The sequence below is a fragment of the Phenylobacterium sp. 58.2.17 genome, assembly GCF_026411515.1.
Lineage (GTDB): Bacteria > Pseudomonadota > Alphaproteobacteria > Caulobacterales > Caulobacteraceae > Phenylobacterium.
Genome location: NZ_JAPMTQ010000017.1, coordinates 1 through 55,526, shown reverse-complemented (window position 1 = coordinate 55,526; position 55,526 = coordinate 1). Strand labels below are relative to the sequence as shown.

The window sequence follows — 55,526 nt, the reverse complement described above, 5'->3', positions numbered from 1 at the left end:
AAAACGGCGGCGATGGGATCGCCTTGGGGCAGCGGCGGCATAGCGGGCGCCGGCCCCTCTTGGCTTTCGTAGGCGGTGACATGCACGGCGCTTTGAGGCCGGATGTGCATGACAGACTCTGCAGCCACTAGGCCCTCGTGTCCTCGGGCAAGGACTCGACCGAGTTCCGCCTGGGGAATGTCGGCGAGCAGGGCGTGGTACTTTGCGCCTTCGATCCGGGTTCTGGAAATGAGCTCGCCGCCACTCTCCAGCAGAGCGCCGAGCGCATCACGTTCAACGCCCGCGCCGGCGGCGCGGAATACGAGCTCTATCTCAAGGCGGATCATGCCTCTGCTGTCAGCTCGCTCCTGGGCGAGAATCTCGAAGTCTTCCGGTGTGACGCGATCCTGCGGCCCCCAGGGGCGGAGGTCCCTCAGCTGAGCAAACAGATTGCGCCAGGGTGTGAGTCCCTCCGGCAGGGCCTGCCCCGCCTGGAAGCGGGTCCACAGACCCACCATCTGGCGCAACGCCGCCACGTCCGGGATCATCAGGTAGAGTGACGGACTTTGGTCGGCGTCGTCGCCTTCAAGATCTTCCGCGCCGATGAACTCCAGCCCTGGCACGAGTTGCGCGGCGCGGGCGAAGTTTTGTACGTCGGTCGTCAGTTCGAAAACAAGCAGGCGTTCGGGAGCGAGACCGGCGGCGTCCGAGCGAAGTTCAAGCGGATCACGGCCAGCCGCAAAGGTCTGCGCAAGGCGTTGGAGTTCTTGTCCTGGACGGCGACCAAGTTGTTCCGCCGCACCGAATTGACGCGGAGGCGGGAATGCAGGTTTACGCTTCTGACGACCGCCGGCCTTTGGCGGATCTAGGCGCAGAAGTGGAAATTGCGGGGGTTTCGCCATTTGCCCACGGCGTCACGCGAGACGCCCAAAGATTGAGTTCTTCAGCGACGACGCGTTTCAGCGACTCACCACCTTGGGAGAGAATATGGCGCCGGCGCACGTTTTGGCAGAATTCGGACACTTCGGCGAAACTGACAGGTCCAAGTTTGTCCGCCAGACGCTCGGGGGCGATGCCGGGATCGTCGCGCCAAGTCTCGAAATAGCGTGACACCAAGACGGCGCGCCTAGCCGCGTCCGGCGCGGGCATGTCGATCCGCAACTGGAAGCGACGCCAGACGGCCCGATCAAGAAGCTCAGCATGGTTCGTCGCTGCGACGGCGATCACATAGCTTGGCAACTGATCGAGTTGCATCAGCAGGAATGAGACAACGCGTTTGATCTCGCCGGTTTCGTGGACATCGCCACGCTCCTTCCCGACTGCGTCGAACTCATCGAAGAATAGGACGCACGGCGTGGCGCGGGCGTACTCAAAAAGCTTCGCCAACCGCGCATTGGTCTCGCCCAGATAGGCTCCGACGAGCGCGTCATAGCGGACGGTCAACAGCGGAAGAGCGACGGCTTCGGCGATAGCTTCAGCGATTGAGGTCTTGCCGTTCCCCGGTGGCCCGCACAGCAGGACGCGGTGCCGGGGTTGCATGCCCTGGGCGCGCAGCAGATCAGACCGGGATTGTTCCTCGATGAGCTGACGCGCTACGCGATCCGCCGGCAAAGGAAGAATGAGGTCGTCGAGACGAACCTGCGGCTCCGACTCGATGACGAAATCGCGCCCTCCAGTCTGGGGGCGTCGCATTTCATTAGAGGTAGTGACCGGGACCGTTTGAAGAGCGCGTTCAAGGCGGTCAGCAAGGACGTGGTGGCTCTTGGATTTCTCCTCGGCCACGATGGCTTCCACGGTCGATGCGAGCATCGATCGATCCCCGGCTGCACCGGCGCGGACTAAGGAAACAAGTAGGTCGCTTCTGGCCATATCCACATCCTACCCTTGCATCGAAGCAGGACCTTCAAATCAGGTTAACATGGCGGCTTTGGTGCCGCGAGCAGCATCGACCTGTTGCAGGCGGGACTCACTCGCGCAATTCCGACGATCAACAAATAGAACAAAACTAGAACATAGACAAATGCGAAACCTCGGGCGGCCGGACGTCGTTCCGACGGCGAGAGGGGCATCGCACCCATTCAGAGTGCAAACCGAAGAGTAAGAGCTCGGCCGGGTCGGCCGTGACGGGTTGAGGTCGCGAGAGAGGCTCGCGGCGCCCGTCGCGGAGATCCGCGATGTCACGCCACGCTGCTCGCGCCCGTTCCGGCCAGGGCCGGACGAGCCTCTATCAGGACGTCACCGACAAGATCATCGCCGAACTGGAGGCCGGGCGTCTGCCCTGGGTCCAGCCGTGGGGGGCGGCCAAGGCGCCGCTGGCCATGCCGAGAAACGCCGCCACGCGCCGCGGCTATTCCGGGATCAATGTGCTGATCCTCTGGGGCGCGGTCATCGACCATGGTTTCAGCAGCCAGGGCTGGCTCACCTTCCGCCAGGCGCTCAGCCTGGGCGGCAATGTCCGCAAGGGCGCGCACGGCGTGAGCGTCGTCTTCGCCGACCGCTTCACACCGGATTCCGAACGCCGCCGCGCCCAGGCGCAGGGCGATGAGCCGGGCATGATCCTCTTCCTGAAGCGCTTCACGGTGTTCAACACCGACCAGTGCGAAGGTCTGCCGGAGGATATCGCCCCGGCGCCGCCCCCCATCCCCGAAGGTCTGATCGCACCCCAGGCCGAGACGCTGATCGCCGCGACCAGAGCCGACTTTCGGATCGGCGGCGATCAGGCGTTCTACAGCCCCACCCACGACTTCGTGCAGGTTCCTCGGCCTGACGTCTACTTCGAGCCGATCAACTGGCATAGGACCGCCCTGCATGAACTCGGTCACTGGACGGGTCATTCATCGCGGCTGGCCCGGGATCAGTCAGGGGCCATGGGCTCGGCGCTCTACGCCAAGGAGGAGCTGGTCGCCGAGATGACCAGCGCCTTCGTCTGCGCCTCGCTCGGTATTATCCCCACGGTGCGGCACGCCGACTACGTCGGCGCCTGGCTGGAGGTGTTGCGGGCCGACAATCGCGCCGTGGTCCGCGCCGCCAGCGCCGCGTCGAAGGCGGCGGACTATCTCCTGGCCTTCCGGCCGGGCGCACCGGCCGGAGTGGAGGGCGCGTGACCCCCGCCGCTCCGTGTCCCGCGCTCGGAGCGGCGGATCAGCCGGAGAGCAAGAGGCGGGCGGGGGCTTCGTGACGGGCTTGTAGGTCGAGAGAGGTTTCCCGGCCGGCCCGCCATGGAGATCCGCCATGACCAAGGCCCAGAAGATCGTCCTCAGCGCCTCACGGGACATCCCCTTCAACCAGCTGGTGCTCAGCCAGTCGAACGTCCGGCGCATCAAGGCCGGCGTCTCGATCGAGGAACTGGCCGAAGACATCGCCCGCCGCACCCTGCTGCAGAGCATCACCGTGCGGCCCGTGCTGGACGCCGATGGCGCCGAGACCGGCATGTTCGAGATCCCGGCAGGCGGTCGCCGCTACCGGGCGCTGGAACTCCTGGTGAAACAGAAGCGCCTGGCCCGCACGGCGCCGGTCCCCTGCGTCGTGCGCACGGAAGGTATCGCCGAGGAGGACAGCCTCGCCGAGAACGTCCAGCGCGCGCCGCTGCACCCGCTCGACCAGTTCCGCGCCTTCCTCGCCCTGCGCGAGAAGGGCCAGGGCGAGGAAGAGATCGCCGCGGCCTTCTTCGTCGGCGTCCAGGTGGTCCGCCAGCGCCTGCGGCTGGCCTCGGTCTCGCCAGTGCTGCTTGAGGTCTATGCCGACGACGGCATGACCCTCGACCAACTCATGGCCTTCACGGTCAGCTCCGACCACGAACGCCAGGAGCAGGTCTGGGAAGCGGTCCAGCGCTCCTACAACAAGGAGGCCTACCAGATCCGCCGCTTCCTCACCGAGGGCGCGGTCCGGGCGTCGGACAAGCGCGCCCAGTTCGCCGGGCCGGAGTACGAGGCCGCCGGCGGCGCCGTCATGCGCGACCTCTTTCAACACGACGACGGCGGCTGGTTGCAGGACCCGGGCCTGCTCGATCGCCTGGTCGTGGAAAAGCTGGAGCGGGAGGCCAGCGCCATCCGCACCGAGGGCTGGAAGTGGGTCGAGGTCGCGACCGACTTTCCCTATGGCCACACCTTCGGCCAACGGCGGTTGTCGGGAGATGGAGCCGAACTGACCGACGCGGAGGTCACGACGCATGCGGCCTTGAAGGCCGAGTACGAGCAGCTGGAGGAGACCTATGCGCAGGTCGAGGACCTGCCCGATGAGGTCGATCAGCGGCTAAGCGAGATCGAGACCGCGCTGGAGGCGTTCCAGGACCGTCCGATCGTCTACGCGCCGGACGAGGTCGCCCGCGCCGGCGCCTTCGTCAGTCTCGATCCGACCGGGTCGCTGCGCGTCGAGCGCGGCTATGTCCGCCCTGAGGACGAACCGGCGCTCAAGGGAGCGGACGCCGACGAACCCGACGCCGTGTCGGGTACGCCGGAGAGCGAGCCCGACGGCGAGGCGGGAGCCGAGGATGGCGAACCGCAGGAAGCCGACGAAGGTCTTCGTCCGCTCCCCGACCGGTTGATGACAGAGCTCACCGCCCACCGGACCCTGGCGCTGCGTGACGCGCTGGGGAGCGATCCCGACACCGCCTTCCTGGCGATGCTGCACGTCCTCTGTCTGAAGCTCTTTTACCGCCATGGCTTGGACTCCTGCCTCGAGATCGAGGCCAAGTGCGTGGTCTTCGGTCAGCAGGCGCCGGGCCTGGCCGACACCCCCTCCGCCACGGCGGTCGAGGCGCGTCACCAGGCCTGGGCCGATCAGCTGCCTGGCGAGCCGGCCGGGCTCTGGGAGGCGTTGACGGCCTTCGACCACGACAGCCGCCAGGCTCTGTTCGCCCACTGCATCGGCCAGACCCTCAACGCCGTCCACGAGGCGTGGAACCGACGGCCCAAGGCGCTCGCCCAGGCCGACCGGCTGGCCACGGTGGTCGGCCTGGACATGGCGGCCGTGGGCTGGATCCCCACCGTCGACAACTTCCTGGGCCGGGTGACCAAGGCCCAGATCGTGCTCGCCGTCCAAGAAGCCCGGGGCGAAGCCGCCGCCCGGCGGATCGACCATCTGAAGAAAGGCGATATGGCGCGCGAGGCCGAGCAGATGCTCGCCGGCTCGGGCTGGATTCCGGAGCCGCTGCGGACCGTGGGGCTCGGCAATGCGGCTATCGCGCCCCCGGCGGAAATCGACGGCGAACAGGCCATCGACGCCCCGTCGCCTGAGCGGGATGCTGGCGATCGGCAGGCGGACCCCCGCGCCTTCGCCGCCGAGTAGGTCGAGCCCCCTGATCGACCTGGGAGGGACCCGTCGCCATCGGCGGGTCCCTTTCCCATGGGAGCCCACGCCATGCGGACCACCGCATCCGATCTGGCGCAGCGCCTCGCAGTCCAAGCCGAGGCGGTCTGCCGTCACTACCTTTCCAAGGGCCGCCGCGAAGGTCGCTACTGGCTGGCCGGCGATGTCCGTAATACGCCGGGCCGCAGTCTCTATGTCCGCCTTGCAGACGCCGGCGCGGGACGCGGCGCCGTGGGGAAATGGACCGACGCCGCCACCGGCGACCACGGCGATCTGCTCGATCTCATCGCCCAGAACCGGGGCTTCCACCGCCTCAGCGACACGCTCGACGAGGCTCGCCGTTTCCTGGCCCTACCGCCATCCATCTCAACCACCGAGCCGGCCCGATGCCGTTCGCCTGGGTGGTCCACTCGATCGTCGCTGGCCGCTGAGCGGCTCTTCGCCATCTCGACGCCGATCCGGGGCACGCTCGCGGAGACCTATCTGCGCAAACGCGGCATCGACGCGCTGACGGCCTGCGAAGCGCTGCGTTTCCATCCCCGTTGCTTCTATCGGCCGAGCCACGACGATGCCGCCGGTGTCAGAGGCGCATGGCCGGCCATGATCGCCGCGGTGACCGACCTGACGGGGCGGCAGGTCGGCGCGCATCGCACCTGGCTCGACCCGGCGACCGCAGACAAGGCGCCGGTCGCCTCACCGCGCCGGGCCATGGGGCGTCTGCTTGGCCACGGCGTCCGCCTGGGCCGGGTCCAGGCGGTGATGGCGGCCGGCGAAGGGCTCGAGACCATGTTGTCGCTCCGCTGCGCCCTGCCGGCCCTGCCCGCTGTGGCGGCCCTCTCTTCAGCCCATCTCGCCGCGCTGCACCTGCCCGAGACGCTGCGGCGTCTCTACATCGCCCGCGACGACGACCGGGCGGGCCACACGGCTGCGGCGACCCTGGCCGACCGAGCGGCCCGCGCTGGGATCGAGACGGCGATCCTCTCGCCCCGCCAAGCCGACTTCAACGACGACCTGCGTCATCTCGGCCCCAACCTCCTGGCCGCCGTGCTCCGGGTCCAACTCGTTCGCGAGGACATCGGCCGCCTCTGGAGCCAGTCGCAATAGCGGCGCGTCGGAGGGCGCTGCCGCGCTCGGCCCGTCGATCACAGCAGCGTCGACCGCCATGGGCGGCCCCTCGGAAGCATCCCGCGCCCACGGCCTTCTGGAGGGCGATCGGTCGGCGGTCGGCCCGGCCCCGCAACGGCGGGCGGCGCCTATTTTCCGCCGCCGAGCAGGCTCGGCTTTGCATCGCCAGACAAAATAGCCGCCGCCCGCCGTCCTCCGCTGACGCTGCGGCCTGCCGGTGCGGAGCCCGTCCGCCCGCCTCCAGGGGATCGCCACGAAGGCCGCGATGGGCGCGGCCGATCCGACGGAGGCCAGCACCATGGCGACCAACCCCATCTTCGACGACGTCGAACCCGAGCATGCCGCCTCTTCGACGGCGAACCTGATCGACGACCTGCGGCTCTACGGCCATCGCACCTTCGAAGACGAGGCCGATCCAAGGCCCTCGCCCGAGGAGGGCGCCATGGCGGGCGCCGTCGCCGATATCTTCGACGCCCTGGTCGCGACCCTGACCGACACCTGCCTCGAGCCCGACCTGCAGGACCTGCTCTGGGCGGGCGTCAATCTCTTCCACCGCGCCGCTGAGCGCGCGCAGCGCCGTCTCGACGACAACGAGGACGCCCAGAAACGCAGCCAGCGACGACAGGACGGCTCCGAGATCCGCTCGGTCGAGTTGGAACACCTGCTCGCCCAGGGCCTGTCCCTGACCGGGCGCCGCAACGGCCTGGAGACGTTTCGCGATCGGGCCGCCGAGCACTACCAGCTCCACCTCGGCCTGGCCTGGACGCCTCGCGCCGGATCGAAGGCGACCCGCGCAACCCTGACCGCGGCGATGATCGACAGCCGCGACTATCTCGCCGCCAAGCATCGGGCCGAAACTCTGACGCTCCTGCCGCCTGGACCGAAGATCGCCTTCACCGGCGGCGCGGCCTGCAACGACCACAGCCGCATCTGGGACGCGCTCGACAAGGTCTTGGCCAGGCATCCCGACATGGTGCTGCTGCATGGCGGCACGCCCACTGGGGCCGAACGCATCGCCGCCTGCTGGGCCGAGGCCCGCAAGATCACGCACATCGCCTTCAAACCCGACTGGACCCGGCACGCCAAGGCCGCGCCCTTCAAGCGCAACGACAAGATGCTCGACGTCCTGCCGATCGGGGTCCTGGCCTTCCCGGGCACCGGCATCAACGCCAACCTGGCCGACAAGGCCAAGATGATGGGCATCCCGGTCTGGCGGTTCGGCGGTGCGTGAGCGCCGCAGGACAGCCGCGCTCCGATCACCGCGCCAGCGTCGAGCCGGCCCGATCGTTCACGCCGGCCGGGGCCGATCGCCGAGGCTGATGTCGGACTCCATCACCGCCGCTGATGACGCCAGGTCGTTGGCCGGGCACAGGTAGCGCCCCGCCAGCTCTCCACTCTTCAGATGGATCCGCATTTCCACGGGTTCGCCGCGAGCGGCCAACGCCTGCGCCAGCCGCCGGCCCGCGACCTCTGCGCGACCGCCAGCCTTGAACGCCATCTCGTTCTCGATCTCATCGGATCGAACGACCCAACCGGTTTCGGTCGGCAAGACGAATACTGTCTTCACGCAGCTCCTCCTCCTCCAACAACCTTCGCCGCTATCTGGGCGCCGGCGCGGCCGATGCAAGGCTGGCGATACGTTCAAGACCCGAAGGTTTCCCCTCGCCATCCTGCTCTCCCAGACGCGAGGGGTGAGACATGGGACTGACATCGGAACATGTGCATTGGATCTTCGGCGCCGCGTTGATCGCGGTGGCCAGCCTGCAGATTTGGCGCGCGCACGGGAAGCTGACCAGTCGATGGCTCGACTTCGTCGTTCCGCTGGCGCTCGTCCTCTTCGGCCTGGAGATGGCTCTCGACCCTCTCGTCCACGGCGCGGCCAAGCCCGGCGGCTACGGCGCCGAAAGCGCCCAGCACCTGGTGCTTGGGCTCATTCTGATCCTGGGCGCGGCGGTCGAGGTCGTTCGCGTCCGAAAGGGGCTGATGACCCTCGCCTGGCGCATGCCGCTCATCCTGGCCGTACTCATCGCCGCGGGCCTCTTTGCCTTCCATGCGCAGCATGACGCCGACGCCCCGATGTTGCTGCTGATGACCCAGCATCGGGTGATCGCCGCCACCCTGCTGGCGGCCGCGCTGGCGCTGTTGATCTCGCCCCTCGATGGTCCAGACGCCGGGCCCCGCCCGGTAGCGTTCCCCCTGATCATCCTGATCCTGGGCGCGCAGTTCCTGCTCTACACCGAGGGGCGCACGATCTTCAGCCCGGCCGATCAGATGCCCGCCCGTCATTCAGCGGGCGCGCGGCATTGAGCGCAGCGGCCCGAGTTCCGAGAGGGTGACGCCGAACATCCGCCGTAGGGTCCTGGCCATGTGGGCCTGGTCGGCGAAACCGCCCAGGCCCGCCGCCGCGGCCGGGCTCTCGCCCGACGCCGCCGCGCGCAAGGCGAGCTCAAGTTTGCGCCAGAGCGCATACCGCGCGGGTGGAACGCCGAGGCCGCGGCGGGCGAGGTCCCGGAACCCCGAGTTTGAGAGGCCCGCGCGGCTGGCCAGACCGCCGATCCCCGCCTCGACACCAGCCTCGATATCGTCGCGCGGTTGGACGAGCGCGCCCAGCCGCGCGTCTAGACCCAGGTCGCCTGGCCCAATCGCAGACACCAGTTCGGCGACCAACTGCTCGCCCGCGGCGCCCGCGGCGATGCGGCGCCGGACCAGACCCGCCATCCCGGGAACGAAGGCGGCCGTATCCCCGGCCAGCGACCACAGCACTCGTCCCAGCGCCCCGCGTGGGTCCGCATAGAGCAAGAGCATCGGCCCGCCACCCGGCGGCACGCGGTGCTGGACCATCGGGCCGATCGCTACGGCCTCGGCGCAGATGACGCGGTCTCCGGCCAAGGCCACCGTCACAGGACCGTCCAGACCCACGGCCAGCTGCAGCGCGACGTGGGCGTGCGGCGTCTGGTCGGCGACCGGCCCGACATAGAGCGCCCAGCTGTCGCCGAGACGCAGCTCGCCGATCCAGGCAGATCGGATCTTGGTCATCGTCCGCTCCAAGCGACGGAGCAATTGGCGCCCCCCGCCCTCGAGATCGGCAAGAGCCATCGCGGATCCAGCGGCGAATCGTTGCGCGGCATGGGCGCCTTTCCGAGTCATCCTGAAGGGAATACGCATACGCGGGCGACCGCCCCCGACATCCTCCACACCAACGGGATCGAGCCGTCGCCCCAGACTTCGGCGGACTTCCTGGTTGAGCCAGCGCGTCTCGCGCGCTTCTGGTTTGCGCCGTCAGCCGCGACACAGGCGCCCTCTCCTGGCCTGATCTGGCCGAAGGACGACTTCGCCTCGATCGTCTCTCCGCAACCCGCCCGGGCGGTTTCTTCCCCTGGGCTACGCCCATTCCTCGCGGACCAAGAAACACGCCCGGTCGTGGTCCTACGCTGCGCTGCGGCCGTGCTTCGCCCGGTGCGGGGCCGATCGCCTGCGGCCTTGGGATCGCCATCGAGGTCGCGATGGACGCGACCCGAGACCCAAACAAGGAGCACGGCAATGGCCACCATCGGCACCTTCAAGAAATCCGGCGAGGAGTATCAGGGCGAGATCGTCACCCTGAGCGTCCAGGCCAAAGGCGTCCGCTTCGTCCCCGAAGCCAACCGGTCCGGCGACAACGCCCCCAGCCACCGCATCTATGTCCACCGGGCTGAGATCGGCGCGGCCTGGACCAAGACCTCCAGCGAGGGGCGCGACTACCTCTCGGTCAAGCTGGACGACCCGAGCTTCACCGCGCCCATCTTCGCCAACCTCTTCGATGACGAGGGCGGCGAGACCCACACCCTGATCTGGTCGCGCCCGCGCAAACCCAGCGCCGATTAGAACCCGCGACCGGCCCCGCTCCTTCCCGAGCGGGGCCAACCGGGCCGGACGGAACGATCATCGTGGCGATGCCGCCAGCGCATCCCCCCGATGCCGGCCCACGTCGATCCTAACGTCTTCAAAGGGCGTTATGGTGAACCACGCCGCGCGGGAGGCCAGCATGACCGGTCGCGATTTCCTCGACACGCCGCCGACAGGGGCGACGCTCACAGACTACGACCGCGCCCATCTGAAGACCTATCTTAGGCTGCTGGACGCGGCCGCCGACGGCGCTGACTGGCGCGAGGCGGCCGAGGCGATCTTCGGCCTCGATGTCGCCGCCGATCCAGAACGGGCGCGGCAGGTTCACGATCGCCATCTTGAGCGCGCCCGTTGGATCACCGAGCACGGCTACCGCGACCTGCTGCGTCAGGGCTGAGCCGCCGGGCCGGGCGATGCCACAGCGGCATCGCCCGGCGTCCCCTCACCGACTTCCCACCGGCCGCCATGGTCCGGAGCATAAGCGCGCTCACTCCCCCAGAGCAAAGCGGACCCGGAGCTCTCCATGACGCCCGACGCCTCGCGGTGGCGGTCCTCGGCCGACTACGCCTATCTCGACACTCTCATCGCCTCCGATCTCGCCTGGGAATGCCTGCGCCGCAACCCGGCCTACCAGCAGGACTATGCGCAGATCACCCAGCAGGCGACCGGCGACGAGCGGGCGATCCAGCGGCTGCGGTCGCGTTGGGGGTTGCGATTTCCCGGTGTCCCCCGCCGAGAACGCCAGGACCGCCCCGGTGTTCTGGGCGCCCGAAGCCGATCTGGCGACCGTCATCCTGGCGCCCTCCCCGCTGTCGACCGGCGTTTCCTTCAGCACACTGGCCACCGCTGATCAGGGTCGCACCGACACCGACGCGGCGGGCCGATACCTCATCCTGGGCGACGGCGTCGACGCGATCCACCTGGCGCTCCTTGGCCGCGCCAGACCCGGCCGGCCGCTCGCCGTGATCGTCCCGCTGGACGCCGACCTGCCCGCGCGGATCGTCGCCGCCGTGGGCCTTTGGCGCCGTCTCGGCGCCGGGGGCGGTCCGCGGGGATTGACCGCCCAGAAGCGGAGACGGTTGATCCAGATGCTGCGCGCCGTCGACGGCCGCCGCTGTGGCGCCGCCCATCGCGAGATCGCCATCGCGCTGTTCGGCGCAGCGCGCGTGACGAGCGAACCCTGGAAGACCTCTTCATTGCGCGACGCGACCCTGCGGCTCGTGCGGGACGGCCTTCGCATGGTCGACGGCGGCTATCGCGGCCTGTTGCGCCCCCGCCGCGTCTCGCACTGATCCCGTCATCAGCGAGCTTGGTCAGGGCCACGGGTGCGGTTTCGCCGCGAGGTCTTCGCACTCCCTGGCGCCGGAGCCTCTCCGCCACCGTGCCCGAGGTCCCGCGCCGCCATCCGGCGAGGCGCGGGGATGACCCGGAGACCGACCATGTCCGCCACCTCGCCCGGCGCTCCGCCGCGGTTCCTGCGCACCCCCGAGGCTGCGCGTTTCCTCAGCCTGTCACATCGGACTCTGGAAAAGCATCGCACCTACGGCACCGGTCCCGCCTACCGCAAACTCGGTGGTCGAGTGGTCTACGCCCTGGAGGACCTGCAAGCCTGGGCCGATCGCGGCGCCAAGACCTCGACCAGCGATCCAGGCGTGGGGACCGTCCTGCCGGCCAAGCGCGTCCCGCGTCCAGGCGATGATCATGACCCCGGCGCACGATGACACGGCGCGGTCCATGACGACCGTCGAACTCCTGTGGATCGAGAAGCGCGTCGAGCGCTGGATCCGCTTCGGCCGCATGGCGCACGAGGAGATTCTAGACCGTCGCCGCCGTGTCGTCGGCTTCGCTTCCGGCGAGGTCTTCGCCTTGGTGCGGTGGGCCGCCAACGACTACGGGACGGCGGTATCGCGGCTGGACGTGCTGCGCGCCGTCGCACCCGACGAACCGCGCTGCACCGTACCCTGCGTGACGCCTGGGGCGGACATCCTGCTGCGGGTCATAGGCTGGACGCAGGTCCAGAGGGCGCTTGAAGTCATCGACGCCATCGAGCGCGGCGGGATCGATCCGTGCGAGGTCGCGCCGGACCATTGGTGCCATGTCCACGGCCGGATCGCCGCGCACGAGGCGCCGCGCGCCTACACCCGTGAACGGCATCTGGCCTGGCTCCGCCGCCGGCGGCTGTCATGACGCCGACGGCCCGGACATCGCTTGTCATCGGCGCGTTGGCGGCGAGCGCCACGACGCTCACGCTGTGGCGCGATCCGCCGCTCAAGCTACTGTGGAACGCTTCGGCGAGCGCGCCGATCGGGCTCTATTGGGTGGATCGGCCGGACGCGCTTCGCCGTGGCGATCTGGTGGTCGCCCGCCCCGGCGCGCCGCTCGCAGCCGTCCTCGCCGAGCGCGGCTATCTCGCGTCCGGCGTGCCGCTGATCAAGCCGCTGGCGGCGCTGCCGGGCCAGCGCATCTGCCGCTCTGGACTTGCCGTTCTCATCGACGGCGTCGTGGTCGCCCAGGCGCGGACGCATGACCGCCGGGGCCGCAGCCTGCCGGTCTGGCGAGGCTGTCAGTCGATCGCGCCGGGCGCCGTCTTCCTGATGAATCCCGCCCATGAGGACAGTCTCGACGGGCGCTATTTCGGCCCGCTTCCCGCCACCGCCCTCGTCGGCCGCGCGCGACCTTTTTGGGTCGCTCAGCAACCGAATGACCGCAGCGCCTCCGGCCGTCGCCGACGCTGATCGCATCTCTCCCAAACCCTCGAATGGAGATCGCCATGGCTCGCATTGGAACCTTCACCCGCACCGCGGACGGCTTCGCCGGACGCCTCCAACTGCTCCGCGAAACCATCGACCTCGTCCTCGTCCCAGCCGCCGACGGCGGCGGCGACAAGGCGCCCGACTACCGCATCCTGCGCGCGGGCGACGACGGCGGCGATGTCGGCGCCGGCTGGAAGCACACCGGCGAGAAGGCCGGTCCTTATGTGTCGCTGGTGCTCGACGATCCCACGCTCAGCCGGCCGATCCGCGCTCACCTGTTCCGGGTCGATGGCGAGGCCGAGGTTCACCATCTGCACTGGACTCGCCCGCCGCGGCGCGCCCATCAAGGCTCGGACTGATGGCGGCGGCACGCGACGTGATCGCGCCTCGCCGACCGATTTGGATCGGGCTGATCGCGCTTCTGGCGTCGCCCTGCGTCGGCCTGGCGGCGGAACCGGCGCCGGGTGGGCCGCAGGACGACGTCGCGGTCCACATCGCCCAGGCGTCACGCCGGTTCGGTCTTCCCGAGGCCTGGATCTCCGCCGTGGTCCGCGCCGAAAGCGCCGGCGACCCACGCGCCGTCTCGCGGGCCGGCGCCATGGGGCTGATGCAGATCATGCCGGCGACCTGGACGGAACTCCGCGTTCGATATGGCTTGGGAACCGATCCGTTCGATCCCCGCGACAACATCCTGGCCGGTTCGGCCTACCTGCGCGAGCTTCACGACCGCTATGGCGTCGCCGGCTTTCTGGCCGCCTACAATGCAGGTCCCGGACGCTATGAGGACAGCTTGACGACCGGCCGGCCGCTACCGGCCGAAACCCGCGCCTACCTCGCCAAGCTCTCTCCGGTTGTCGGGGCGAGCCGGGGCGGCGACAGCGCTTCTGCGGACCCCGATGCTGTCACATGGCGTCGCTCGGCGCTGTTTCCGGGTCGTTCGGACATCGCCCTGGGCGCCGACCAAGGGGCCGGTGATCCGCGAGCCGACCACCAGATCCCCGCGGGCTCCGACACGCCCCTTCCCGTCCCGGTCCCTGGCCTCGCCGAACTCTTCGTCCCCGTTTCCAGCCGATCGCCCGCCCGATGACCGCCATCGGGTCTCCGCTCGCCCTATCGGACTTCAGCGTAGATGAGCGCGGATATGGTTCATGTCCGCCAGCAACCAGCCGCCGATCGCAAGATAAAAGCAGCGCCGTCGGGCGGGCGGCTGGGGGTGGCTGGGCTTGGGTTTGCTGCGCCGTCGCCCAGGCTCCACGGCTGGCGCAGGACGTAGATTTCTCAGACTTTTCAAAGCCCCAAGCGCCATCTCCCGCTTGCAGCGTGCGCCATGCCCGGGTCTGACGACGACTTTCAGCTCCGGCCGGGACGCATGCGGGGCGGCGGCGCCAAGGCCGGGGCCGTCGGCAGCTTCGTGGGACAGGTCCACCAGGCGACGATGAAGGCCGGCGGTCGAGGCGGCGGGCCGTCGAAACGCGCGGCCGGCTCACGGTTCGGTCGCGGTCGGAGCGCGGCCCTCGCGCGAGGCCTTCGCTCGCCCGGCCGGCGTGTTGTGATCACCGCCCGGATCGTCCGCCACGCCGGGGCCAGGTTTCGCGCCGCGTCGCTGGCCCGGCACGTCGCCTATCTCGAACGCGAGGGCGTCACCCGCGACGGCCAGCGGGCGCGGATGTTCGACGCCAGATCGGAACAGGCTGATGTCGACGGGTTCGCAAGCCGATGCGACGGCGACCGGCACCATTTCCGCTTCATCGTTTCGCCCGAGGACGCCGGCCAGCTCGCCGATCTGCGCACCTTCACCCGCGAACTCATGGACGACGCCGCCCGCGATCTGGGCACGGATCTGGAGTGGGTGGCGGTGGATCACTGGAACACCGACAATCCGCACGTCCACGTGCTGGTCCGCGGCCGCTCCGATGACGTGCGGGATCTGGTGATCGGCCGCGACTACATCAGCCGGGGCCTGCGCGCCCGCGCCGAAGCGCGCGTCACTCTCGAGCTCGGCCCCCGGAGTGAACGCGACGTCGCCGCCGCCCTGGCGCGCGATGTGGCCGCGGAGCGATGGACCAAGCTCGATCGCAGCTTGCGGACCCTGGCCGACCACGGCGGCGGTCTCATCGACCTTCGCCCGGACGGCGCGGACGCCGACCCCGAACTGCGGCGCCTGATGGTCGGGCGCGCCCGGACGCTCGAACGCTTGGGTCTGGCCGACCCCGCCGGCGTCGCCCGCTGGACGTTGAGGCCGGGTCACGAGGAAACGCTGCGGGCGCTGTCGATCCGAGGCGATATCATCAAGACCCTCCATCGGGCCATGAGCCAGGCCGGCCGGGCGCCCGAGCCCGCCGGGTTCGCGGTCCATGACGAAGACCCGCGCGACCCTGTGCTCGGGCGGCTGATCGAGCGGGGCCTGCACGACGAGCTGCGGGGCAGCGCCTATGTCGTGATCGACGGCGTCGATGGCCGCAGCCATCATCTGCGGTTCGACGATCTTGAGGCGACCGGCGACGCCAAGCCCGGTGCGATCGTGGAGCTTCGCACCTGGACTGATGCGCGAGGCGACCCTCGCCTGGCCCTGGCCACGCGTTCGGATCTGCCCTTGGAGGCCCAGGTCGGCGCGCCAGGCGCCACCTGGCTCGATCGTCAGCTCGTCGCCCGCGACCCGGTCGAGACCGGTGGCGGGTTCGGCGCGGAGGTCCGCGCCGCACTGGACGAGCGCATGGCCCATCTGGTCGAGCTGGGTCTGGCCCGGCGACGGGATCAGCGCGTCGCCTTCGCTGCGGGGCTGCTGGACACCTTGCGCAGCCGCGAGTTGGGCGCCGCCGTCACCCAACTGGCCGCCGAAACGGGGCTAGCCCATCGTCCCTCGGCCGCAGGGGAGTTCGTCGCCGGCGCCTATCGCCAGCGGCTGGACCTGGCCTCGGGTCGGTTCGCGATGATCGACGACGGACTGGGCTTCCAGCTCGTGCCGTGGCGGCCGGCGCTCGATCCGCATCTGGGGCGACAGGTCTCGGGGATGATGGCGGTAGGCGGGAGCGTGGACTGGAGCTTCGGCCGCCGTAGGAATCTAGGACTATGAGCGCTGGTCAGGTGTCGTCCTTGGGCTCCTCCGCCCGGCGCGGACCAACCCCGACATTGGGTGCTTTCTCGTTCAGCCATTTCTGCGCCCAGTCTTCCTGCGGGCGCGCCTTGCTGGCCAGGCCGGCGAACAGCTCTGAGAAGGCCGTCACCAGGGTCGTGGTCTCCAGCCGTTCGATGTCCGGTCCCAGCTCGGTGCAGAACTCCTGCAGGGCGATCGCCAGCGCGATCATCATCTTGTTCCTGGCGCAGTGCCCAGCCAGATCAGGCGCGCCGATCAGCGCGCCGCCCAGGATCGCATAGGGATCGCTGTCCGTGGCCTGGGCGAACCTCAGGACCAGATCGACGTTCAGTCGGCCGCCGCCGGCCTCGAAATGCAGGTACGAGCGCAGAGGGATGCCCATTCCCGTCGCGATCTCGCGCGAGGTCATCTGCCGGGTGCGCCGGACCGCGCGGAGGGCGAGCGACAGTTGCTGGCTGCGTCTACGGCTTTCCGGATCGATGGAGGACATGCAACCGACGCGTCCGTTTCATCTACTTTTGCGTGTCGCCAACCTGTCGCGGTTCAACACGCGGATCAATGCTGGGCGAGTTCGCCGCGCCCTGTCGCACGCGGGGATGCGATGCCCATTCAATTGAACTACGGAATATAGGCCGCATCACCCTCAAGAAAAATCCCGCAAAAATCCTGCGCAATGCCGCACGATCTTTGCACAACCGCGCAAGTATACTGAATATAAACGCAAATTGCTACTTTGGGGCGCATTGTGTATCTATAGAGCGCGGAGGGATCTGTGGACTAAGCGTCACGCGCATCAGTGATGGAGTGTCGAGTTGAGGGGTTTTCCTTCGTCCAACAGCCGAGATCCATTCGGCATGGCCCTGGAGACGCTGCGAGCCCGGTTGCGGCAGGGCGCCTACGTTCTGGGAGAGCCGCTCACCATCGTCGATTTGGCGCACGACATGAGCCTAAGCCCCACCCCCGTCCGCGAGGCCCTGTCTCGTTTGGCCGGAGAGGGCCTGGTCGAGGACCGCCGTGGGCGAGGCTACTTCGCCCCGCGCGTTGATGTCGCCGACCTCACCGAACTCTACGCGCTCAATCTGCTGCACCTGACCGGCGCGCTCGAGTTCGCACAGGCGCGCAAGGCCGTGGGCGCGGCGTCGCCGGAGACGGCGCGGGACATGCTGGACACCCTGCTCGCGGGCCTCGGCCCCCTCCTTGGCCTGGCCGCCTTCTCCGAGCACCTCTTCGACCGCGTGATCGCGGTCGGCGGCAACCGCGCCCTGGCGGGATCCTATCGAGTCATCGCCGACCGCCTGGGGCCGGCCCGGCGGGTTGAGCCCGAGGTGCTGGAGGGCATGGCCGAAGAGGTCGCCCAGCTCGCGGCCTTGTTCGACGCCGGAAACCTGTCCGATTTTCGCGAGTGCATGGGCCTGTTCCATGATCGTCGTCGAGAGCAGGCGAGGCACATTGTCGAGGCCCTCAGGGCGCGCCGAATGTTCCAGTGAGAAATTTGGCCAATATAGTTTCAATACACGCGACCCCATGTGCTGCTGACCTTGCCGCTCATCCCGCGGCGTTTCTCAACTTTTGGAGATCGTCATGCCCAAGATGCGCAAGGTCCGCCTCCTCCGCCTCGGCAGCGCTCGTCGCCTGACCAAGGGCGGCCCAATCGGCCTGCAGACGGAAGATTTCGTGCGGCCCTATTTCGGCTGAGCCGTCGCCTCGTCGGCGTCGGCCCCGGCCGGCGCCGACGTTCTTGCTCTCCATCCGGCCCATCTCGCACGGAGGCGCCGTGAGCTATCATCTGGCATCCGGCACACACGCCGTTCTTGTAGGCCAGGATCTGGTCGTTCTGGATATCGCCGGCGACGCCTATTTTTGCCACGTTGGTTGCGCAGCCCAGATCGACCTCGCCCAGCGCCCCAGCGTGCAGATCGCCTCGGCCGATCTGGCCAAGGCGCTAATCGATGCGGGCCTGGTGACGTCGGCTCCGGTATGCGGCCGACGTCCGTTTCGGCGTCCCCCAAACCGCCCCAGCACGGATCTCTGGGAGATCCCACCGCCATCGCCCATGCCTGGCGATCGGCGTCGGATGTGCCGAGCCTATGCCGATTTGCTGCACCGCTATGCTGGCCGCTCCTTGCGCCAACTGGTGACCACCGCGCAGCGTCGGGATGACGATGGGACGGCGCTCCGAAGCCAGGAGCCGTCTCCCGAGCTTGTCCGGCTCTCGGCGCGATTTCGGCAGCTTCTGCCTTGGGCGCCGATCCAGGGCGAATGCCTGTTCCGATCCTTCATGCTCCTGCTGTTCCTACGCCGGTCCGGTCTCGACGCTCTTTGGGTGTTCGGGGTCCGCACCTGGCCCTTCGAAGCCCACTGCTGGCTCCAGGTCGGCGATGTCGTGCTGAACGACAGCGCCGAACATGTCCTGGGCTACGAGCCGATATTCGCCGCATGAGCGGCTATGTGGTCCTGACTTGGCCGTCGGACGACGCGGAGGCCCGCAACCGCCTAGCAGCGCTCCTGCCCCCGGTGGTGCTGGCCGAAGGCTGGCGCTGGGCGATCAAGGACGACAATTGGTGGGTGCTGACGACGGCCCATCAGCCGCCGGCGATTCTTCAGATTCCCGACGTCAGCGGCCTGATCATCGGGGACCTCTTCACCCGCCAGTTCGCCGCTGCGACTCCGGCCATGTTGCGGGGCCGCCTCAGCGTGGAACGCGCCTGCCCTGAACGCCAATGCCGCAACCTGCTCGCAGACTTCTGGGGTCGTTATGTCGCCGTCCTGCCACAAGATGCCGGACCACGGCCGGCGATCTTCAGGGATCCCTCCGGCGCGCTAGAGTGCCTCACCTGGGAGACCGGCGGCGTTACGGTCGTGGCCTCTCACCTGCCAGATTGGCTGCTCGACCACCTGACTCCAAGGCTGGCCGTGGATTGGTCTCGGGTCGGAGCCTTCCTGACCAATTCCGCCAACATCGGCGGCCCATTGGCGCTCAGTGGGATCGAGGCGGTTCCGGCCGGGGCCCTATACGCAGACGGACAAGTCAAACCGCTCTGGCGCCCTGGCGACATCGCCCGCCGGCCTGCACCCTCGTTGGAACAGGCCCAAGATGGCCTGCGTGAGGTGGTCGACGGCTGCGTCGCGGCGCTGGCCTCTCCCCCAGGGTCGATCATCGCCGAGGTTTCCGGCGGCTTCGACTCAGCGGTGGTGGCCGCTACCCTGGCGCGGCTGCCCAACGCGGGCGTCGTCCAGTGGGTGAACTATCATGCTCCCGATCGCCGCGGCGACGAGCGGCGCTATGCGCGCGCCCTCGCCGATCACTGCAGGTTCACATTGTCCGAGGCCATCAAACCCGAAGCTGGCCTCATCGCCGCGGGGCTTCAAGCTATTTCGGGCGGTCCGCGACCGGCCTTGGACGGCCTGGATGTTCCGCGCGACCGCGACATCGCCGCGCGTTGCGAGACTCTCGGCGCGCGAGCGATCTTCACCGGCCAGGGCGGCGACATGGTGTTCTTCCAGCGCGCCACGCCGCTGGTGCTGGCCGACGATTTGCGAAGACGGGGTTTGAGGGCGCTCAGCCCGACCGCTTTGCGCAACATGTCCATCTGGACCGGCCGATCAGCCTGGTCGGCCCTGCATAGCGCCGTTCACGGATCTCGGCGCGGGACAACCGCAGTAGACCATCCCTGGCTGGCCGACCTCGAGGGCCTGCCACCCGCTAAACGGCTGCAGATCGAGACCCTCGCAGAATGCCAGATGATGTCGGGCGACAGCCTTCGGGCGCGGCAGGCCACCATGATCCATCCGCTGCTCGCCCAACCCGTCATGGAACATTGTTTGACCATACCGGTCATGGATCTGACAGGCGGCCGCCGTGATCGCGCCCTGGCCCGTAGGGCCTTCGCCGATCGCCTGCCCCGTCTGATCACCGAACGCAGGGCAAAGGGCGAACTCAGCGCCTATTATGGGCGCATGGTCACGGCCAGCCTCGACTTCCTGCGCCCACAGCTGTTGGAGGGCCGACTGGCGGCGCATGGCCTGATAGACCGCAACCGCCTGGACGACGTCCTGACGCCGGAGAGCCTGATCTGGCGCGGCGACTATGCGGGGATCCTGGTCACCGCCCTGGTGGAGAGCTGGGCGGCTTCGTGGGAGCGGCGCATCGCGGCGGGCTTCAAGGCCCCTTGACCTGCTCGGTCTCGACAGATCGCCATCGCTCGGCCTGGACCTGCCATCGCTCATACTGGGCCGCCTTCGCCGGATCGGGGTCGGCCCGATTCCGAAGCCAGAAATCGAACCAGTCCAGCGTACGCGCTGCGGCCGAGGCGATGGACCGGGGCCGGTGCAGAATGTGCGTTTCGTCCGGATAGGCGATCAGGTCCGTGGGCACCCGCGCCTCACGCAGGGCCTGATCGAGTTCGAGCGCCGTCGGGGCAGTGACGCCGGTGAATATCTGCAAGAGCGGACCGGCGAACCGTTCGCCGCGCGCCGAAGGGGAGAAGGCCCGATAGGCCGGGAGGTGCCGGGGATCGAGGGGAGAACCGCCAAAGAGCGTCCGATAGGTTTCCCGCACCCGACCGCCGCGCCAGAATCCACCGGCGCTGAAGAAGGCGGTGTCGGCGTTGATCCCAGCCCGGAAGACATCCGACTGGCTGAGCGCCAAGGTGGTGACGATGCCGCCACGGCTGTAGCCTGCGATACCGACCCGATCACGATCAACCAACCCGCGATCGATCTGCGACTGGACCGCGGCCTCCATGGTCGCCACCGCCTCCAGACCCATCGCCTTCTGCATCCTGCCGACCTCCAAGTCCGTCGTGGCGAAAGCATAGGCGGAACTCGCAGCTGGATCAGACGAGCTCTCATTGACTGAGAGTACGACATAGCCGCGCTCGGCCAGGCTCTGCAGTGGAAAGGCCCACTGAAATCCCGCATCGACGAACCGGTTCTGAGCGTCGCTTGCGTGGGTGATGACGACGGCTGGATAGCGGCGGCCCGGTTGGTAGTGGCGCGGATAGGTGACGTAGCCGCGGCTGGTGACGCCAAAGCGGTTTGTCCAGATCGCCGGTTCGTTGCGAAGCGGCGGGATCGTATCGTAGCGGGCGTTGGGGCGCGCCAGGATCTCGATGCGGCTCCGCTTGGGAGCGACCATCACCAGCTCGGGCGGACGGGTCAGGGTTTCGCGACTGCAGACGCCGACGGTTAGGTCGGTGCTGAACGCGCAGTTGTCGAGATGCTCCGCGACGGCCTCGATCGTGGCGTTCGGCGCCCGCGGGAGGAAGACCAGGCCCGATCGGTCAGGGTGGCGCACGCCGTAGATCGCCCGCCCATCGGCGGCGCGCCAAGCGCCCCAGTAGCCACCTAGGGCGCTGAAGGCGACGGCGCCGTGATCGGCCGTCTCCTCGCCATCCGGCCCGATCTCGACGAGACGACGCCCGCCGGCATTATCCCGACGCACGACCAGATGGCCCCGCGGCGTGGGAGCGCCGTAAAGGATCAACTCACCTGCCGCGGCGGGCGCCTGGGTCGTCTCGCCGCTGACGAGAGCGAAACGCCCACCGCCGACCGAGATCCTGCCGCCCCGCGCCTGGGTCACCAGCGAGTAGGACAGATGGCGGACGTCGGCCCAGGCCACGCTGCCGTTCTGGAAGGCGCCTGTCGCGTTGGAACGGTCGCCCGGCGCCAACGCAGCCAAGCGATCGCGCCCTTCGGCCGGCTCGAGGACGCGCAGTTCGACCCGCCGGGCCGTGGGTCGGGTGAAGAAGTCGATGGCCGGGGTCAGGCCGTCCTCGAAGACCAGCCCCTCGTCGCGCAGCGCCGCCAGTTCGACGGGCGAGCGGGGCACAAGGCGAACATACCAAAGCGCCGAACCATCGGCGTTCCAGCCATAGGCCAGCACGCCCGTCCGGCGGACCGGATCGCTGGCGCTGGTGGCTTGGCCGTCGGCGCCGCCAACGTCGGCCAGGTCAGGATTGACCACGACCGGCGCGCGACGGCCGTCGTCGTCCACGTCGTAGACCTGCACCCCGTCGCCGAAATCGCCGCGAAGGGTCCAGCCGCGGGCGCCAGGTCGCCACTGGAGATCGGCGAGGTAACCTGCTTCGATCAGCTTGCGCGCCGAACCTGGACGCGCCATGTCGATGACGTAGAGGGCATAGTGATCGCCGCCCGAGGCGATCGACGGCTGCTTCAGCAGGAAGGCCGCGCGCTCCCCCGCCCCGTCGATCGCCGTGCCGGTGATCCGGGTGACCTCGACCATGTCAGGGATGGTCCACCCCCTCACCGCCGTGACGGGCGAGGCATGGGCCGGGATGGTCTGCGGCAAGGTCGCGGCCGGAGAGCAGGTCGGCGCCGCGAACACGATCAGGGTCAAGGCCGCGCCACAGGCGCGACCGATCAAAGGCTCTAGGGCCATGGGACAATCTCTTGAGAGGAACCAACGCCGGCCATCGACGGCCGACAGGCGATCAGGTGTTCGTCACCAGCGCTTGCTCAGTTGGAGCGACACCACGCGGCCGAGCGGATCGGCGTTGGCGGCGTCGTATCCGACGTTCTGGGGCGCCGGCGCGTCGTAGAAGGGCGGCGCGACATCGAAGAGGTTCTGGACACTGGCGATGAGCGTGAGGCCGCGCAGGGGTCCCTGGAGCGCGGGCGCCTGCCAGCGGACCTGTAGATCCGTGGTGGTCCATGACTCCACAGTCTTGCCGACCGCGTCACGATAGGCGTCGACATAGTTGACGCCGAGCGTTGCGCCAAAATCGCCCCTGGCCCAGGACGCGGTCGCGCGCGCCCGCAGATCGACTGGGTTCCCCGCCGTGTCGAGAATGTCGTCGACCTTGGACGCCGGGGTCAGCTGGCGATCATAGCGAAAGAGCCGCGAGAGGTTGGCGTTCAGATCGAAACGATCCTCGCCGCGCCAGAAGCCATAGGCTGCGGTGATGTCCAGGCCGGTGACCTGCGCCTTGGCCGTGTTGACGCTGCGTGCATCCACGATCGCGCCATAGGCGTTGGCCGGATAGAGGCCCGGCGAGGTGAAGGTGGGGTCCGTAATCAGCGCGGTCACCCGCGCCAGGTCCGCGGGCTTGGAAGGGTCGATCAAGGCGACGAACGGGGCCAGGGCGGGATCGGTCAGGGCGCCAACGAGGTTGCGAAAGACCGGCTGTCCGATCTGGTTGTCGAACACGATGTCGAACCAGGTGGCGCTGAGCGAAAAGCCGGGGAGTTGCGGCGGCGAGATGTCGATGCCGGCGGTCCACGAGTCCGCCGTCTCCGGCTCAAGATCGGGATTGCCGCCGTAGCGCAACAGGGTCAGGACGCTGGTCGATCCCGACGGCAGGAATGCGGCCCCCATGGAGCCGGCGTCGTAAACCTCCGAAAGCGCCGGGGCCCTGAAGGAACGGCCGTAGGTCGAGCGCAGCCGCAAGCCCGTCGCCGGCGACCAGATCACGCCGACCTTGGGATTTGCGGTCGTCCCGACGTCGTCATAACGCTCCACTCGGCCTGCCAGCGAAAACTCCAACCGGTTCGGACCGGCCCCATCACCACCTGGTCCGATGAGCGGCGCGCGCAGTTCAAGGAAGGCCGCCGCCACCTCGCGTTGATAGGTCGGCTGGCGGCGAGCCACGGGCGTGGCCGTGGACCGGTAGCTGACGATTTCCTGGTTGAAGGTTTCGCGTCGGACCTGGGCGCCGATCGCGAGCTTCAGGTCGCCGGCCGGCAGCCTGAGCACACGGCCATCCATGGCGGCGTTGACCGAGGCGACGCGATTTCGAATCTCCCCGGCGGAGAAGCCGCTGCCGATGGCGTCGAGAACCGCCCGGGGATTCGCTCCGCCATAGGGATTGAAATAGCCATTCTGGGCAGCGTTGAACGCGGTCTGCGGATTGTCTGGAATGGACCCCAGCGCTTCGCGCAGGATCAGGCTGTTGACCGACCTGTCGAAGCGCAACGGATTGGTCTCTTGGCCGAAGGCGCCATAGACCTCCGCCCGCCAGGTCTTGCCCATGTCGATCGTGAGGCCCACGGACGCCCCGACACTCTCTGACGACCCGCTCGCCCGCGACGAGCCGAGCTCGTCATAGAGGGCGTAGGCGATCAAGTTCGAGGCCGCGCCGTTCGGCGACACGAAGTATGGATTGGCGCTGGTGACGGTCAGTGTCGCGACAGGCGGCGCGGTGTTGTAGGCGAAGGTGCGGCGGCTGTAGCGCAGATCGGCGGACAGCTCGACGCGGGAGCCCAGCGACTGGACCAGATTGGCGTAGGCGCTGTTGCGCTCCTGGCGCGGCAGCAGGTCCATGCCCTGGTTGGGATTGTCCAGATTGATCTGACCGGCGAGGAAATCGCCGGGCGTCAGGCCCAGGCCGTCCTGGTCCGCCGGAATGGCCCAGGCCGGTCGATAAGACGCCGTTGCCGGGTCGAATGCCAGGACGTTGCCGGGGCGGCTATAGTAGCTCCGGTGGTCGGTCCCGCCGAAGCGGCGCAGGTCCGCCGTCGCCGTGTAGTCCCGCTTGGCATAGGGAAGCGCGTCGCGACGGTAGTACTCATAGGACAGCAGAGCATGACCGCCGCCCCAGGTGCGACCGAAGGTCTGGGCGAGCTGAAGCTCCTGGGCGCCGCCGGCCGCACCGCCCACACGGGCCCGGAACTCAGCGCCCTCGAACCGCTTACGCAGGATGATGTTGACGACGCCTCCGACCGCGTCAGAGCCATAGAGGGCCGAGGCCCCATCGAGCAGAACCTCGACCCGTTCCACGGCCGCGGTGGGGATGGCCGACACGTCGGCGAAATCGCCGCGAAGCCCCGTTCCCGCCATGCGCCGACCGTTGACCAGGACCAGGGTGGCGTCGCTGCCGAGCCCCCGCAGATTGAGACCCGTCGCCACGGCGCTGTTGGTTCCCAGGGCGTCGGCCCCGACCAACGTGCTGTTGGGTGTCCCCGCTCCGCCGAAATTCTGCGGCAGGGCGTTCAGCGCGTCAGCGACCGTCGCGTAACCGGAGCGGTCGATGTCATCGCGGTCGATGATCGAGATCGGCGACGCTCCGGCCTTAGCGCCACGGATATGGCTTCCCGTGATCACGACTTCATCGACGAGGGTGGCGGCGACCGCAGGTGACGCCTGCTGAGCGGAGAGCGATGGGAGAGCGGACATCTCAGGTCCGCCGCTCGTCCCCGTCTGGTCGCCCTGACTGGAGGGTTCCACAGCGCCGCGCCGCCGCAGCACGAGAACATCCGGCTGGCTGCGTCGCACCACGATATCGGTGCCGACCAAGAGGCGGTCCAGGGCCTCGTCGGCCGACAGGCGCTCAGTCAGACCGGCGCTGCGCCGCCCGGCGACAAGATCGGCCGTGTAGATGAGTTGGCGCCCGGTCTGGCGAGCATAGGCCATGAGCGCCGCATCGAGCGTGCCCGCCTCGATGTTGAAGGCGATGGTCGCCGGCGCCGGCGCGGCCATCGCGGCGGCCGGGCTGGCGGCGAGCGCCAGGGCCAAACTGGGCAAGGCGAGATCGCGACAGAGGCGTCGGCGCAAGCTCGGTGAGGTCAAGGTCAGATCCCCCTCTGGCGCCGGTCCGGGGCCTGCCTTGGGGCTGGCGTTCCGATCACCGGACGGCGCGTCTGTGGGATAGACGTGGGGACCAGGGGGTAACCCTGGCCGGGCCCGAACTTTTTATCCCGGCCCGGTGGGTGAGCTCTGCGGCCTCAGCCGGATGACCCCGTCCGCCCGGACAGGGCGCAGGCCATGCAGATCGCTGACCGCGGCGACGAACGCCTCGGTGTCGCCGGAGTCGAAGACGCCGGTCACCGGAATGGTCCCGACATCGGGCGCGTCGAGCACGACCTGCTGATCGCTATAACGATTGATCTCGGCGATCGCCGTGGTCAGGGGCACCGCGCGGAAGGTGATACGCCCCGCCGTCCAGCTGGTGACGGCGGCCAGATCCACCGGCTTACGCACGACCGCCTGGCTGCCGGTGGTCAACTGCTCTCCGGGCTTCAGGGTCCAGCGGCGCGCCTGGCCGGCCTCTTGGGACGGCGCGGTCGCCCGCACCTCGACCACGCCCTCGACCAGGATCACGCGAACCTGGTTGTCATCGCGGCGGACATCGAAACGGGTCCCGAGGGCGCGGACATCGGCCTGGCCGGCATCGACGACGAACGGGCGTTTGGCGTCGGCGGCGACATCGAAGAACGCCTGCCCGCGGTCAAGCTTGATGCGGCGAACACCGCGGCTGAAATGGACGCTGACCCGCGTCTGGGTGTCGAGCCGAACCCGCGAGCCATCCTCCAGGCGGACGAGACGCTGTTCTCCGACCTTGGTCTCATAGACCGATCGCGCCTCGAGGACCTGCAGACCGGCGAACAGGGCGATCAAAGCAAAAGCCACGGCGCCCAGGCTCGTCGCGGGCCGGCTTTTCAGACCCTCGAAGAACTTGGTCCAGCGCCTGGCCTTCCGCGTTCGCGCGAACGCGCCCGCCACCGCCTCATCGAGGTCGCGGTCCCCCTGCAGGGCGCCGGTCTTGCGCCAGATCGCCTCGATAGCGGCGTAGGCCTCGCGGTTGCCGGGCGTCTGACGCCAGATCCGAAACTCCTCGAGCGCGATGGCGGAAATGGAGCGCGTGTTGAGGCGGGCGAACCAGGCGGCGGCCTCATCCTTCGCACGATCGGCGGGGGTTGATGATAGGCTCATGGCGTTTCTTCCGTCGCCTAATCCTGCACGTGCGCCGCGCAATGGGCCAGCGCCCTGGACATCCGCCATTCGACCGTCTTGATCGACAGCCCGCTGTGGGCGGCGATTTCTTCATAGGTCAATCCGGCGATACGGCTCAAGACAAACACATCCCTGTAGGTCTGCGGCATGGATAGGACGATCTGCTTGAAGAAAAGCGATTCCACCTGGTCGGCGCTGACAAGATCGACAACCTCGGCGACCTCCTCGTCGGCGAACTCCACTTGCCCGCCTCGAACGTTGCTGCGCCGCATCTGGTCGCGCGCCAGGTTGGAGGCGACGCGCATCAGCAGCGCCTGCGGTTGCCGGATCTCGCCTGCGGCCTGATAGGGCGCGATGCGGACATAGGTCTCCTGCACCAGGTCGTCGGCGCTGTCGCCGATGCTGGCGCCGAACCGCCGCCGCAGCATGCCGGTCAACCAACCGGCGTAGCGGCGGTAGAGAACGTCCAGGCCTGCGCTCCCATCCGCAGTCGGCGGGGTCTCGGGTCGTCGCTGCGCTCGCCTCATGCCGCACACTCCCTCTGGCGTCAGAGCGGGGCGGCGTCGGTTCAGCCGATCTGATGGAAACCTGTGAGGGACGTCATGCGCAGGCCCTCGACCATGCGGCCGCACGCCGACGACCCGCACGCGCAGGTCGGCGGGCGCGACGGCGCACGCTCGAAAGCCATGTCAAAAGGCTCTGGTCATCGCACAGGGGTTTCCACGCCCCTACCGACGCTCTCGCGCCGGCAGGGAATCCTGAATCAAATATCATCGTCATGCAAGCGGGCCCGCCGACAGGTCCGCGAATGGGGGCGAGCGTGGAAACCTCCGCGATAGAAGAGGCCGCGATCTTCGGAACCCACCGCTGCCGTATGACCCCCGGCTCAAGATGGATCCCTATGTCACAGCGCCCGCCCAATCGAGCCTAAGGTTCCGCCTCGGCTCCCACAAGGCTGGCGGGTATGCGCGTGCCCCGCGCTCACATGTGCGCCGATCGCCGGAAGACCGACGTCTCAGCACGGGAAAAGCCGAGGCGCTCAAAGAGGTGATGCGCGACACCCCGCGTCGGGTTGGAGGTTAGGCTGATCGGAACGTCGCCGTACAAGGCCGCTTTGGCCAGCGCCGCTTCCATCAGACGGCGACCCAATCCCGTCCTCCGGTGCGACGGGCTCACGATCACGCTCTCGATCCACAACCGCACCCCCTGTGGAAGGCGCATCACGACCAGGCAAACCAAGCCGACCACCCTGCCATTATCAGTGCCCACAAACAGGTGGTTCGTCTCAGCAACTAGACGCAGGTCATCTTCAGAGATGGTCCGAGGTGCGCTGGCCAGTACGGTCATGAGCTCCGAAACATGGCTCGCGACCTCGACCGTGACCTCCACGGGCGACAGTTCCGAAATCATCAGCATAGCTGCACCTCCCCCAACGCAGCTTTGCTGATCCGGTCTCGGTTTCCTACCTTTCGCTGACTTCAGCTCGCATTCGGGATCGGCGGTTCCAGAACCCGCTACGATCTATCGGGCGACGTCTGATCGAGCTGCTGAAGAAACGTGTTGATGGAGGGGGCGAGAACCTCAGCGAAATCGGCGGCCGATCGCATGCCATGCGACATCTGCACGGGCGCCAGCTGTCCTTGGGGCAGGATCGCGACCGCGTCCTTGGCGAGGGACGTTGGATGCCGGCTGTCGATGCCCGGAATGATCAGCGTCGGAGCGGTGATCGCGCCCAGCTCCTCCAAGCTGGTGAAGGACCGATCGTGGGTGATGGCCGCCGCGGCGGCGATGCTGCCCGGGTCCGACCTCGGGATCGCGTCCCGCACCATGGCCCCGATGACGAACGGGAGCTCCTTCAGGAACGGCGACCAGGCCGCCTCAATGCCGTCGTTCCGAACCTGGGCGGCGAACGCCTCCATGGCGCGGATCTCGCCGACCCGTTCCTCGTCGCTCTCGATCGCTTCCAGGCTCATGACGATCACCCCGCGCACCCGCTGCGGGTAGCGCGCCGCGACCCACAGCGCGGTGGTGCCGCCAAGGCCGGCCCCGCCGATAACGGCGCTCGATATCCCAAGATGGTCGAGCAGCGCGATCACGTCCGCCGCGTACTGACCCCAGGTATGACGTGAAGGATCGCGGCAGACCGATCGGCCATAGCCCCTGATGTCGGGGAGGATGGCGGCCCAGGTCGGCGGAAGGCGGTCGGCCAACGGGACCATCATCTGATGATCGGGCCCGCCGCCGTGCAGCAGCACGATCGCCGGCCGCTCGCCTCCGGTTGCCGAACACGGCGAGGTGGAAGCGATCGTGGCGTGGAGGTCGTGACCGTCCGCCCCCTGGAACACGATCTGCGCGGGATGCGCGGATGCGTCGGCCCTATCGCTCGGATGGTCCATGGAACAGCAATGCCTCGATGTCTGATCCGCCAGGGACATACGCCGCCCGGGTCCATCGAGGAACCCTCGGGGCGCCAAAGCTAACGCTGCACGGGCCCGAACGTCTCCCAAACATGCCTCTCGCTCCAGTCGCGGCGAACCCCGAAAGGTCGGAGCGCCGAAGCTACTGAGAACAAAACAGGAACACTTGAGTCAACCGATCCTCGGTTGAACCCGGCTCCGCCCGACCGGCGATCGACATCGCGTCGTCGTGGGCCCTGGCTTGCTTGCGGCAGCTCCCGGCCCGCGTCACAACGTCCAAGCGGGCCTGGCCCGTCGGGTCGGGGAGCCGCGGGCATGTCCAGGCGCCTAGGCGCTAAAACCCTCGGGGATCGTTCGCACGGTCTTTCCACCCCCCGACTTGGGCCAGGTCACGAGGCTTCGGGCATTTCGTCGGCCAGGGTCACGATCAACGCCATCATCTGGTTTCGCAGCCGAGGCGACAGCCGTGTGAAGAGCGTGGCCAATTCCACCCCTTCGGAGGTGTTCAGGAAGGCTCCGATCATGGCGGCCTGAGGACCATCGACCAAGGCGACGCGGTCCTGCGTATCGGGCAGCCCCTCGAAGAAAGCCAGGATCGGGACGTCCAGGAACAGAGCGGCGCCATAGAGCATCGAGGCGCTGATGCGATTGGAGCCGCGCTCGTACTTCTGGACCTGCTGGAAAGTGAGACCCAGGGCCTCGGCGAGTTCGGTCTGAGTGGCCCGCCGCAGGTTCCGCCGCAGCCTGATGCGGGCGCCCACATGGACGTCGACGGGGTGGGGCTTGGGCGACGACATCAAGGGCGCTCCGTTGGGCTATCCCTTGGAAGACGCACGGGAGGCGGCGCGCCCCTGGAAACAGGGGTCGGAATCCGCAATGCCGAGGCCAATGCGGAACCGAGTGCACTAGCCTGATCGGGTTCGCATGGCGCCTTCGTCGCCGGCTCCCGAGATCAGCAATGAGTGGCAAGCTGGCCGGGTAGGCGTAGGCTGGGCCCTGCCGCTGCCACGGCGCGGATCGCTCAGAGAAGCGGAATGGGAGGCGACGATGCCTGACGCTCCGTGGTCGGTTGCGTGGAGCGGGGAGCAAGCTTTCCGGCTGCAGCCGTCGCAGGACTTTCCGGGCATGTTGGAGCTTGATCAGAAGCCGGCCGCCGGCGTCGGCGAGCCGCTCTTTGCGGCCGTGCATGTCACCCGCCAGCGGCGGGGAATGATCGACCTGCTTTGTCATGTGTGCGGCGAGCCAACGACCCGACACGACCGTTGCATTTTCCCGGTCGCGTCTGGCGCTCTGGTGACCCTGAGCGATGGCTCCCAGAGGTATGGGTGCAACGTGCCGCCCATCCATCGGGCTTGCGCGACGAGAGCCCTCAATGCCTGCCCTCACCTGTCCAAGCTGGGAGAGCGCCCATTGCGGTGCTCGGGGGACGAAGGTCAGCTCATCTATCGCACCGACGTCACCCCCGGCTTGGAGGCGCTGAACCTGACCTTCCCAGCGGGCGCTGAGATCGTTTTCTCCTGCTACCGCCTCTACGGTCCTGAGTTCACCCGTGCGGTGGTGAATGCCCGACAGACTTGGGAACAGCTGGCGCGATCGCGGAGGCGACTATGAAGCGCGGCGTCCGCGAGACGCGGTCTACCGCCCGCCAAACACGGCCATCAGGACGGCGACGGCGAAGCCGCCTACGGCCATGGCGAGGAAGAACGGAGCGTGGCGGATCCCGCTCCGGGATCGGCTAGCTCGGTCTTGGCGTGTGAAAAGCTGGATCATGTTCAGCGGAAAGTAGGTCGCCATCGGGCCGTTGACCACCGGATGTCGACTGGGAGCGCCCTTTTGACCATGTGACCGATTGCGCGCTGCTACTGCGGAGCATCCGTGAGGGAGGTCAGCGTTCGCCCCGAGACCCGGCTCAAGACGGCGGCGCCGAACGGGATGAACCGCTTATCTCGCCGAAATGCGCCCGTTCGGAGTTGGCGTTCAACTCGGCTGCCAAGCTGCGCCAGGATTGGTATTGGGATGGGCATGAGCGAAGCCCCACAGAAATACGTTCTAGATCTCGACAAGATTGGAGCGCTCGAGCTGCCGCGCGGCTTGCGCGAACTCAACAACGCCATTGCCGATATCGGCGCGCAAATGGCCGCGTATACGCGGGGGCTTCATGAGGCATTTGCTCCCCTCCAGGAGGTCTTCGCCCGGCTTGCGAAGAATGGCGCGCAAGCTCGTGCGGTCGAACAGGCCGGGTGGCTGCCTCATGCCACCACGCCCTTCGATAAGGTTCCACTCGACGCATCGCCCGCGGAGGTCTCCGAGATCCTCATGAACCACTATCGGCAGCATTGGGAGCTCGCCGAGCAGAACTTCATGAGCGGCGTCGAGGCGCGTAGCGTCGACGCAGAAGCCAAGGCCACATTCGCCGAAGCGCTCGCCGCGCACCGCCACGGGCTCTATCGCCTGGTGCCGCGAACGCTCTTTCCGGAGATCGAGCGCGTCGCGCGCGCACGGCTCTACGACGGAGCGCTTGACGGGATCACGAGCCTGCCCAGCTTTAGCGATACCGTTGGAAAGCTCCCGGCTGGAGACGTTCTGGCCTTCGCGTACGGCATGGAACTGTTCAAGAAGATCCGGAAGCACCTCTATCTGAAGATCGGCAAGAACGCCGACGTTCTTGCCCAGTGCGAGACAGACCCCGTGCCGAATCGGCATGCGACGGTTCACGGGCTGATCAGCTACTCCAGCGCTCAGAACAGCCTGAACATGCTGGTCATGGCGGACTTCCTCTTCCACCTGATTGGCGTGCTCGGCGACCGCCTGGAAGCCCAGAACGAGCGCAAGGGCATCGCCTAGGCGAGATCACGGCGCGCCCAGCGGACGCGCGCTCAGCCGACCTGGCTCTCCAGCGCCCTGATCCGCTCTTCGCAGATCTCCCTCACCAGGCCTTGCAGCAGGGTGATCCGTTCGTCGAGCCAGGCCAGCTCCTCGGCGGTGATCTTGTAGCGGGGCGAGTAGCGGGCCTCGACATATGCGCGGCGGAGCAGGTCGTAGCAGCGGCGCTCGATCTTGTTCGAGCCCGGCCAGACGCCGATCAGCCGGCCGTCCAGTTCCTCGGCCAGATCGCGCAGACGGTTCATGCGGTGGGTCTTGGGGCTGTAGAGCGTCAGTACCAGGAGAAGGCAGTGATAAAACTTCTCGGCGGCCTGATGATAGTGGAAGGCCGTTTCATTCAGCCGGCCACGCTCTTGAACGAGATGCGCAGTGTCCAATAGGCCCGCGGCATCCGAGAACCACTTCGCGAAGTACTCTTTCGTCTCGGCCAAGGCGTCCTGGGGCGACAGCGGCTGAGGGCTGACGAAAGGATGGCCCGGCTCGGCATAGAGCTCGATGCCGTCGCTGAGGATGTCGATGAAGAAGTAGCGGCCGAGCTTCAGCTTCTCATTCACGTCGTCGAGGCTGTGGACCACCAGGCTGGGCTGGGTCCGCAGCTTCTCGCCGGAGGCCAGCTCCTTGAGCAGGCGCTTCTCGGTCTTGTCCCAGAACTCGGCGAGGTCGGCGAGGTCCTCGTGGCTGACCACGACCAGCAGGTCGTAGTCGGAGAAGTATCGGCCGACCGGATCTTCGACCCAGTCGCCGCGGGCGTAGCTGCCGAACAGGATGACCTTGAGGATCCGCCCGTTCTTGAAACGCGGCATGGTCCGGCGCGAGATCGCCTCGGCGAACCCCTCGCGCAGGACCTCGATCACGAACTCCAGTTCGTGGCGCTTGCCGGCCGGCAGATGATCCAGACGCGTCTTCATCGGGTCCCGAGGGGCCTCTTGGTGGAGGGGAGCAGGAAAAGCCGGTTCGGCTGCGAGGGAAAGGCCCGCCAGCCAAATTCAGCGGCGCGGATATTGCGCGTATATCCGGACAATAGACTGGTCATCGCGCGCAAGTCCCCGTTGCATGTCGCCGGGCGGTCATATGGGGACCGCCGCCGCGCGGAGGCGAGGTCCTGGCGCAGCCCGCGATCAACGCCGCAACCAACCTCGCCGCGCCGGACCTGGCGGCCGCCGGCGCGCGGCTGAACGCCGCCGCCATCAAGCTGCATCATGTGCGCTACGTGCTGGGCGCCGCCGAGCACGGCAGCTTCCGGCGCGCCGCCGGCGCGCTCAACGTCCAGCAGTCGACCATTTCCCGCCGCGTCCGCGAACTCGAGGACCGCCTGGGCGCGGCGATCTTCGATCGGGGCGCGGCCGGGGTGCGCCTCACCAAGGTGGGCGCGCGGTTCCTGGAAGGGGCCCAGAGCGCGGTGACGCAGCTGGCCCAGGCCGTGGGCGCTGTGACCGCCCTCTCCCGCGCCGAGCAGGATCTCGTCCGCATCGGTCTCGCCGCGCCGCTGACGCCGGGCTATCTGGCCGATCTGCTGCGAACGGCCACCGCCAGGAGCCCCAGGCTCCGGCTCTCGATCCGCGAAGGCCCGTCGTCCGATCTGGTGGGCGCCGTGCAGGCAGGTCGGCTCGACCTGGCCTTCCTGGCCGGACCGCCGGCCGCCGCGGGATGCGAAGGCCTGCCGCTCTGGACCGAGCGCCTCTTCGTCGCCTGCGCCGAAGGCTCGTCCCTGGCGGCAAAGGCGCGGATCGAGCGCCGCGACCTGAACGGACGCGCGCTGCTGACCTGGCCGGGATGCGAGCTGACCGACCGGGTGATCGCCCAGATCGGCCAGCGCGCCGCCCCCCTGACCCTTCTGCCCCAGGCGGCCGGCCGTGAGACCGTGCTGCAGCTGGTCGCCCTGGGCCAAGGGCTGGCCGTCGTGCCGCAGTCGGCCACCGCCCTGAACCCGGGCGGCGTGGCCTATCGGCCGCTGGCGCGGACGGCGGTGGCCTTCGGCGCGATCTGGTCGCGTCAAAGATCCAAGCCCGCCGTCCGCCGGCTGCTCACCCTGGCCAGGGCGGGCTAGACCGCGGACAGCGGCGCCCGTCGCTCGGGGCGCCCGTGCCAGTAGGCGTCCACCAAGGCGCCGATCCCGAGCAGGGCCAGGACCGTCGCATCGCTGTAGAGATGAGCCTGCGTCAGACCCAGCAGGACGCCCCCGGTGAAGGCGCTGGCCTGCGCGGCGACAAGCGCCACGAAGGCCAGCCCGAGAAACAGTCTTCCGATCAACACCATCTTGGACATGGTCAGTCTCCCTGGTTGAACGATGAAGAGGCACGTTGCTCCGTATACTGAGGCGATCGGCGCCTAGAAGCGCCGCATCACCTGGACGCCGTACTGTCGCGGCTCGCCGTAGACCGCGAGCGGCAGCGCGGGGTTGGAGACCCCGGTCGCGTCCGTGCCCACGGTCTTGTAGGTGGCGTACCGCTCGTCGGTCAGGTTCTTGCCGAACACCGCCAGCTCCCACCGGTCGTCGATGGTCGAATAGGTCGCCCGGGCGTTGAACAGCGTGTAGGCCGCGCCCGCGAACTGCGGCAGGTTGTTGGCCTTGAACTCGACCTCGTCGCGCCAGGCGACATCGCCTCGTAGGGTAAGAGCCTGGCCCGCCGGCAGCTCGAACCGATACTGAGCCGCGAAGGTCAGGTTCCACTTGGGCGCATTGGGCAGGGTCTTGCCGGCCAGGCTCACGCCCTGATCGAAGAAGCGATCATACTTGGCGTCGAGATAGGCGGCCGTGGCCGTCAGATCCAAGCCCGCCACCGGCCGCGCCTGCAGTTCCAGCTCGCCGCCCTTCAGCGTCGCCTTGCCCGCGTTGGTGGTGGTCGCCACGCCGTTGATGTACTCGACCACCTGCATGTCGGTGTAGTCGTAGAAGAAGACGCTGAGGTTGGCGCGCAGGCGCCGATCCCAGAACATGGACTTCACCCCGCCCTCATAGGCCCAGATGTATTCGGGCCGGAACGGGCGGCCGTCGCCGAGCTGGAAGCCGCCCGACTTGAAGCCGCGCGTCGCCGAGGCGTAGACCATCATGTCATCGTTCAGGTCGTACTGGACCCCGACCTTGGGGGTCCAGGCCTTCCATGAGGCCTCGACCGCCTCGCCGCCGACATCGACCCCGTCCGAGCGGACCCGGTAGTTGAAGTCCTTCTTCTCGTAGCTGTAGCGCAGGCCGCCGGTCAGCCGCAGCCGATCCATGACCTCATAGGTCGCCTGGCCGTAGAGCGCCGCGGCGTTGGTCACGTTCGCCTCGGGCAGGGCCAGCGTGCGGCCCGGCTCTAGGATTTGCAGCTGATCGCGAGCGGTCTCCCGAAGGTAGAAGGCGCCGACGATCCATTCGAGCCGCTCGGCGTCGTTGTTGCTCACCTGCAGTTCCTGGGTGAACGAGCGTGAGCGCTCCCAGAGCGTGAGGTTGCGCAGGAAGAGGTCGGTGGCGTCGACGTCCAGCACCTGGTCGATGGTGCTGGCGCGGTAGGCGGTGATCGACTTGAAGGTCAACGGCGCGGTGACATAGGTGGCCGTCGCCGAGACGCCGCCGTTCTCGACATTGTTGCGCGGCCGGGTGTCGAGGATCAGCTGGTCCTCGCCGGTCGGGATGGTGGCGCCGGCCGCGGCGAACTGCGGCGGGTAGCTCAGGCGAACGGACGGATAGCCGGTCTCCCGATCCCGGCCGTAGTCGGCGCGCAGCACCAGTTCGAGCGCCTCGGTGACGTCGAACTCGACGGCCCCGCGGGCGGCGAAGCGGTTCTGGTTCTGGTAGGTCTCGCCGGTCTTGGGGTTAGCGTAGATGCCGTCCCGGTCGTTCTTCATCAGGGTCAGTCGGCCCCGAACCCGCTCGCCGAGCGGGCCGGAGACCGTGCCGCTGAAGGTCCGGCGATCATAGTTGCCGAGGGTCGCGCTGAGCACGCCCTCAAGCGCACGGGTCGGCGCCTTGCTGGTGATGTTCAGCGTGCCGCCGGCCGAGTTGCGCCCGAAGAGCACCCCCTGCGGGCCGCGCAGGAGCTCCACGCGCTCGACGTCGAACATGTCCTGGTAGCCGGTGGTGGGCCGCGGAATGTAGACGCCGTCATAGTGGACCGTGGAGCTGGGATCGGTCGCCACCCCGAAGGCCGAGGTGCCGATGCCCCGGATGTTCACGATCGCCATCGAGTCATTGGTGATCGTGACGCCGGGCGTGAAGAGCTGCAGGTCTTCGATGGTGGCCACGCCCATCGCCTGCAGGGTCTCGCCGGTCACCGCGGTGATCGACACCGGGGTGTCTTGCAGATTGGTCTCGCGCTTTTCGGCGGTAACGACCACTTCCTCGAGTGTCGCCGTACTGGATGTGGATTGGGCCAGCGCGTGGGCCGGCAGGACGCTCAGGGCGGTCAGAAGACCAAGAGCCGAGGCGTTCAGAAGCAGCTCGTGAGGTGCTGTCATGGTTTCCCCCTATCTGAGGGAAATACGAACGGGCGAAAGTCCGGCCCCTGAACAATTTTGACGGGCGCATCCAAACCCCTGGTCGCGCAAGGGACAGCCGAGATGGCGTCAGGGCGCCGGCGGGCTGCTCGGCAGGCTGATGCTGCGCGCCTTCATCAGCTCGGCCACGAACTGGGTGACCAGCTGGGCCTTCTGCGCGTCGGGCCGGAACAGCAGGTAGGTGGTGAAGTAGACCTCCGGCTCGAACGGCCGGAACACCAGGCCCCGTTCGGCGAAGCCCAGGGCCGCCATCGGATTGACCAGCCCCACGCCGACCCCTTCCAGCACCAGGGCGCAGACCGTCGCCGAGGCCGGCGTCTCCACCACGATCTCCGGATGAGCGCCGACCTGCTCGAGCGCCTGGGTCAGCCGCGCCCGGGCGCGATCCTCCGGAGCCAGCGCCACGAACGGCAGGCCGTCGAGGTCTTCGGGCCGGATGACCGTCTTGCTGGCCAAGGGGTGGCCTGGCGGCAGCGCGCAGAGCGCCTTGGAGTTGGCGAACACCCGGTGATCGACCCCCGACAGATCGACCTCGTCGGCGGCCAGCCCGATGTCGAACTGCTGGTTGGCGACCAGGTCGCGGACCATCGACGACGAATGGATCTGCAGGGTGATGGCGATCTGCGGATGGCTGTCGCGGAAGGTGCGGATGGCGCGCGGCACCAGGGTGGAGCCAAGGGCGGCCAGGCTGGCGATGCGGATGCTGCCCGAGCCGAAATCCCGGATCCGCGCGGCCGAGGCCCGCAGCGTGTCGAGGCCGATGAAGCTGGTGTTGACGTCCCGGAAGAACAGCCGCCCCTCGGGCGTCGGAACCAGCCGGCCGCGGACCCGGTCGAACAGCAGGAAGCCCAGCGCGTCCTCCAGCTCGCCCACCGCCCGGCTGACCGCCGGCTGGGTGATCTGCAGCAGGTCCGCGGCGCGCGACGCCGAGCCGCTGATCATCACCGCCCGGAAGATTTCCAGCTGCCGAAAGTTCATGCCGCGCCCTCAACCTATAAGGTTCATGCATGGAGGCGTGCTGTTGGGTCAATTGTATTTCTAGGCGCCGATCAACATCCTGGCGCGGTCGCTTCGGTCACGGCCCGGGCGCGGCACGCCCTGTCGGCCGGTTCGCTGAGTGCAAGCGGGGTGGGCGACCGGGTCGCTCGACATCCCGAGGAGCTCCATGAAAGACCTGTCCCGCATCGTCCGCTTTCCCGAGGTTTCGCAAGAGGGCTATGCCAGTCTGGCCGTTCCGACCCACCGGGCCTCGACCATCGTGTTCGACGACGCCGCCGCCTATTCCAACCGCAAGGACCGGGGACCGGACGGCTACAGCTATGGTTTGCACGGCACGCCCACGACGCGGGTGCTCGAAGCCCAGTTGACCGCCCTGCAGCAGGGAGAGCGGACGGTGATCGTGCCCTCCGGCCAGGCCGGGGTGACCATCGTCTTCCTCACCGTGCTGCTGCCCGGCGACAAGGTGCTGATCCCTGACACCTGCTACCCGCCGGTGCGGAGCTTCTGCATCAACTATCTGGCGGCCCGCGGCATCGACCATGTGGTCTATGACCCGATGATCGGGGCGGATGTCGCCGACCTGATCGACGCGCGCACCAAGCTCGTCTGGATCGAGTCCCCTGGCTCCACGACCATGGAATTCCAGGACGTGCCGGCGATCATCGCCGCCGCCCACGCCAAGGGCGTCCTGGTCGGCTGCGACAACACCTGGGCCACCCCGCTGCTGTTCAAGCCGCTGGCGCACGGCGCCGACTTCGTCATGGAGGCGCTCACCAAGTATGTCGGCGGCCATTCCGACCTTCTGCTGGGTTCGATCAGCGTGCGCGACGTGGCGCTGCACCGGGCGCTCAAGGACACCACCCGGATGATCGGCATCGGGGTCTCCCCCGACGAATGCCAGCTGGCCCTGCGCGGCCTGCAGACCATGGGCGTGCGCCTGGCCCATGTCGGCCGGGTGGGAACCGAGTTCGCCAGGAAGATCGTCGGCCTGCCCGGGGTGGACCGAGTGCTGCATCCCGCCCTGCCCGGCTGCCCTGGCCGCGCCTTCTGGGAGCGGGACTTCAGCGGCGCCAGCGGCGTGTTCAGCGTGGTGCTGAAGCCCGGGGTGGAGGCCGCGCTCGAACCGGCCCTCACCGCGATGAAGACCTTCACCATCGGGGCTTCCTGGGGTGGCGTGCGTAGCCTCATTGTGCCGATGGACATCAAACCCGATCGCGTGGCCAAACCCTGGACCGAGGATGGCGTCATCCTGCGCATCAGCATCGGCCTGGAGGACGAGGCCGAGCTGTGGGCCGACCTCGAGGCGCTGTTCGGCGCGCTCGGAACACGCTGATGGACGGGGCCAGGGCCATGCGACGGATCGGATGGGCCGCCGCCGGTCTGGCGGCCCTGCTCGGCGCCTGCGCGCCGAAAGGCGAGCGCGCGTCGACATCAGCCGCCGCCAAGGGCGCGACCCTGGCGGCGGTGCGCGAGCGCGGCTACGTGACCTGCGGCGCCAGCGCCTCCACCGTGGGCTTCAGCATGCCCGACAAGACCGGCTACTGGCGCGGCCTGGACGTCGACACCTGCAGGGCCGTGGCCGCCGCTGTGCTGGGCGACAAGGACAAGGTCCGCTTCGTGCCGCTCACCGGCCAGCAGCGGCTCATCGCCCTGCAGAGCGGCGAGATCGACGTCCTGCCGCGCACCACCACCTGGACCCTGTCGCGCGACGGCAACGGGGTGAACTTCACCTTCCCGAACTACTACGACTATGTCGGCTTCATGGTCCCCAAGAAGCTGGGGATCCGCACGCCCAAGGACATGACGAACGCCTCGGTCTGCGTGCAGACCGGCTCCACCACCGAGGTCACCTTCACCGACGTCTCGCGCGCCTACGGCCTCGACCTGCGGGTCGTGGCCTTCGACAACGTGCAGGCGACCCGCCAGGCCTTTTTCTCCGGCCGCTGCGACGCCCTGATCACCGACGCTTCGGCCCTGGCCTCGGTGCGCGCCACCCAGGCGCCCAACCCGGCCGACTACGACATCATCCCGGCCAATGACGAGGTCGCGCCCCTGACGCCCTCGGTCCGTCACGGCGACGACCAGTGGTTCGACGCGGTCAAATGGTCGTTTCAGGCCATGCTGATGGCCGAGCAGCTTGGGATCACCCAGGCCAATGTCGACGAGAAGCTGAAGTCGGACGATCCGATCGTGCGGCGCTTCCTCGGCGTGGAGACTGGCAACGGCAAGGCGCTCGGGCTGGATGAGGCCTTCGCCTATCGGATCGTCAAGCAGGTCGGCAACTACGCCGAGGTCTATGACCGCAACGTCGGCGCCGGCAGCCCGCTGAAGATCGACCGCGGGCTCAACCGCCTGCAGCGCGACGGGGGCCTGATGGTCCCGCTCGCCTTCAACTGACGCTCATGGCCAGGCGCCCCTTCGACCTGCTGCGCGACACCAAGGTCCGCGCCGTCATCTACCAAGCCGCGACCGTCCTGCTGGTGGTCCTGGTCGCGGCCTGGCTGGCCGACAACACCCTGACCAACCTGGCCAAACGCGGCATCACCGCGGGCTTCGACTTCCTGGCCCGCTCGGCCCGGTTCCCGATCTCCGAGAGCCTGCTGCCCTACAAGCCGACCGACAGCTTCGCCTGGGCCTTCGTGGTCGGCCTCGGCAACACCCTGATGCTCGGCGCGATCATCGCCGTCGCCGCGACCGCCCTGGGCATGGTCGTGGCCCTGGCCCGCCGGTCGGCCAACCCCCTGGCCGCCGGCGTCTCCACGCTCTTCGTGGAGGCGCTGCGCAACACCCCGCTCGTGGTGCAGCTGCTGTTCTGGTACGCGGCCGTCACCGTCGGCCTGCCCAATGTCCACGCCGCCCTCGACCCCGCGCCCGGCGTCCACCTCTCCGACCGTGGCCTCAACCTGCCGGCCCTGAGCCTGGCGCACGGCGAGCTGCTGGCTCTCGTCGCGGTCCTCGGCGTCGCGGCGATCGTGATCGCCACGCGGGTCGGGCGCGCGGCCAGCGCAAGGAGCGGCCGTCTCCATCGCTACGGTCTGATCACCGCCGCTGCCGTCGCCGGAGGGCTGATGCTGATCGCCATCCTGACCGGCGTCGGGATCGAGGACCCGCGTCTTGGCCGGTTCAACTTCGTCGGCGGCGCGACCCTCACCCCCGAGTTGGTCGCCTTGCTGCTCGGGCTGATCCTCTACTCGGCCGCGTTCATCGGCGAAATCATCCGCGGCGGCATCGAAGCCGTCGGTCGCGGACAGTGGGAAGCCGGCCGGGCGATGGGGCTGAGCGATCGCCAGACCCTGCGCCTGGTGATCATGCCTCAGGCCCTGCGGGTGATCATCCCGCCGATGACCAGCCAGTACATCAACATCGTCAAGAACACGACGCTGGCCCTGGTGGTCGGCTACCCGGAGATCGCCTCGGTCACCGCCACCACCATCAACCAGACCGGCCAGGCCCTGGAGGGCATCGTGATCCTGATGTCCGTCTTCCTGACGCTCAGCCTGGCGGCCTCGCTGTTCATGAACTGGTACAATCGCCGCGTGGCGCTGGTGCAGCGATGACCGACGCCGTTCCCCCCACCGTCGCCGACGTCTTCGTGCGCACCGAGACCCTGGCGGGACGGCCCGCGCCCAAGCTGCGGCGCGCCAGCCTGCTGGGCGCTCTGTTCGGCGACGCCGCCACCGCCGCCGCCAGCCTGCTGATCGGCGCCATGCTGCTGGTCGCGGTCCCCAAACTGCTGGCCTGGGGCGTGCTGAACGGGGTCTGGAGCGGCGACGGCGAAGCCTGCACCGGCGTCGGCGCCTGCTGGGCCTTCCTGCGCGAGAAACACCCCCAGATCCTCTTCGGCATCTATCCGCCGGCCGAACAGTGGCGGCCGGTCCTGGTCGTCGCGGTCTTCCTGGCCTTGGCGCTCTGGAGCCTGCCGCCGCGCAACTGGACCCGCGCCACCCTGGCCGCCTGGTTCGTCGGCGCGCTGGCCGCCCTGGTCCTGATGGGCGGCGGCCTCTTCGGACTGGAAGCGGTGCCGACCTCCGACTGGGGCGGCCTGCCCATGACCCTGCTGCTCACGGTCGCTTCGCTTGGCCTCGGCTTTCCGCTGGCGGTCGTGCTGGCCCTGGGACGCCAGTCGACCCTGCCGGTCACCCGCGTCGTCTGCGTGACGATCATCGAGGTGGTCCGCGGCCTGCCGCTGCTCAGCATCCTGTTCGTGGCCTCGATCATGCTGCCGCTGATGCTTCCGGACGGCGTCACGGTGGACAAGCTGCTGCGCGCCATCGTGGCGCTCACCGTCTTCTCGGCCGCCTACATCGCCGAGGTGCTGCGCGGCGGACTCCAGGCCCTGCCGCCCGGCCAGACCGAAGCAGCCCGGGCGCTCGGCCTCAACTGGCTGCAGACCACCTGGCTGATCGTCCTGCCCCAGGCGCTGGGCAAGGTGATCCCGCCCCTGACAAACACCGTGGTCGTGATCGTCAAGAACACCAGCCTGGTGCTGGTGGTGGGCCTGTTCGACCTGCTGAGTTCGGGGCGCGCCGCCCTGGCCGATCCGGCGTGGCCCGCCCCCTACGCCGAGACCTACCTTTTCATCGCCCTGATCTATTTCGTGATCTGCTTCGGCATCTCCCGCTACGCCCTCTGGCTGGAGCGCCGCATGTCCTTCGGAGCCGCCCGATGACGACGCTCAGCCCTCCCGCCGTCGAACTGACCGGCGTCAACAAGTGGTACGGCGACTACCATGCGCTGCGCGATGTCAGCCTGACCGTGGCCAAGGGCGAGCGCATCGTGATCTGCGGTCCGTCCGGCTCGGGAAAGTCGACCCTGATCCGCTGCGTGAACCGCCTGGAAGCCCATGAGCAGGGCCGGATCGTCGTGGGCGGCGTGGAGCTCAACAGCGACCTGAAGAACATCGACGCCGCCCGCCGCGAGGTCGGCATGGTGTTCCAGGGCTTCAATCTCTTCCCGCATCTCACCATCCTGCAGAACTGCACCCTGGCGCTCACCTGGGTGAAGAAGCTGCCTCTGGCCGAAGCGCAGGACATCGCCCGCGGCTATCTGGAACGGGTGCGGATCCCCGAGCAGGCCGACAAGTTCCCGGGCCAGCTCTCGGGCGGCCAGCAGCAGCGCGTCGCCATCGCCCGCGCCCTCTGCATGGCCCCTCAGATCATGCTCTTCGACGAACCGACCTCGGCGCTGGACGCCGAGATGGTCAAGGAGGTGCTCGACATCATGCTCTCCCTCGCCGACGAGGGCATGACCATGCTCTGCGTCACCCACGAGATGGGCTTCGCCCGCCAGGCCGCCGACCGGGTGGTGTTCATGGACGCCGGCCAGATCGTCGAAATCGGCGCGCCCAGCGCCTTCTTCGGCGCGCCGCAGCACGAGCGCACGCGGCAGTTCCTCGCCCAGATCCTCCACTAGGCGCGCCGCGCCGCCGATTGAAGAAGGGACGGCGTATGTCTGCTGTCGACCAACGCCTGGCCGCCCTCGGCCTCACGCTGCCGCAACCGATCACGCCGGTGGCCAACTATGTCCCCTGGGTGCGCAGCGGCGACCTGGTCCACATCTCGGGCCAGCTGTCCCTCGGCGCCGGCGGCGGGGTGAAAGGCGTCGTCGGCGTCGACGTCTCGGTGGAACAGGCGCAGGAGGCCGCCCGCCTCTGTGGCCTCAACCTCATCGCTCAGTTCCAGGCCGCCTGCGACGGCGATTTCGATCGGGTGCGGCGCGTGGTCAAGCTCGGCGGCTTCGTCCAGGCCGGGCCGGATTTCCACGACATTCCCAAGGTCATCAACGGCTGCTCAGACCTGATGGTCGAGGTGTTCGGGGACGCCGGCCGTCACGCCCGTTCGGCGGTCGGCGTCTATCAACTGCCGCTGGGCTTCGCCGTGGAGGTGGACGCGATCATCGAGGTCGCGTGACGGACGGCGACCCAAAAGGTTCTTTGCGGGCGACGAGCGCGCTTGACCTTCCAGTCGCTGGAAGCTGCACCTTGCCGACACTGTTTCTCAATTCGGCCGCTCCCTGGATCGGCCGCGAGCGAAACCTTGTCGAAGTCAGAGAAGGGCAAGACCATGCCGGACGCCAGCGCACCAAGCATTCTCATCTACACGACCCCGACCTGCCCAGACTGTCATGCGCTCAAGCGTTGGCTCTCCGAGCAAGGCCTCCCCTACGAAGAACGCGATCTCACCAACCCGCTGATCGCCGATGAAGCCAAGGCGCGTACCGGTGTACGGGTGGCGCCCATCACCATCATCGGTTCCGAGATCTTTTACGGGACCTTCCAGAGCCAAAAGCCAGGTCTGATGAAGGCGCTCGGGTTGCCGCTGAGGACCGAAGCGTGACGTCTAGAGGTCGATCTCGTCGGAGTCGCTGAGATGGCGGCCCTGACCCATCGAGAACGACGCCTCCGTCACCGTGTCGACCCGGAGCGTTCCGTCAACGAGCGTAAGGCCTGGATCTTCGGGAGGTGGCGGCTCGAAGACCTGGAGATCAAAGCTCGGCGAACTGAGATGCGGTCGCTGCGGCTGCGCCTTAGCGGACCGCTCCACCAACGCCGCCTCGCCAAAGAGCACGAGGTTCACGCCCGCCGGGCGTTGGGCTGACCTGAACAGGATGCCGTCGATCCGACGCTCGGCTTTGCCAATCCTGACGGCATGCAGCTTGTTGAGATACTCGGCCACGGCCTGGGTCGGAATGTAGTCGATATGTTCGTCTGAAGGAGAGATCGGCTTTGCGATCTCCGCCATGAACCGCTGCATGAAGCGCCACTGAGCGAGGCGACGAACATGGTCCTTCGCAAAGAGGTTCAGTTCTTTCGGTGGAGCCTCGAACCGCGTGGTGTCCAGGACCACGATGGGTCGCCTGATCCGGAATTCCGCGCTGACAACCTGTGAGCCGACCAGCGGCCGGAGTTCGGAGATGCAGGTCGTGAGATCCAGCGAACCGTAGAAGGCAAGCACTCCGGACGGGTTCATTCGGTTGGGCCTGCCACGCCGACGCGGCGGAGGGCCCAGCTGAACACAGGGATCGCGGCGAACCGCCTTTAGTTCGGCCTCATCGACAACGCGCGCGCGAAAGAGCGCCGGGGCGGTCTCCGGCTGAAGCACGTGCACCGGATAGAGCCGGGACTCGCTGCGCTGCAGGTGGATGTTCTTGAAGATCTCCTGGAGAAGCCCGTCGGCCTCGCGATTGAAGAACCTCTGATCGTGCACGATCGTCTGGCAGAAGGCGTCCCAGAGTTGGCCATGCCCCGCGTCGCCGTGACTGATGCGCTCATAGAACCCGTCATACTCAAGGTAGAACGGCATCTCGCCATCGCCAGGCCAGTAGTTGTCGTCGGCGATGAGCTGGGCGACGAGCAAATCTGTGATGCTCTCGTCCACGGCCTCGGTAAGCCCTTCGACAACATCGCGAAGGCGGTCACCCTGTTGGGAGTAGACAAAATCACCGTCGAGGAACTCCATTGCGGGATCCCCGAAGTCATAGTTCTGGCGAAATACTTCATCGACGATCGCCGACACGGCCTCCACCGGTATGCCTTTGCGCGTCGGGTGGAAGTCGCACTTGCCTTCGTCGTAGTTCGGACGCACGGCGACCAGACGGTTTCGAAGCCCGTTGTTGTCGAAACACTGAGGACAGAGCAGCGCCATAGCGACGACCTAGCCTACTTCTGGTTGCCGGGCGACGGTTCACGAGGACAGCCGGAACGGCGTCCCGGGCCCGAGCCTTGCTAGTGACTCAGGTCCCTGCCCGACAGGCCTTCGATGATCGGGCAGTCGGGACGGTTGTCGCCATGGCAGTTGCGGACCAGGTGGCGCAGGGTGTCGCGCAGCTCGGTCAGCTCGGCGAGCTTGCGGTCGATCTCCACCAGCTTGGTCTTGGCGATCACCTTCACGTCGGCGCTCTCGCGGTCCTTGTCGCTGTAGAGCGAGAGCAGCTGGCGGCACTCCTCGACCGAGAAACCGAGGCTGCGCGAGCGCTGCAGGAAGCGCAGGCGATGCACGTCGGCCATCGAGTAGTCGCGATAGCCGTTGCTGGCCCGGTCGGCCTGCAGCAGGCCGATGTCCTCGTAGTAGCGGATGGTCTTGGCCGGCAGGCCCGACTTTTCCGATGCAGCGCCGATGTTCATGTCACGTTCTTCCGGTCCTAGAGTGTCAGGATAAAGGTTCCAGCGATTGGAAGGTCAAGAGCGAGGCCAGTGGCCGGTCGCCGAGGCCGGGGCCGCCTCGCGCACCGGCGCCTTGAACCGCTTCAGCCGCATGGCGTTGCCCAGCACGAAGACGCTGGAGAGGGCCATGGCCCCGGCGGCCAGCATCGGCGAGAGCAACGTGCCGCTGACCGGGTAGAGCACGCCGGCCGCCACCGGGATCAAGCTGGCGTTGTAGGCGAAGGCCCAGAACAGGTTCTGGCGGATGTTGGCGATGGTGGCCTTGGACAGCGCGATGGCGTTGCTCACGCCCAGCAGGTCGCCGGACATCAGCACCACGTCGGCGCTTTCGATGGCCACGTCCGTGCCGGTGCCGATGGCGATGCCGACATCGGCCTCGGCCAGGGCCGGGGCGTCGTTGATGCCGTCGCCCACGAAGGCCACCGCGCGGCCGCCCTCGCGCAGGCGCTTGATGGCCTCGACCTTGCCGTCGGGCAGCACCTCGGCGACCACCTCGTCGATGCCGAGCTGGGCGGCGATGGCCTCCGCCGTACGCCGGTTGTCGCCGGTGATCATCGCCACCTTCAGGCCCATCTCATGCAGGGCGCGGATGGCCTGCTGCGTCGTCGGCTTGATCGGGTCGGAAACGGCGATGATCGCGGCCAGCCTGCCATCGACGGCGGCGTAGAGCGGCGTCTTGGCCATCTCGCCCATGCGGACGGCGGCGTCGGCGAACGCCCGCACGTCGATGCCGAGCTGGGCCATGTGCCGGTCGGCGCCGACCGAGATCCGGCGACCGTCGACCAGTGCGTTGACGCCGAAGCCCGGGATCGCCTCGAAGGCCTCGACCGCGCCGAACGTGAGGCCTTCGGCCTTGGCGGCGGTGACGATGGCGTCGGCCACGGGGTGCTCGGACTGCGCCTCCACGGCGGCGACCAGCGACAGGACCTTGTCCCGCTCAAAGCCTTCCGCGACCTCCAGGTCGGTCATCACCGGCTTGCCGGCGGTGAGCGTGCCGGTCTTGTCCAGCGCGACCACCTGGGTCGATTTCAGCGACTGCAGCGCCTCGCCGTTGCGGAACAGGACGCCCAGTTCGGCGGCGCGGCCGGTCCCGACCATGATCGAGGTCGGAGTGGCCAGGCCCATGGCGCACGGGCAGGCGATGATCAGGACGGCCACGGCGTTGACCAGGGCGAAGGCGACCGCCGGCTCCGGGCCGAACACCAGCCAGACCACGAAGGTGAGGGCGGCCGCCAGCATGACCGCCGGCACGAACCAGGCCGTGACCTTGTCGACCAGCGCCTGGATCGGCAGTTTCGAGCCCTGCGCGGTCTCGACCATGCGGATGATCTGGGCGAGCAGCGTGTCCGCCCCGACCTTGGTGGCGCGGTAGGTGAAGCTGCCGGTCTTGTTGATCGTGCCGCCGATCACCTCGGCGCCCTCCCCCTTGATGACCGGGATCGGCTCGCCCGAGATCATGGCCTCGTCGACGAAGGACGACCCGGACAGCACCACGCCGTCGACCGGAACCTTGTCGCCGGGGCGCACCTGGATGACATCGCCGGCGGTGACGTCCTCAAGCGCCACATCGACGAACTCGCCGTCGCGTTCCACTCGGGCCGACTTGGCCTGCAGGCCCATCAGGCGCTTGATCGCCTCGCTGGTGCGGCCCTTGGCCTTGGCCTCCAGGACACGGCCCAGCAGGATCAGGGTGATGATCACCGCCGAGGCCTCGAAATAGACGTTGGCCGTTCCGGACGGCAGCGCGCCGGGCGCGAAGACGGCGACCACCGAATAGGCCCAGGCCGCCGTCGCCCCCAGGACGACCAGCGAGTTCATGTCGGGCGCCAGGCGCAGGAGAGCCGGCACGCCCTTCCTGTAGAAGCGCAGGCCCGGCCCGAATTGGACCACCGTCGCCAGCACGAAGAACGCCAGGTAGAGGGGCTGCTGGCCGATGGTCATCGCCAGCCAGTGGTGCAGCGGCGGGAAGACGTGCGAGCCCATCTCCAGCACGAAGATCGGCAGGGTCAGCGCGGCGGCGATCGTCAGATCGCGCTTGAGGTGGGCCATCTCGCGGTCGCGGGCTTCCTCGCGGCTGTCCGCGCCGGCGGCCGAGACGGCGACGTCGGCGCGGCGCGGCTCATAGCCCGCCTTGCGGATGGCGGCGTCGATGGCCGCGCGCGGCGCCGCGCCGACCAGGGTCTCGATCGTGGCGCGTTCGGTGGCGAGGTTGACCGACGCCTTGAGCACGCCCGGAACGGCGGCGATGGCCAGCTCGACCCGGCGCACGCACGAGGCACAGGTCATGCCCTCGATCTCGACCTCGGAGGTTTCGACGGGGACCTCGTAGCCGGCCCCCTTGATGGCGGCGATCACGCCGGCGGCGTCCGCCTTGGCCGACGGGTCGAAGGTGACCTCGGCCGCTTCGGTCGCCAGGTTCACCGACGCCGAAGCCACGCCCGGCGCCTTGGCGATGGCGAGCTCGACGCGGCGCACGCAGGACGCGCAGGTCATGCCGGCGATCGGGAAACTTTGCCTGACGGCGACGCCGGCCGGGTTGAAGGGAGCGTTCATGGAACTGGGCCTCTCAAATCGTTCGGCCAGAGGTCTAGAGGTTCCAGTTCCTGGAAGGTCAATGGGGTGCTCTCGATTGTTCGCGCCGAGATCAAACCCAAGAAATTTGGGGGAAAGCGCATGTCTCTTGGCGCGGCGGGAGCCGCTGCGCTTCGGAAGGACCGCGCCATCAAGTCACTTGACCTTCCTGTCGCTGGAAGCCCGACAGTTCTCGTACGGCGATTGGCCGACCCGATACGAGGAGTTTGAAATGCTGACCCTGACAGTTCCGGACATGACCTGTGGCCATTGCGCGGACGTCGTCACCCGGGCCGTGCGCAGCGTCGATTCCAGCGCCACGCTTGATATCAATCTAACGGCGCAGACCGTCTCCATCGAGACCGCCGCGGACCTGGCGCAAGTGACCCAGGCGCTCGACTTGGCCGGCTATACCGCGCTCGCGATCTAGGTCACGCTTCGCAGCGACAGCGACGGCGCGATTGGGATGTCCCCGAGCGCATCGCCCCTTGTCCCATGCACCCGGGCGGCCTTTGCGAAGGTTCGCACGGGCCGCGGGCCGCCTCTGAAGCCATAACATTGGCTTATGGAGTGGTGCCCGTGGGTCAATTGTTTTTCTAGCCCCCGCCGCTCAACGTCGCGAAGACCGGCGTTCACCAAGAGCGCCAAGCGAGGGGAAACGACAACATGGCTACGACAGGGGTGTGTCGCCATCGGGCTCGGCTGCTGGCGTCGAGCGCCGTCATCATCGGCGTGCTGGGGGCCGCCGGCCAGGCCGCGGCCCAGGACGAGCCGACCGCCCAGGTCGAGGAGGTCGTGGTCACCGGATCGCGCTTCGGCCCGCGGGTCGTCACCGACTCCCCGACGCCGATCGACTCCATCTCCAGTGAGGAACTGCGCAAGGGCGGCGGCAACGATCTGCAGAGCCTGATCAAGGTCGCGGTGCCCAGCTTCAGCACCCCGCGTCCGGCCGCCGCCGGCGCCCAGGACTTCCTCGCCCCGCCGACCATGCGCGGCCTCTCCACCGGCCAGGTCCTGGTGCTGGTCAACGGCAAGCGCCGCCACACCTCGGCCGACCTCAACATCAGCAACCAGATCGGCCGCGGCGACGTCGCTTACGACTTCAACGCCATCCCGACCGCCGCCATCTCCCGGCTCGAGGTGCTGCGCGACGGCGCGGCGGCCCAGTACGGCGCCGACGCCATCGCCGGCGTCATCAACATCATGCTCGACAACACCGTCGGCTATTCGATGACCGGCAAGGTCGGCCAGACCTCGCGCGGCGACGGCGACCACATGGAACTGGCGCTGGGCGCCGGCTTTGCGATCGGCGACGGCGGGGTGGTGCGGATCACCGGCCAGTACCAGGACCACAAGCGCACCGATCGCGCCAAGCCCGACACCCGCCAGCAGTATTTCGGGATCGCCCCGGGCGGCGGCCTGGTCATGCCGTCGGGCAGCTACGGCTCGGGGACCGGCCTGACGCCCTCGAACGGCGCGCTCGATCCGCGCGAGGCGACCTTCGACCGCAATGTCTGGGTGTTCGGCGAGCCGGACTACACCAACGCCAGCCTGTTCGTGAACGCCGAACTGCCGCTGTCGGCGACCGCCACCGCCTACGCCTTCGGCGGCTACAACCGCCTCGAAGGAACCAGCTACAACTTCTTCCGCCGCGCCGGCCAGGACGAGACCGTCCGGGCCATCCATCCCAACGGCTTCCTGCCCCTGCAGGAGCACGTCATCGAGAATTTCTCGTCGGCCGCGGGGGTGCGGGGCGACGACCTGCTGGGCTTCAAGTGGGACCTCTCGACCCTCTATGGCCAGTCGCGCAGCAAGGGCAGCTACACCAGGAGCAACAACGTCTCCTACGGCGCCGCCAGCCAGACCGACTTCTATCGCGGCGGGGTGAAGTTCGAGCAGTGGACGACCAATTTCGATCTCAGCCGCGAGATCGCGCTCGGCCTGGCCAGCCCCCTGAAGGTCGCGCTCGGCCTGGAGTACCGCAAGGAGTGGTACGAGAAGACCGCCGGCGAGCCCGCGAGCTACCTCAGCGGCGGCGTGCCGATCCTCGACGGCCCCAACGCCGGCAAGCCCGCCCCGGTGGGCTCCCAGCCCGCGCCCGGCGCCACGCCTGACGAAAGCGGAACCTTCGACCGCGACAGCAAGGCCATCTACGGCGAGATCGAGCAGGCCTTCTTCGACGAGCGCCTGACCCTCTCGGCCGCGCTTCGCTACGAGAACTTCTCCGACTTCGGGGCCACCACCAACTACAAGGTCGCCGGCCGCTTCCAGATCGTCGAGGGCCTGGCCCTGCGCGGTTCGGTGGGCTCGGGCTTCCGCGCCCCGGCCCTGCCCCAGTCCTATTTCAGCAACAGCTCGATCAGCTTCATCAACGGCGCGCCGCTGAGCGTGCGGGTGGTCTCGGTCAACGATCCCATCGCCCCGCTGATCGGCGCCAAGCCGCTCGACCCGGAGACCTCCAACAACCTTTCGGTCGGCGGCGTTTTCGAGCTCGGCAGGCTGACCGCGACGGTCGACTTCTACCGGATCGAGATCCAGGACCGCATCGTCATCTCCTCGAACTTCTCCAGCCCGGCCCTGACCAGCCTGCTGGCCGCCAACGGCTTCCCCGGCATCAACGCCGTCGCCTACGTCACCAACGCCGTCGACTCCACCACGCAGGGCGTCGACATCACCGCCCGTTATCGCCAGGACCTCGGCGACTACGGATCACTGACCGCCACGGTGGCCGCCAATTTCAACAAGACCGAGTTCGACAAGATCGCCGGCACCCCCGCGCCCCTGGCGGCGCTCGGCATCACCGCGCCGCTGTTTGACCTCACCCAGCAGGTGCGGACCAAGGACGCCACGCCCAAGGACAAGATCATGCTCAACCTCGCCTGGGAGCGAGGCCCGCTGTCGATCAACCTGACCAACACCCGCTATGGCGAAGTCTCGCAGGTGGCGCTCACCAACCGCACCCCGGCCCAGGTCGCGGCCCTGATCCCTGGCTACGACGTGACCCTGGTCCCGGTCTCCTCGACCTCGGCCAATTCCGACATCATCCAGCACTTCGGCGCCGACATCGTCACCGACCTGGAGGCCAGCTACCGCGTCACCGACGAGTTCACGATGACCGCCGGCGTCAGCAACCTCTTCGACAAGATGCCGGACAAGCTGATCGCCTCGACCGCCGCCACCGTGGCCGCCGGGACCAACGGCGCCGACAACAACGGCATCTTCCCCTACGCCTATATCGCCCCCTACGGGACGAACGGCCGGTTCTTCTACGTCAAGGCGGCCTATCGCTTCTGACGCCTGACGCCGACGGCATTCCCTCAAACCCGGAGTTCGAGATGATCCTTCGATCGACCGCCGTTCTGGCGGCCTGCCTGGTCCTGGGCGTTCCAGCGGCGCAGGCCCATCCGGGCCACGCCGCGCCCGCCGGCGCCGACGCCTATCCGCAGGGCCCCCTGCCGGCGCCCTACGCCGTCAGCGGACGGGGCATCGCCTACTACAACACCCCCAATCGCGACGCGGTGCCGCTCAAGGGCGACGCCCCGCAGGTGGTCGGCAAGGTCACGGTCGAGCTCAAGGCCCCCGCCGATGTCCTGGTGCAGTTCACCAGCGGTTTGGCGGCGGAAACCGGTGAGGGCTGTCCCTGTTCGGTCCGCGTCTCCCTGAAGCTGGACGATGGGCCGCTCACCGTCATCAAGCGCGTCAATCTCGGCGCGCCCAGCGTCCAGACGCTCGACAAATACGAGCACGACCGCCAGCCGGCCGACGGCGCCTATGTCTATGACCTGCCGGCGGGGCGCCACGACATCTCGCTGGTCCTGCATCAGGTCGACGGCGCCGGGACGGGCCTTGAGGCCTACTATGTGAACCTGCAGGCGATCGCGTTCCCGAAGTAGCGCCGCGTGCCCAACGTCATCTTCAGCGACGCCTACGCCGTGTTGCCACAGCTGCTGCGCGAGGAGCGACTGCGGGCCGGCGTCTCCAAGCGGGGCCTGGCCAAGCTGATGCGGCGCTCAGCCTCCCACATCCATATGATCGAGGCCCGGCAACGCCGCGTGGAGCTCATCGAGTTCTGCCGCTTCATCGAGGCGCTCGGCGGCGATCCCGTAGCGACCTTCCAGGAACTGCGGCGGCGTCTGGCCGCCCCCTCCGCGCCTTAGGCGCCGGGCGGCCTAGCGGGCGCTTCGCCGCTGGAAGCGAACCCGTTCGGCGCCAAGCAGCTTCGCCTCGTAGCCGGCCTCCAGCCAGGCCAGGCGCTGAACCATCTTGGGGTCGGCCTGCGGGTCGTTGGTCCACCAGTCTTGCGAGCGCGCGGCGTTGGGCAGGAAGGCGCCGAGCAGGCGCTCAAGCTCGGGGAAACTGAACTCGAGGACGTCGCCGCCGCGCTTGGCGAGATGGCGGCGCAATGGATCGTACTTGCCCAAGGCGGCGGTCCCGTTCCGGCGAAAGGCGCGATCCTAGCGACCGCGGTCGAGGGGTTCAAACCGCTTCCCGAGCCGGCTGCCCAGGCCCACCACCCGTCGCGGTCGGTACTGGTAGTCGCGGGTCAGGGGCGTGGCGTCCTGGCGCTTGGCGAGCTGGATCTGGAAGACCATGTGGCCGCGGTGACGGAAGGCCACCTCGCTCAGAGCCAGATAGAACTCCCACATCCGGCAGAACCGCTCATCGTACATCTGGGCGATGTCGGCGCGATTGGCCTCGAAACGCTCTCGCCAGCACCGCAACGTCGCGGCGTAGTGGCCGCGCAGGATCTCGATGTCGGTCACCCAAAGGCCCGCGGCTTCGATCGCCGGCAGGACCTCCGACAGCGCCGGAATGTAGCCGCCCGGGAAGATGTATTTCTCGATCCACGGCTGGGTGAGGCCGGGCCCGTCCTTACGGCCGATGGCGTGGACCAGCGCCACGCCGTCGTCGGTGAGCCGGGCCGCGATGGTCTCGAAATAGGCGCCGTAGTTCGGTGTCCCGACGTGCTCGAACATGCCCACCGACACCACGCGGTCATAGAGGTCGCCAGCCTCTCGGTAGTCGAGCAGATCGAAGCGGACAATGCCGGCCAGGCCCCGTTGCGCCGCGCGCGTCCGCGCCGTGGCCAGCTGTTCCTGCGAGAGCGTCAGGCCGGTGACGACCACGTCGGCCTCCTCGGCCAGGGTCAGGGCCAGCCCGCCCCAGCCGCACCCGATGTCCAGCACGCTCTGCCCGGGCGCCAGGCGCAGCTTGCGCAGGATGTGCTCCTTCTTGGCCGCCTGAGCCTCCTCCAGGTTCATGTCCGGCTGGGCGAAATAGGCGCAGGAGTACTGCAGGTCCTCGTCCAGGAAGCGGGCGTAGAAGTCGCGAGACAGGTCGTAGTGATGGGCGACGTTGCGCCGCGCAGCCGCCTGCGCGTTGGCCTGGCGCCAGCGCTTGAGAAGGCGCTCGCAGAGGCGGCGCGGCGAGCTGGCCGAACGCGTCGCTGCGGGGCGGGACGCGCCGATCAGGTCGAGCACGTCCCAGAGCGAGCCGCGTTCAAGCACGAGATCGCCGTCCATATAGGCCTCGCCGAAGCCAACGGACGGCCGGATGCAGATCTTGGCCAGCGCGGCCCAGCTGGTGATCCGCACGATCGGGCCGACGCCTGACGGCGCGAGGTCCGCACAGATGGACCGTCCGTCGGGCAGACGGACGATCAGCCCTGGAGGCAGGAGCGCGCGACGCAGATAGTCGACCAGCATGGGCGGTTTCCGCAGCTAGCTGGATTACGCGCCACGCCGCTCCAATCCCTCGCCGGGACGGGCGCGGGCGCCCAACTGTGGCGTGAAACGCCTCGGCCTAACGCCATCTCGCCGCCGACAGCCGGACCAACGGACCCAGAGCGACCATCGCGCCGGTCAGCTCGGCGCGGCCCGCGCGCAGCTTTCTGGCGATCTCGTCCATGACATCGGACACCTGCCAGGCCATGGCGGTCCCTTCGTCCGACGACCACTCCGCGCACCGCCCCGCCGCCGCGAGCCGTTCGATGGCGAGAGGATCGCCCCAGGCGGCGAAATGCTCGATCTCCTCAAGCGCCGTCTCCTCGATGATCTGCCGCGTCTCGGGGTCGAGCGTCTCGACCGGCCGATAGTCGGGACGAGGCCGGTCGGCAGGCTGCGACACGTCATACCGCCGCGTGGAGCGCGCGGATTGCGCCTGGGGTCTCATCATCGGCCTCCTGAATGTTCTCTTAATGTTCTCATTCTGATGCACGAAAGAGTCAAGCAACCGCCCGGTGTCCGCGCCCGCTGAAGGCCACCTCTGGAGGAGCAGGCTGGTCGCGTCATCCCCCGGCCTCGGCCGCGCGACGAAGACGCGCAAACGCCCGATCAGTGGCCATGAACCGCGCCAGCATCGGGGCGATCAGCTTGGCCGGTTCCTCGACGGGCCGGCCGCTTTCTCGCGCCAGGGCGCCGGCATAGGCGACCAGATCACGGTGGACAGCGGCAGGCAGGTCCAGGGTCAGCCGGACCGGCTTGTCGTCGGCCAGGGCGCTCAGCTTGAGCTTGGTCATGGTCGGTTCTCCGGGGGCGGCAGGATCAGGTCGCGGGTGACGAGCACCCGGAGCGGCAGGCCCGGCCGCAGGGTCAGGGTCGGCTGGACGTTCAGCTGCCGGCGGACCACCTGCTGACCGGTCTGGTTGAGGGTGTCCTGGGATCCGCGGCGCAGGGCGCGCACGAGGCTGTCGTCGTCGTCGTCGTCCGCGCCCAGTTCGGCGCCGACGCCGAGCAGGGTCGAAAGTAGGGCCGCCTTGGCCATCGCGCCCCAGTGCTCGTCGGTCTCGTCCTGCAGGCCCGATCGGCCCGCGGCGTCGGTTGCAGGTTGGCGATCGAGCGCGACTGCTCGGCCGTCGGGCAGGATCAGCCGGTCCCAGGCCAGCAGGACGCGGGTCTGACCGAACGAGACCTCGGAATCGTAGGTTCCAATCAGGCGCGCGCCCTGCGGGATCAGCAGGAGCTGGCCGGTCGGGCTGTCGTAGACGTTTTGGGTGACCTGGGCGGTGATCGGCCCTGGCAGGTCGGAGCGGACGCCGGTGATCAGCGCCGCGGCGATGACCGCGCCGGCCTGCAGCACATGGGGCGAGATCGGCGCGGCCAGACGGCCGCTCGCCAGGGTCGACGGCGGCGGCGCGGCGAGGAAGGCGCGCTTGGCCCTGTCTCTTATACACATCTGACGCTGCCGA

General features: G+C 68.2%; 56 protein-coding genes (1 of these 56 running past the window's edge). 32 read left to right on the top strand and 24 right to left on the bottom strand.

Annotated features, from left to right (window positions below; all coding sequences use genetic code 11):
- Positions 1-881 carry the beginning of a S8 family peptidase gene (locus tag OUA97_RS12995; protein WP_267232324.1) on the bottom strand. It extends 1,642 nt beyond the left edge of the window, so the window shows 881 of its 2,523 coding nt (coding positions 1-881); it begins with the start codon at positions 879-881; the stop codon falls past the left edge of the window.
- Complete coding sequence (locus tag OUA97_RS12990) at positions 811-1,788, bottom strand: AAA family ATPase (RefSeq protein ID WP_267232323.1); 978 nt, start codon at positions 1,786-1,788, stop codon at positions 811-813. The genes OUA97_RS12995 and OUA97_RS12990 overlap by 71 nt, the downstream gene beginning before the upstream one ends.
- Positions 1,789-2,153: 365 nt before the next feature.
- On the opposite strand from OUA97_RS12990, the gene OUA97_RS12985 reads away from it, so the two are divergent.
- The 4 genes from OUA97_RS12985 to OUA97_RS12970 all read left to right on the top strand — a co-directional run bounded on the left by OUA97_RS12985 (position 2,154) and on the right by OUA97_RS12970 (position 7,642).
- A complete protein-coding gene (locus tag OUA97_RS12985; protein ID WP_267232322.1) occupies positions 2,154-3,083 on the top strand; it encodes an ArdC family protein in 930 nt (309 codons plus the stop codon).
- Between the two features lie 127 nt (positions 3,084-3,210).
- Positions 3,211-5,265: a ParB/RepB/Spo0J family partition protein gene (locus OUA97_RS12980; RefSeq protein WP_267232321.1), complete on the top strand. Its 2,055-nt coding sequence runs from the start codon at positions 3,211-3,213 to the stop codon at positions 5,263-5,265.
- 72 nt (positions 5,266-5,337) lie between these two features.
- Positions 5,338-6,390 (top strand): toprim domain-containing protein, encoded by a 1,053-nt coding sequence (locus OUA97_RS12975; RefSeq protein WP_267232320.1) that lies wholly within the window; start codon positions 5,338-5,340, stop codon positions 6,388-6,390.
- Positions 6,391-6,709: 319 nt separating this feature from the next.
- A complete protein-coding gene (locus OUA97_RS12970) occupies positions 6,710-7,642 on the top strand; it encodes a DUF2493 domain-containing protein (protein WP_267232319.1) in 933 nt (310 codons plus the stop codon).
- Positions 7,643-7,699: 57 nt separating this feature from the next.
- Here OUA97_RS12970 and OUA97_RS12965 read toward each other — a convergent pair whose 3' ends face one another.
- Positions 7,700-7,978, bottom strand: coding sequence for a hypothetical protein (locus OUA97_RS12965; protein ID WP_267232318.1), 279 nt, complete (start codon positions 7,976-7,978; stop codon positions 7,700-7,702).
- Positions 7,979-8,109: 131 nt separating this feature from the next.
- On the opposite strand from OUA97_RS12965, the gene OUA97_RS12960 reads away from it, so the two are divergent.
- Positions 8,110-8,718, top strand: a complete 609-nt coding sequence (locus OUA97_RS12960) for a hypothetical protein (protein WP_267232317.1) — start codon at positions 8,110-8,112, stop codon at positions 8,716-8,718.
- Here the strand turns inward: OUA97_RS12960 and OUA97_RS12955 are convergent.
- Entirely contained in the window at positions 8,698-9,447 is a 750-nt protein-coding gene (locus OUA97_RS12955; protein ID WP_267232316.1) for an AraC family transcriptional regulator, read from the bottom strand. The genes OUA97_RS12960 and OUA97_RS12955 overlap by 21 nt on opposite strands.
- A gap of 504 nt (positions 9,448-9,951) precedes the next feature.
- Here OUA97_RS12955 and OUA97_RS12950 point away from each other — a divergent pair.
- From OUA97_RS12950 to OUA97_RS12905, 10 genes are all read left to right on the top strand, one after another.
- Positions 9,952-10,275 (top strand): DUF736 domain-containing protein, encoded by a 324-nt coding sequence (locus tag OUA97_RS12950; protein WP_267232315.1) that lies wholly within the window; start codon positions 9,952-9,954, stop codon positions 10,273-10,275.
- Positions 10,276-10,435: 160 nt separating this feature from the next.
- Complete coding sequence (locus OUA97_RS12945) at positions 10,436-10,693, top strand: DNA -binding domain-containing protein (protein WP_267232314.1); 258 nt, start codon at positions 10,436-10,438, stop codon at positions 10,691-10,693.
- Positions 10,694-10,819: 126 nt separating this feature from the next.
- Positions 10,820-11,146, top strand: a complete 327-nt coding sequence (locus OUA97_RS12940; protein WP_267232313.1) for a transcriptional regulator domain-containing protein — start codon at positions 10,820-10,822, stop codon at positions 11,144-11,146.
- Positions 11,052-11,588, top strand: coding sequence for a DUF2285 domain-containing protein (locus OUA97_RS12935; protein ID WP_267232312.1), 537 nt, complete (start codon positions 11,052-11,054; stop codon positions 11,586-11,588). The genes OUA97_RS12940 and OUA97_RS12935 overlap by 95 nt, the downstream gene beginning before the upstream one ends.
- Positions 11,589-11,735: 147 nt before the next feature.
- The gene (locus OUA97_RS12930) at positions 11,736-12,017 is read left to right on the top strand and encodes a helix-turn-helix transcriptional regulator (RefSeq protein ID WP_267232311.1); all 282 of its coding nucleotides are present in this window, start codon (positions 11,736-11,738) and stop codon (positions 12,015-12,017) included.
- Complete coding sequence (locus OUA97_RS12925) at positions 11,992-12,483, top strand: DUF2840 domain-containing protein (RefSeq protein ID WP_416362429.1); 492 nt, start codon at positions 11,992-11,994, stop codon at positions 12,481-12,483. Before OUA97_RS12930 ends, OUA97_RS12925 begins: the two co-directional genes overlap by 26 nt.
- The gene (locus OUA97_RS12920; protein WP_267232309.1) at positions 12,480-13,031 is read left to right on the top strand and encodes a S26 family signal peptidase; all 552 of its coding nucleotides are present in this window, start codon (positions 12,480-12,482) and stop codon (positions 13,029-13,031) included. The genes OUA97_RS12925 and OUA97_RS12920 overlap by 4 nt, the downstream gene beginning before the upstream one ends.
- Before the next feature lie 35 nt (positions 13,032-13,066).
- Positions 13,067-13,408 (top strand): DUF736 domain-containing protein, encoded by a 342-nt coding sequence (locus OUA97_RS12915; protein WP_267232308.1) that lies wholly within the window; start codon positions 13,067-13,069, stop codon positions 13,406-13,408.
- Positions 13,408-14,136 carry a lytic transglycosylase domain-containing protein gene (locus tag OUA97_RS12910; RefSeq protein ID WP_267232307.1) on the top strand — a complete coding sequence of 243 codons (729 nt, stop codon included), beginning with the start codon at positions 13,408-13,410 and terminating at the stop codon, positions 14,134-14,136. Before OUA97_RS12915 ends, OUA97_RS12910 begins: the two co-directional genes overlap by 1 nt.
- A 240-nt stretch (positions 14,137-14,376) precedes the next feature.
- Positions 14,377-16,122, top strand: coding sequence for a relaxase/mobilization nuclease domain-containing protein (locus OUA97_RS12905; RefSeq protein WP_267232306.1), 1,746 nt, complete (start codon positions 14,377-14,379; stop codon positions 16,120-16,122).
- 7 nt (positions 16,123-16,129) lie between these two features.
- Here the strand turns inward: OUA97_RS12905 and OUA97_RS12900 are convergent, their stop codons facing one another.
- Complete coding sequence (locus OUA97_RS12900; protein ID WP_267232305.1) at positions 16,130-16,633, bottom strand: helix-turn-helix domain-containing protein; 504 nt, start codon at positions 16,631-16,633, stop codon at positions 16,130-16,132.
- A gap of 364 nt (positions 16,634-16,997) precedes the next feature.
- Between OUA97_RS12900 and OUA97_RS12895 the strand changes: the two genes are divergently transcribed.
- From OUA97_RS12895 to OUA97_RS12885, 3 genes are all read left to right on the top strand, one after another.
- Entirely contained in the window at positions 16,998-17,630 is a 633-nt protein-coding gene (locus OUA97_RS12895) for a GntR family transcriptional regulator (RefSeq protein WP_267232304.1), read from the top strand.
- Between the two features lie 287 nt (positions 17,631-17,917).
- Positions 17,918-18,583 (top strand): lasso peptide biosynthesis B2 protein, encoded by a 666-nt coding sequence (locus tag OUA97_RS12890; RefSeq protein WP_267232303.1) that lies wholly within the window; start codon positions 17,918-17,920, stop codon positions 18,581-18,583.
- Complete coding sequence (locus OUA97_RS12885) at positions 18,580-20,316, top strand: asparagine synthase-related protein (protein WP_267232302.1); 1,737 nt, start codon at positions 18,580-18,582, stop codon at positions 20,314-20,316. Before OUA97_RS12890 ends, OUA97_RS12885 begins: the two co-directional genes overlap by 4 nt.
- On the opposite strand, the gene OUA97_RS12880 is transcribed toward OUA97_RS12885, so the two are convergent.
- The 7 genes from OUA97_RS12880 to OUA97_RS12850 form a co-directional block, all read right to left on the bottom strand.
- Positions 20,303-22,543, bottom strand: coding sequence for a prolyl oligopeptidase family serine peptidase (locus OUA97_RS12880; RefSeq protein WP_267232301.1), 2,241 nt, complete (start codon positions 22,541-22,543; stop codon positions 20,303-20,305). The two genes, OUA97_RS12885 and OUA97_RS12880, sit on opposite strands and share 14 nt — an antisense overlap.
- Positions 22,544-22,606: 63 nt before the next feature.
- Entirely contained in the window at positions 22,607-25,624 is a 3,018-nt protein-coding gene (locus OUA97_RS12875; RefSeq protein WP_267232300.1) for a TonB-dependent receptor, read from the bottom strand.
- 168 nt (positions 25,625-25,792) lie between these two features.
- On the bottom strand, positions 25,793-26,812 hold the full coding sequence (locus tag OUA97_RS12870) for a FecR family protein (protein ID WP_267232299.1): 1,020 nt from the start codon (positions 26,810-26,812) through the stop codon (positions 25,793-25,795).
- Positions 26,813-26,829: 17 nt separating this feature from the next.
- A complete protein-coding gene (locus tag OUA97_RS12865; RefSeq protein WP_267232298.1) occupies positions 26,830-27,360 on the bottom strand; it encodes an RNA polymerase sigma factor in 531 nt (176 codons plus the stop codon).
- Between the two features lie 454 nt (positions 27,361-27,814).
- A complete protein-coding gene (locus OUA97_RS12860; protein ID WP_267232297.1) occupies positions 27,815-28,249 on the bottom strand; it encodes a GNAT family N-acetyltransferase in 435 nt (144 codons plus the stop codon).
- A 98-nt stretch (positions 28,250-28,347) separates the two neighbouring features.
- The gene (locus OUA97_RS12855; RefSeq protein WP_267232296.1) at positions 28,348-29,229 is read right to left on the bottom strand and encodes an alpha/beta fold hydrolase; all 882 of its coding nucleotides are present in this window, start codon (positions 29,227-29,229) and stop codon (positions 28,348-28,350) included.
- Between the two features lie 410 nt (positions 29,230-29,639).
- Entirely contained in the window at positions 29,640-30,047 is a 408-nt protein-coding gene (locus tag OUA97_RS12850) for a helix-turn-helix domain-containing protein (RefSeq protein ID WP_267232295.1), read from the bottom strand.
- Positions 30,048-30,297: 250 nt separating this feature from the next.
- Here OUA97_RS12850 and OUA97_RS12845 point away from each other — a divergent pair, with 250 nt between their 5' ends.
- Both OUA97_RS12845 and OUA97_RS12840 read left to right on the top strand, forming a co-directional pair.
- Complete coding sequence (locus OUA97_RS12845) at positions 30,298-30,861, top strand: hypothetical protein (protein WP_267232294.1); 564 nt, start codon at positions 30,298-30,300, stop codon at positions 30,859-30,861.
- Between the two features lie 411 nt (positions 30,862-31,272).
- Complete coding sequence (locus OUA97_RS12840; RefSeq protein ID WP_267232293.1) at positions 31,273-32,094, top strand: hypothetical protein; 822 nt, start codon at positions 31,273-31,275, stop codon at positions 32,092-32,094.
- 32 nt (positions 32,095-32,126) lie between these two features.
- Here OUA97_RS12840 and OUA97_RS12835 read toward each other — a convergent pair whose 3' ends face one another.
- Entirely contained in the window at positions 32,127-33,041 is a 915-nt protein-coding gene (locus OUA97_RS12835; RefSeq protein WP_267232292.1) for a HEPN domain-containing protein, read from the bottom strand.
- Between the two features lie 293 nt (positions 33,042-33,334).
- On the opposite strand from OUA97_RS12835, the gene OUA97_RS12830 reads away from it, so the two are divergent.
- Positions 33,335-34,180 carry a LysR family transcriptional regulator gene (locus tag OUA97_RS12830; protein ID WP_267232291.1) on the top strand — a complete coding sequence of 282 codons (846 nt, stop codon included), beginning with the start codon at positions 33,335-33,337 and terminating at the stop codon, positions 34,178-34,180.
- Here OUA97_RS12830 and OUA97_RS12825 read toward each other — a convergent pair.
- The 3 genes from OUA97_RS12825 to OUA97_RS12815 form a co-directional block, all read right to left on the bottom strand.
- Positions 34,177-34,398, bottom strand: coding sequence for a hypothetical protein (locus tag OUA97_RS12825; protein ID WP_267232290.1), 222 nt, complete (start codon positions 34,396-34,398; stop codon positions 34,177-34,179). The genes OUA97_RS12830 and OUA97_RS12825 overlap by 4 nt on opposite strands.
- Positions 34,399-34,461: 63 nt before the next feature.
- A complete protein-coding gene (locus OUA97_RS12820) occupies positions 34,462-36,570 on the bottom strand; it encodes a TonB-dependent receptor (RefSeq protein ID WP_267232289.1) in 2,109 nt (702 codons plus the stop codon).
- A 108-nt stretch (positions 36,571-36,678) separates the two neighbouring features.
- Positions 36,679-37,587, bottom strand: a complete 909-nt coding sequence (locus OUA97_RS12815) for a LysR substrate-binding domain-containing protein (RefSeq protein ID WP_267232288.1) — start codon at positions 37,585-37,587, stop codon at positions 36,679-36,681.
- 187 nt (positions 37,588-37,774) lie between these two features.
- On the opposite strand from OUA97_RS12815, the gene OUA97_RS12810 reads away from it, so the two are divergent.
- The 7 genes from OUA97_RS12810 to OUA97_RS12780 all read left to right on the top strand — a co-directional run bounded on the left by OUA97_RS12810 (position 37,775) and on the right by OUA97_RS12780 (position 43,943).
- The gene (locus OUA97_RS12810; RefSeq protein ID WP_267232287.1) at positions 37,775-38,941 is read left to right on the top strand and encodes a trans-sulfuration enzyme family protein; all 1,167 of its coding nucleotides are present in this window, start codon (positions 37,775-37,777) and stop codon (positions 38,939-38,941) included.
- A gap of 17 nt (positions 38,942-38,958) precedes the next feature.
- Positions 38,959-40,005, top strand: coding sequence for an amino acid ABC transporter substrate-binding protein (locus OUA97_RS12805; RefSeq protein ID WP_267232286.1), 1,047 nt, complete (start codon positions 38,959-38,961; stop codon positions 40,003-40,005).
- Between the two features lie 5 nt (positions 40,006-40,010).
- Positions 40,011-41,165 (top strand): amino acid ABC transporter permease, encoded by a 1,155-nt coding sequence (locus OUA97_RS12800; protein WP_267232285.1) that lies wholly within the window; start codon positions 40,011-40,013, stop codon positions 41,163-41,165.
- The gene (locus tag OUA97_RS12795; RefSeq protein ID WP_267232284.1) at positions 41,162-42,277 is read left to right on the top strand and encodes an amino acid ABC transporter permease; all 1,116 of its coding nucleotides are present in this window, start codon (positions 41,162-41,164) and stop codon (positions 42,275-42,277) included. Before OUA97_RS12800 ends, OUA97_RS12795 begins: the two co-directional genes overlap by 4 nt.
- Positions 42,274-43,020: an amino acid ABC transporter ATP-binding protein gene (locus OUA97_RS12790; protein ID WP_267232283.1), complete on the top strand. Its 747-nt coding sequence runs from the start codon at positions 42,274-42,276 to the stop codon at positions 43,018-43,020. The genes OUA97_RS12795 and OUA97_RS12790 overlap by 4 nt, the downstream gene beginning before the upstream one ends.
- A 35-nt stretch (positions 43,021-43,055) precedes the next feature.
- A complete protein-coding gene (locus tag OUA97_RS12785; protein WP_267232282.1) occupies positions 43,056-43,517 on the top strand; it encodes a RidA family protein in 462 nt (153 codons plus the stop codon).
- A gap of 126 nt (positions 43,518-43,643) precedes the next feature.
- Positions 43,644-43,943 carry a glutaredoxin family protein gene (locus OUA97_RS12780; RefSeq protein WP_267232281.1) on the top strand — a complete coding sequence of 100 codons (300 nt, stop codon included), beginning with the start codon at positions 43,644-43,646 and terminating at the stop codon, positions 43,941-43,943.
- 3 nt (positions 43,944-43,946) lie between these two features.
- Here OUA97_RS12780 and OUA97_RS12775 read toward each other — a convergent pair whose 3' ends face one another.
- From OUA97_RS12775 to OUA97_RS12765, 3 genes are all read right to left on the bottom strand, one after another.
- Positions 43,947-45,251, bottom strand: coding sequence for an RES domain-containing protein (locus tag OUA97_RS12775; protein ID WP_267232280.1), 1,305 nt, complete (start codon positions 45,249-45,251; stop codon positions 43,947-43,949).
- Positions 45,252-45,331: 80 nt separating this feature from the next.
- Positions 45,332-45,730 carry a Cu(I)-responsive transcriptional regulator gene (gene cueR / locus OUA97_RS12770; protein ID WP_267232279.1) on the bottom strand — a complete coding sequence of 133 codons (399 nt, stop codon included), beginning with the start codon at positions 45,728-45,730 and terminating at the stop codon, positions 45,332-45,334.
- A 54-nt stretch (positions 45,731-45,784) separates the two neighbouring features.
- Positions 45,785-48,322 (bottom strand): heavy metal translocating P-type ATPase, encoded by a 2,538-nt coding sequence (locus OUA97_RS12765; protein WP_267232278.1) that lies wholly within the window; start codon positions 48,320-48,322, stop codon positions 45,785-45,787.
- Positions 48,323-48,572: 250 nt separating this feature from the next.
- On the opposite strand from OUA97_RS12765, the gene OUA97_RS12760 reads away from it, so the two are divergent.
- The 4 genes from OUA97_RS12760 to OUA97_RS12745 all read left to right on the top strand — a co-directional run bounded on the left by OUA97_RS12760 (position 48,573) and on the right by OUA97_RS12745 (position 52,497).
- Complete coding sequence (locus OUA97_RS12760) at positions 48,573-48,770, top strand: heavy-metal-associated domain-containing protein (RefSeq protein ID WP_267232277.1); 198 nt, start codon at positions 48,573-48,575, stop codon at positions 48,768-48,770.
- A gap of 236 nt (positions 48,771-49,006) precedes the next feature.
- The gene (locus OUA97_RS12755) at positions 49,007-51,634 is read left to right on the top strand and encodes a TonB-dependent receptor plug domain-containing protein (protein WP_267232276.1); all 2,628 of its coding nucleotides are present in this window, start codon (positions 49,007-49,009) and stop codon (positions 51,632-51,634) included.
- A 41-nt stretch (positions 51,635-51,675) separates the two neighbouring features.
- Positions 51,676-52,233, top strand: coding sequence for a hypothetical protein (locus tag OUA97_RS12750; protein ID WP_267232275.1), 558 nt, complete (start codon positions 51,676-51,678; stop codon positions 52,231-52,233).
- 6 nt (positions 52,234-52,239) lie between these two features.
- Positions 52,240-52,497 (top strand): helix-turn-helix domain-containing protein, encoded by a 258-nt coding sequence (locus tag OUA97_RS12745; protein ID WP_267232274.1) that lies wholly within the window; start codon positions 52,240-52,242, stop codon positions 52,495-52,497.
- Between the two features lie 12 nt (positions 52,498-52,509).
- Here the strand turns inward: OUA97_RS12745 and OUA97_RS12740 are convergent, their stop codons facing one another.
- From OUA97_RS12740 to OUA97_RS12720, 5 genes are all read right to left on the bottom strand, one after another.
- Complete coding sequence (locus OUA97_RS12740) at positions 52,510-52,761, bottom strand: hypothetical protein (RefSeq protein ID WP_267232273.1); 252 nt, start codon at positions 52,759-52,761, stop codon at positions 52,510-52,512.
- Positions 52,762-52,794: 33 nt separating this feature from the next.
- Complete coding sequence (locus tag OUA97_RS12735) at positions 52,795-54,045, bottom strand: SAM-dependent methyltransferase (protein WP_267232272.1); 1,251 nt, start codon at positions 54,043-54,045, stop codon at positions 52,795-52,797.
- Between the two features lie 97 nt (positions 54,046-54,142).
- Positions 54,143-54,511: a hypothetical protein gene (locus tag OUA97_RS12730; RefSeq protein WP_267232271.1), complete on the bottom strand. Its 369-nt coding sequence runs from the start codon at positions 54,509-54,511 to the stop codon at positions 54,143-54,145.
- Positions 54,512-54,626: 115 nt separating this feature from the next.
- On the bottom strand, positions 54,627-54,857 hold the full coding sequence (locus OUA97_RS12725; protein ID WP_267232270.1) for a DUF2274 domain-containing protein: 231 nt from the start codon (positions 54,855-54,857) through the stop codon (positions 54,627-54,629).
- Positions 54,854-55,526: TrbI/VirB10 family protein (locus OUA97_RS12720; protein ID WP_267232269.1), on the bottom strand; the 673-nt coding region annotated here is incomplete at its 5' end. The genes OUA97_RS12720 and OUA97_RS12725, both read right to left, overlap by 4 nt.

Coding starts and splice junctions, on each gene's coding strand:
- OUA97_RS12975 (WP_267232320.1), top strand. CDS start 5,338: ATGCGGACCACCGCATCCGATCTGGCGCAGCGCCTCGCAGTCCAAGCC.
- OUA97_RS12970 (WP_267232319.1), top strand. CDS start 6,710: ATGGCGACCAACCCCATCTTCGACGACGTCGAACCCGAGCATGCCGCC.
- OUA97_RS12920 (WP_267232309.1), top strand. CDS start 12,480: ATGACGCCGACGGCCCGGACATCGCTTGTCATCGGCGCGTTGGCGGCG.
- OUA97_RS12915 (WP_267232308.1), top strand. CDS start 13,067: ATGGCTCGCATTGGAACCTTCACCCGCACCGCGGACGGCTTCGCCGGA.
- OUA97_RS12735 (WP_267232272.1), bottom strand. CDS start 54,045: ATGCTGGTCGACTATCTGCGTCGCGCGCTCCTGCCTCCAGGGCTGATC.
- OUA97_RS12925 (WP_416362429.1), top strand. CDS start 11,992: ATGATCATGACCCCGGCGCACGATGACACGGCGCGGTCCATGACGACC.
- OUA97_RS12910 (WP_267232307.1), top strand. CDS start 13,408: ATGGCGGCGGCACGCGACGTGATCGCGCCTCGCCGACCGATTTGGATC.
- OUA97_RS12945 (WP_267232314.1), top strand. CDS start 10,436: ATGACCGGTCGCGATTTCCTCGACACGCCGCCGACAGGGGCGACGCTC.
- cueR (WP_267232279.1), bottom strand. CDS start 45,730: ATGAACATCGGCGCTGCATCGGAAAAGTCGGGCCTGCCGGCCAAGACC.
- OUA97_RS12775 (WP_267232280.1), bottom strand. CDS start 45,251: ATGGCGCTGCTCTGTCCTCAGTGTTTCGACAACAACGGGCTTCGAAAC.
- OUA97_RS12750 (WP_267232275.1), top strand. CDS start 51,676: ATGATCCTTCGATCGACCGCCGTTCTGGCGGCCTGCCTGGTCCTGGGC.
- OUA97_RS12845 (WP_267232294.1), top strand. CDS start 30,298: ATGCCTGACGCTCCGTGGTCGGTTGCGTGGAGCGGGGAGCAAGCTTTC.
- OUA97_RS12880 (WP_267232301.1), bottom strand. CDS start 22,543: ATGGCCCTAGAGCCTTTGATCGGTCGCGCCTGTGGCGCGGCCTTGACC.
- OUA97_RS12800 (WP_267232285.1), top strand. CDS start 40,011: ATGGCCAGGCGCCCCTTCGACCTGCTGCGCGACACCAAGGTCCGCGCC.
- OUA97_RS12860 (WP_267232297.1), bottom strand. CDS start 28,249: ATGCTGATGATTTCGGAACTGTCGCCCGTGGAGGTCACGGTCGAGGTC.
- OUA97_RS12960 (WP_267232317.1), top strand. CDS start 8,110: ATGGGACTGACATCGGAACATGTGCATTGGATCTTCGGCGCCGCGTTG.
- OUA97_RS12870 (WP_267232299.1), bottom strand. CDS start 26,812: ATGAGCCTATCATCAACCCCCGCCGATCGTGCGAAGGATGAGGCCGCC.
- OUA97_RS12930 (WP_267232311.1), top strand. CDS start 11,736: ATGTCCGCCACCTCGCCCGGCGCTCCGCCGCGGTTCCTGCGCACCCCC.
- OUA97_RS12790 (WP_267232283.1), top strand. CDS start 42,274: ATGACGACGCTCAGCCCTCCCGCCGTCGAACTGACCGGCGTCAACAAG.
- OUA97_RS12905 (WP_267232306.1), top strand. CDS start 14,377: ATGCCCGGGTCTGACGACGACTTTCAGCTCCGGCCGGGACGCATGCGG.
- OUA97_RS12955 (WP_267232316.1), bottom strand. CDS start 9,447: ATGACCAAGATCCGATCTGCCTGGATCGGCGAGCTGCGTCTCGGCGAC.
- OUA97_RS12950 (WP_267232315.1), top strand. CDS start 9,952: ATGGCCACCATCGGCACCTTCAAGAAATCCGGCGAGGAGTATCAGGGC.
- OUA97_RS12980 (WP_267232321.1), top strand. CDS start 3,211: ATGACCAAGGCCCAGAAGATCGTCCTCAGCGCCTCACGGGACATCCCC.
- OUA97_RS12765 (WP_267232278.1), bottom strand. CDS start 48,322: ATGAACGCTCCCTTCAACCCGGCCGGCGTCGCCGTCAGGCAAAGTTTC.
- OUA97_RS12985 (WP_267232322.1), top strand. CDS start 2,154: ATGTCACGCCACGCTGCTCGCGCCCGTTCCGGCCAGGGCCGGACGAGC.
- OUA97_RS12865 (WP_267232298.1), bottom strand. CDS start 27,360: ATGAGGCGAGCGCAGCGACGACCCGAGACCCCGCCGACTGCGGATGGG.
- OUA97_RS12825 (WP_267232290.1), bottom strand. CDS start 34,398: ATGTCCAAGATGGTGTTGATCGGAAGACTGTTTCTCGGGCTGGCCTTC.
- OUA97_RS12785 (WP_267232282.1), top strand. CDS start 43,056: ATGTCTGCTGTCGACCAACGCCTGGCCGCCCTCGGCCTCACGCTGCCG.
- OUA97_RS12755 (WP_267232276.1), top strand. CDS start 49,007: ATGGCTACGACAGGGGTGTGTCGCCATCGGGCTCGGCTGCTGGCGTCG.
- OUA97_RS12885 (WP_267232302.1), top strand. CDS start 18,580: ATGAGCGGCTATGTGGTCCTGACTTGGCCGTCGGACGACGCGGAGGCC.
- OUA97_RS12900 (WP_267232305.1), bottom strand. CDS start 16,633: ATGTCCTCCATCGATCCGGAAAGCCGTAGACGCAGCCAGCAACTGTCG.
- OUA97_RS12895 (WP_267232304.1), top strand. CDS start 16,998: ATGGCCCTGGAGACGCTGCGAGCCCGGTTGCGGCAGGGCGCCTACGTT.
- OUA97_RS12730 (WP_267232271.1), bottom strand. CDS start 54,511: ATGAGACCCCAGGCGCAATCCGCGCGCTCCACGCGGCGGTATGACGTG.
- OUA97_RS12840 (WP_267232293.1), top strand. CDS start 31,273: ATGAGCGAAGCCCCACAGAAATACGTTCTAGATCTCGACAAGATTGGA.
- OUA97_RS12725 (WP_267232270.1), bottom strand. CDS start 54,857: ATGACCAAGCTCAAGCTGAGCGCCCTGGCCGACGACAAGCCGGTCCGG.
- OUA97_RS12850 (WP_267232295.1), bottom strand. CDS start 30,047: ATGTCGTCGCCCAAGCCCCACCCCGTCGACGTCCATGTGGGCGCCCGC.
- OUA97_RS12760 (WP_267232277.1), top strand. CDS start 48,573: ATGCTGACCCTGACAGTTCCGGACATGACCTGTGGCCATTGCGCGGAC.
- OUA97_RS12795 (WP_267232284.1), top strand. CDS start 41,162: ATGACCGACGCCGTTCCCCCCACCGTCGCCGACGTCTTCGTGCGCACC.
- OUA97_RS12820 (WP_267232289.1), bottom strand. CDS start 36,570: ATGACAGCACCTCACGAGCTGCTTCTGAACGCCTCGGCTCTTGGTCTT.
- OUA97_RS12940 (WP_267232313.1), top strand. CDS start 10,820: ATGACGCCCGACGCCTCGCGGTGGCGGTCCTCGGCCGACTACGCCTAT.
- OUA97_RS12835 (WP_267232292.1), bottom strand. CDS start 33,041: ATGAAGACGCGTCTGGATCATCTGCCGGCCGGCAAGCGCCACGAACTG.
- OUA97_RS12815 (WP_267232288.1), bottom strand. CDS start 37,587: ATGAACTTTCGGCAGCTGGAAATCTTCCGGGCGGTGATGATCAGCGGC.
- OUA97_RS12805 (WP_267232286.1), top strand. CDS start 38,959: ATGCGACGGATCGGATGGGCCGCCGCCGGTCTGGCGGCCCTGCTCGGC.
- OUA97_RS12990 (WP_267232323.1), bottom strand. CDS start 1,788: ATGCTCGCATCGACCGTGGAAGCCATCGTGGCCGAGGAGAAATCCAAG.
- OUA97_RS12855 (WP_267232296.1), bottom strand. CDS start 29,229: ATGGACCATCCGAGCGATAGGGCCGACGCATCCGCGCATCCCGCGCAG.
- OUA97_RS12810 (WP_267232287.1), top strand. CDS start 37,775: ATGAAAGACCTGTCCCGCATCGTCCGCTTTCCCGAGGTTTCGCAAGAG.